The sequence below is a fragment of the Fundidesulfovibrio terrae genome, from assembly GCF_022808915.1.
Taxonomy (GTDB): domain Bacteria; phylum Desulfobacterota; class Desulfovibrionia; order Desulfovibrionales; family Desulfovibrionaceae; genus Fundidesulfovibrio; species Fundidesulfovibrio terrae.
This window is the reverse complement of sequence record NZ_JAKZFS010000001.1, coordinates 983750-1040648: the sequence shown is the minus strand read 5'-3', so window position 1 is coordinate 1040648 and position 56899 is coordinate 983750. Positions and strand designations below refer to the sequence as shown.

50 protein-coding genes (2 of these 50 cut by a window edge) are annotated in these 56899 nt (G+C 64.7%); 24 read left to right on the top strand and 26 right to left on the bottom strand.

Features of this window, described 5'->3' with window-relative positions:
• From ML540_RS04765 to ML540_RS04745, 5 genes are all read right to left on the bottom strand, one after another.
• Nucleotides 1-548: the 5' end (the start) of a c-type heme family protein gene (locus ML540_RS04765; protein ID WP_243358852.1), read on the bottom strand. The gene continues 1867 nt to the left of window position 1, outside the view; 548 of the gene's 2415 nt are visible here — the first part of the coding sequence; its start codon is at nt 546-548; the stop codon falls past the left edge of the window.
• Between the two features lie 141 nt (nt 549-689).
• Nucleotides 690-1133, bottom strand: coding sequence for a universal stress protein (locus ML540_RS04760; protein ID WP_243358851.1), 444 nt, complete (start codon nt 1131-1133; stop codon nt 690-692).
• Entirely contained in the window at nt 1133-1531 is a 399-nt protein-coding gene (locus tag ML540_RS04755) for a biotin/lipoyl-binding protein (RefSeq protein ID WP_243358850.1), read from the bottom strand. The genes ML540_RS04760 and ML540_RS04755 overlap by 1 nt, the downstream gene beginning before the upstream one ends.
• Nucleotides 1532-1545: 14 nt before the next feature.
• On the bottom strand, nt 1546-2655 hold the full coding sequence (locus ML540_RS04750) for a YeiH family protein (protein WP_243358849.1): 1110 nt from the start codon (nt 2653-2655) through the stop codon (nt 1546-1548).
• A gap of 13 nt (nt 2656-2668) precedes the next feature.
• The gene (locus tag ML540_RS04745; protein ID WP_243358847.1) at nt 2669-3091 is read right to left on the bottom strand and encodes a universal stress protein; all 423 of its coding nucleotides are present in this window, start codon (nt 3089-3091) and stop codon (nt 2669-2671) included.
• Nucleotides 3092-3390: 299 nt separating this feature from the next.
• On the opposite strand from ML540_RS04745, the gene ML540_RS04740 reads away from it, so the two are divergent.
• The 3 genes from ML540_RS04740 (at nt 3391) to ML540_RS04730 (ending at nt 7846) form a co-directional block, all read left to right on the top strand.
• Nucleotides 3391-5850, top strand: coding sequence for a sensor domain-containing protein (locus tag ML540_RS04740; RefSeq protein ID WP_243358846.1), 2460 nt, complete (start codon nt 3391-3393; stop codon nt 5848-5850).
• A gap of 79 nt (nt 5851-5929) precedes the next feature.
• Entirely contained in the window at nt 5930-6376 is a 447-nt protein-coding gene (locus ML540_RS04735) for a CreA family protein (protein WP_243358845.1), read from the top strand.
• 615 nt (nt 6377-6991) lie between these two features.
• Nucleotides 6992-7846 (top strand): PEP-CTERM sorting domain-containing protein, encoded by an 855-nt coding sequence (locus ML540_RS04730; RefSeq protein WP_243358844.1) that lies wholly within the window; start codon nt 6992-6994, stop codon nt 7844-7846.
• A gap of 91 nt (nt 7847-7937) precedes the next feature.
• Here ML540_RS04730 and ML540_RS04725 read toward each other — a convergent pair whose 3' ends face one another.
• Nucleotides 7938-9164 (bottom strand): EAL and HDOD domain-containing protein, encoded by a 1227-nt coding sequence (locus tag ML540_RS04725; RefSeq protein ID WP_243358843.1) that lies wholly within the window; start codon nt 9162-9164, stop codon nt 7938-7940.
• A gap of 230 nt (nt 9165-9394) precedes the next feature.
• The gene (locus ML540_RS04720; protein WP_243358842.1) at nt 9395-10462 is read right to left on the bottom strand and encodes a M20 family metallopeptidase; all 1068 of its coding nucleotides are present in this window, start codon (nt 10460-10462) and stop codon (nt 9395-9397) included.
• A gap of 126 nt (nt 10463-10588) precedes the next feature.
• On the opposite strand from ML540_RS04720, the gene ML540_RS04715 reads away from it, so the two are divergent.
• The 5 genes from ML540_RS04715 to ML540_RS04695 all read left to right on the top strand — a co-directional run bounded on the left by ML540_RS04715 (nt 10589) and on the right by ML540_RS04695 (nt 14632).
• The gene (locus ML540_RS04715) at nt 10589-11092 is read left to right on the top strand and encodes a hypothetical protein (protein ID WP_243358841.1); all 504 of its coding nucleotides are present in this window, start codon (nt 10589-10591) and stop codon (nt 11090-11092) included.
• 153 nt (nt 11093-11245) lie between these two features.
• Nucleotides 11246-11728: a transcription elongation factor GreA gene (gene greA, locus ML540_RS04710; RefSeq protein ID WP_243358840.1), complete on the top strand. Its 483-nt coding sequence runs from the start codon at nt 11246-11248 to the stop codon at nt 11726-11728.
• A 209-nt stretch (nt 11729-11937) separates the two neighbouring features.
• A complete protein-coding gene (locus ML540_RS04705) occupies nt 11938-12726 on the top strand; it encodes an amino acid ABC transporter substrate-binding protein (RefSeq protein ID WP_243358839.1) in 789 nt (262 codons plus the stop codon).
• A gap of 96 nt (nt 12727-12822) precedes the next feature.
• Nucleotides 12823-13866, top strand: coding sequence for an amino acid ABC transporter permease (locus ML540_RS04700; protein WP_243358838.1), 1044 nt, complete (start codon nt 12823-12825; stop codon nt 13864-13866).
• A gap of 1 nt (nt 13867) precedes the next feature.
• Nucleotides 13868-14632 carry an amino acid ABC transporter ATP-binding protein gene (locus ML540_RS04695; protein ID WP_243359646.1) on the top strand — a complete coding sequence of 255 codons (765 nt, stop codon included), beginning with the start codon at nt 13868-13870 and terminating at the stop codon, nt 14630-14632.
• Between the two features lie 170 nt (nt 14633-14802).
• Here the strand turns inward: ML540_RS04695 and ML540_RS04690 are convergent, their stop codons facing one another.
• Nucleotides 14803-16077: an EAL and HDOD domain-containing protein gene (locus ML540_RS04690; RefSeq protein ID WP_243358836.1), complete on the bottom strand. Its 1275-nt coding sequence runs from the start codon at nt 16075-16077 to the stop codon at nt 14803-14805.
• Nucleotides 16078-16290: 213 nt separating this feature from the next.
• On the opposite strand from ML540_RS04690, the gene gpt reads away from it, so the two are divergent.
• Both gpt and ML540_RS04680 read left to right on the top strand, forming a co-directional pair.
• A complete protein-coding gene (gpt, locus tag ML540_RS04685; RefSeq protein ID WP_243358835.1) occupies nt 16291-16782 on the top strand; it encodes a xanthine phosphoribosyltransferase in 492 nt (163 codons plus the stop codon).
• Between the two features lie 178 nt (nt 16783-16960).
• On the top strand, nt 16961-17458 hold the full coding sequence (locus ML540_RS04680; RefSeq protein ID WP_243358834.1) for a maleylpyruvate isomerase: 498 nt from the start codon (nt 16961-16963) through the stop codon (nt 17456-17458).
• A gap of 137 nt (nt 17459-17595) precedes the next feature.
• On the opposite strand, the gene ML540_RS04675 is transcribed toward ML540_RS04680, so the two are convergent.
• Together ML540_RS04675 and upp are read right to left on the bottom strand one after the other, a co-directional pair.
• Nucleotides 17596-18843: a uracil-xanthine permease family protein gene (locus ML540_RS04675; protein ID WP_243358833.1), complete on the bottom strand. Its 1248-nt coding sequence runs from the start codon at nt 18841-18843 to the stop codon at nt 17596-17598.
• A 12-nt stretch (nt 18844-18855) separates the two neighbouring features.
• The gene (upp, locus tag ML540_RS04670; RefSeq protein WP_243358832.1) at nt 18856-19482 is read right to left on the bottom strand and encodes a uracil phosphoribosyltransferase; all 627 of its coding nucleotides are present in this window, start codon (nt 19480-19482) and stop codon (nt 18856-18858) included.
• A 295-nt stretch (nt 19483-19777) separates the two neighbouring features.
• On the opposite strand from upp, the gene ML540_RS17925 reads away from it, so the two are divergent.
• Nucleotides 19778-21571, top strand: a complete 1794-nt coding sequence (locus tag ML540_RS17925; RefSeq protein WP_341482623.1) for a DEAD/DEAH box helicase — start codon at nt 19778-19780, stop codon at nt 21569-21571.
• Between the two features lie 125 nt (nt 21572-21696).
• On the opposite strand, the gene ML540_RS04660 is transcribed toward ML540_RS17925, so the two are convergent.
• The 3 genes from ML540_RS04660 to buk form a co-directional block, all read right to left on the bottom strand.
• Complete coding sequence (locus ML540_RS04660) at nt 21697-22956, bottom strand: P-loop NTPase family protein (protein WP_243358831.1); 1260 nt, start codon at nt 22954-22956, stop codon at nt 21697-21699.
• A 163-nt stretch (nt 22957-23119) separates the two neighbouring features.
• Entirely contained in the window at nt 23120-24412 is a 1293-nt protein-coding gene (locus ML540_RS04655; protein ID WP_243358830.1) for a hypothetical protein, read from the bottom strand.
• Nucleotides 24409-25503: a butyrate kinase gene (gene buk / locus ML540_RS04650; protein WP_243358829.1), complete on the bottom strand. Its 1095-nt coding sequence runs from the start codon at nt 25501-25503 to the stop codon at nt 24409-24411. Before buk ends, ML540_RS04655 begins: the two co-directional genes overlap by 4 nt.
• A 132-nt stretch (nt 25504-25635) precedes the next feature.
• Between buk and ML540_RS04645 the strand changes: the two genes are divergently transcribed.
• A complete protein-coding gene (locus ML540_RS04645; protein WP_243358828.1) occupies nt 25636-26733 on the top strand; it encodes a DUF362 domain-containing protein in 1098 nt (365 codons plus the stop codon).
• Nucleotides 26734-26814: 81 nt separating this feature from the next.
• Here ML540_RS04645 and phoU read toward each other — a convergent pair whose 3' ends face one another.
• On the bottom strand, nt 26815-27483 hold the full coding sequence (gene phoU / locus ML540_RS04640) for a phosphate signaling complex protein PhoU (RefSeq protein WP_243358827.1): 669 nt from the start codon (nt 27481-27483) through the stop codon (nt 26815-26817).
• A 134-nt stretch (nt 27484-27617) separates the two neighbouring features.
• Nucleotides 27618-28289, bottom strand: a complete 672-nt coding sequence (yqeC, locus tag ML540_RS04635) for a selenium cofactor biosynthesis protein YqeC (protein ID WP_243358826.1) — start codon at nt 28287-28289, stop codon at nt 27618-27620.
• A 186-nt stretch (nt 28290-28475) separates the two neighbouring features.
• Between yqeC and ML540_RS04630 the strand changes: the two genes are divergently transcribed.
• Entirely contained in the window at nt 28476-30797 is a 2322-nt protein-coding gene (locus ML540_RS04630) for an ATP-binding protein (RefSeq protein ID WP_243358824.1), read from the top strand.
• Between the two features lie 4 nt (nt 30798-30801).
• Entirely contained in the window at nt 30802-31179 is a 378-nt protein-coding gene (locus tag ML540_RS04625; RefSeq protein WP_243358823.1) for a response regulator, read from the top strand.
• A gap of 4 nt (nt 31180-31183) precedes the next feature.
• On the opposite strand, the gene ML540_RS04620 is transcribed toward ML540_RS04625, so the two are convergent.
• Entirely contained in the window at nt 31184-31687 is a 504-nt protein-coding gene (locus ML540_RS04620) for a 4Fe-4S dicluster domain-containing protein (protein WP_243358822.1), read from the bottom strand.
• Nucleotides 31684-32751, bottom strand: a complete 1068-nt coding sequence (locus ML540_RS04615; protein ID WP_423747877.1) for an FAD-dependent oxidoreductase — start codon at nt 32749-32751, stop codon at nt 31684-31686. Before ML540_RS04615 ends, ML540_RS04620 begins: the two co-directional genes overlap by 4 nt.
• A gap of 170 nt (nt 32752-32921) precedes the next feature.
• Between ML540_RS04615 and ML540_RS04610 the strand changes: the two genes are divergently transcribed.
• From ML540_RS04610 to ML540_RS04600, 3 genes are all read left to right on the top strand, one after another.
• Nucleotides 32922-33716 (top strand): IclR family transcriptional regulator, encoded by a 795-nt coding sequence (locus tag ML540_RS04610; RefSeq protein ID WP_243358820.1) that lies wholly within the window; start codon nt 32922-32924, stop codon nt 33714-33716.
• 40 nt (nt 33717-33756) lie between these two features.
• On the top strand, nt 33757-35928 hold the full coding sequence (locus ML540_RS04605) for a malate synthase G (protein ID WP_243358819.1): 2172 nt from the start codon (nt 33757-33759) through the stop codon (nt 35926-35928).
• Between the two features lie 154 nt (nt 35929-36082).
• The gene (locus ML540_RS04600; RefSeq protein ID WP_243358818.1) at nt 36083-36583 is read left to right on the top strand and encodes a hypothetical protein; all 501 of its coding nucleotides are present in this window, start codon (nt 36083-36085) and stop codon (nt 36581-36583) included.
• A gap of 97 nt (nt 36584-36680) precedes the next feature.
• Here ML540_RS04600 and ML540_RS04595 read toward each other — a convergent pair whose 3' ends face one another.
• The 4 genes from ML540_RS04595 to ML540_RS04580 form a co-directional block, all read right to left on the bottom strand.
• Nucleotides 36681-38492 (bottom strand): carbon starvation CstA family protein, encoded by a 1812-nt coding sequence (locus ML540_RS04595; protein WP_243358816.1) that lies wholly within the window; start codon nt 38490-38492, stop codon nt 36681-36683.
• Nucleotides 38493-38767: 275 nt separating this feature from the next.
• Nucleotides 38768-40483, bottom strand: a complete 1716-nt coding sequence (locus tag ML540_RS04590; protein WP_243358814.1) for a LytS/YhcK type 5TM receptor domain-containing protein — start codon at nt 40481-40483, stop codon at nt 38768-38770.
• On the bottom strand, nt 40480-41259 hold the full coding sequence (locus ML540_RS04585) for a LytR/AlgR family response regulator transcription factor (RefSeq protein ID WP_243358812.1): 780 nt from the start codon (nt 41257-41259) through the stop codon (nt 40480-40482). Before ML540_RS04585 ends, ML540_RS04590 begins: the two co-directional genes overlap by 4 nt.
• Before the next feature lie 126 nt (nt 41260-41385).
• Nucleotides 41386-42237 carry a hypothetical protein gene (locus ML540_RS04580; protein WP_243358811.1) on the bottom strand — a complete coding sequence of 284 codons (852 nt, stop codon included), beginning with the start codon at nt 42235-42237 and terminating at the stop codon, nt 41386-41388.
• Between the two features lie 216 nt (nt 42238-42453).
• Between ML540_RS04580 and ML540_RS04575 the strand changes: the two genes are divergently transcribed.
• The 3 genes from ML540_RS04575 to ML540_RS04565 are packed head-to-tail and all read left to right on the top strand — an operon-like array spanning nt 42454 to nt 48332.
• A complete protein-coding gene (locus ML540_RS04575) occupies nt 42454-44031 on the top strand; it encodes an efflux transporter outer membrane subunit (RefSeq protein WP_243358810.1) in 1578 nt (525 codons plus the stop codon).
• A 29-nt stretch (nt 44032-44060) separates the two neighbouring features.
• The gene (locus tag ML540_RS04570; RefSeq protein ID WP_243358809.1) at nt 44061-45188 is read left to right on the top strand and encodes an efflux RND transporter periplasmic adaptor subunit; all 1128 of its coding nucleotides are present in this window, start codon (nt 44061-44063) and stop codon (nt 45186-45188) included.
• 9 nt (nt 45189-45197) lie between these two features.
• The gene (locus ML540_RS04565; protein WP_243358808.1) at nt 45198-48332 is read left to right on the top strand and encodes an efflux RND transporter permease subunit; all 3135 of its coding nucleotides are present in this window, start codon (nt 45198-45200) and stop codon (nt 48330-48332) included.
• Nucleotides 48333-48729: 397 nt separating this feature from the next.
• Here ML540_RS04565 and ML540_RS04560 read toward each other — a convergent pair whose 3' ends face one another.
• Nucleotides 48730-49059, bottom strand: coding sequence for a hypothetical protein (locus ML540_RS04560; RefSeq protein ID WP_243358807.1), 330 nt, complete (start codon nt 49057-49059; stop codon nt 48730-48732).
• Nucleotides 49060-49247: 188 nt separating this feature from the next.
• On the opposite strand from ML540_RS04560, the gene ML540_RS04555 reads away from it, so the two are divergent.
• From ML540_RS04555 to ML540_RS04540, 4 genes are all read left to right on the top strand, one after another.
• The gene (locus ML540_RS04555) at nt 49248-49970 is read left to right on the top strand and encodes a carbonic anhydrase (protein ID WP_243358806.1); all 723 of its coding nucleotides are present in this window, start codon (nt 49248-49250) and stop codon (nt 49968-49970) included.
• 416 nt (nt 49971-50386) lie between these two features.
• Nucleotides 50387-51838 (top strand): outer membrane homotrimeric porin, encoded by a 1452-nt coding sequence (locus ML540_RS04550; protein ID WP_243358805.1) that lies wholly within the window; start codon nt 50387-50389, stop codon nt 51836-51838.
• A 274-nt stretch (nt 51839-52112) separates the two neighbouring features.
• Nucleotides 52113-52985, top strand: a complete 873-nt coding sequence (locus ML540_RS04545; RefSeq protein ID WP_243358803.1) for a substrate-binding domain-containing protein — start codon at nt 52113-52115, stop codon at nt 52983-52985.
• Nucleotides 52978-53838 carry a 4Fe-4S binding protein gene (locus ML540_RS04540; RefSeq protein ID WP_243358802.1) on the top strand — a complete coding sequence of 287 codons (861 nt, stop codon included), beginning with the start codon at nt 52978-52980 and terminating at the stop codon, nt 53836-53838. Before ML540_RS04545 ends, ML540_RS04540 begins: the two co-directional genes overlap by 8 nt.
• Nucleotides 53839-54054: 216 nt before the next feature.
• Here ML540_RS04540 and ML540_RS04535 read toward each other — a convergent pair whose 3' ends face one another.
• The 4 genes in view from ML540_RS04535 to cysK are tightly spaced (at most 60 nt apart) and all read right to left on the bottom strand, a layout consistent with a single transcriptional unit that may run on beyond the window.
• Nucleotides 54055-54450: a hypothetical protein gene (locus ML540_RS04535; protein WP_243358800.1), complete on the bottom strand. Its 396-nt coding sequence runs from the start codon at nt 54448-54450 to the stop codon at nt 54055-54057.
• 60 nt (nt 54451-54510) lie between these two features.
• Nucleotides 54511-55731 carry a bifunctional nucleoside/nucleotide kinase/histidine phosphatase family protein gene (locus ML540_RS04530; protein WP_243358799.1) on the bottom strand — a complete coding sequence of 407 codons (1221 nt, stop codon included), beginning with the start codon at nt 55729-55731 and terminating at the stop codon, nt 54511-54513.
• A gap of 4 nt (nt 55732-55735) precedes the next feature.
• Nucleotides 55736-56662, bottom strand: coding sequence for a serine O-acetyltransferase EpsC (gene epsC, locus ML540_RS04525; RefSeq protein WP_423747876.1), 927 nt, complete (start codon nt 56660-56662; stop codon nt 55736-55738).
• 3 nt (nt 56663-56665) lie between these two features.
• Nucleotides 56666-56899, bottom strand: partial view of a cysteine synthase A gene (cysK, locus tag ML540_RS04520; protein ID WP_243358798.1) — the final stretch only. The gene runs 699 nt beyond the window's last position; 234 of the gene's 933 nt are visible here — the last part of the coding sequence; the start codon falls outside the window, past its right edge — the gene reads right to left on this strand; its stop codon occupies nt 56666-56668.

Below are 56899 nucleotides of genomic sequence, written 5' to 3'. Positions count from 1 at the left end.
CGCTCGGAGCCGTAGCGCGTGAGCAGCACCTTGGGCGCGGCCGAGGGGCTGCCGTGGCAGGACAGGCAGGATTCGTCGAAGACCACGGGACGCGCGGTCAGGAAGTATTCCTGGCCGTCCTGGGTGTAGTAGCGGTTTACCTGGCGCGCCTCGGGATGGGCCTGGAAATGGGCGATGAGGCCGCCCTCCATGGCGTTGGCCCCGTATTCGGGGTTGCGGGGGTCCAGGGCCACACGGCGGTAGGTGAACTTGTCCTTGGCGCCGTTCAAGTCGCTCATGACCTTGCGTGTGACGTAGGAGGTGGACATGGCCTCCATGACGAAGCCGTCCTGGGGCAGGATGTCGAACATTGTGGGGCGCAGGCTCTCGCGCACGTAGGTCTGCATGGCCAGGACGTTGGAGAACACGAGGTCGGCCTTGTCCGCCACCTCGGTCTCGAGAAGCACGCGCAGGTAGTGGTTGAGCGACAGCCCGAAGACCAGGCCGATGCCGAGCATAACGGCCAAGAGCCGCAGGAGGAGCCTGGTCTGGAGTCTGGCTTTCTTCATGACGTGCCTCGGGAGGGGGCGCGCGCCGCGCGGGCGGGGACGCAGCAGGATGCGCCGCAGAGATAGGGCGCACCCCGGCAGGGTGTCAATCGGAGCAGGCGCGCCGCGCCGGGCGGAAAGCTCCGCCCGGCGGGCACGGGATCATTTTTCCGGGACCGGCTCGTGCACCAGGTGCAGCGAGCACGGCAGCTTCTTCAGGAGGCTCCCGGCCGTGTCGCGCAGCACTTCCAGGCCGCGCCGGAAGGGGTGGGCCATGACCAGCATGGAGTAGTCCCCCGCGCCCAGTTCCTTGAGGATCTCCTCCGGCACGCGCCCGGCCGTCACCTTCACGGCCACGTTCTGGTCTCCGGCCTTCTCCAGGAGGAGCCGGGGTACTTCCTCCGACTCGCGGATGTCGTGCCCGGCGGCCCATTCGATGTAACCGCCGCGGCTGTTGGAGCCGGAGAGCCAATCGCTGCCGAGGTAGTCGTGCCAGGTGGCGTCCTGCACGAACAGGGCGGTGAGGGCCTCGCCGCGCTCGCGCGCGATCCTGAGGGCCTCGTCCATGGCCTGGGCCGATTCGTCCAGGGCGAGCAGCACGGCCATTACGGCAGCGTCCCGGACTCGTGGTCCATGACCAGCACGAGGTCGTTCTTCTTGACCGCGTCGCCGTCCTTCCTGGATATGGAGAGGATCTTGCCCGGCACCTTGGCCTGGAAGTCCACCGTGACCACGGCTTCCTGCACCTGGCCGTGCTCGAATTTCTTCTTCTTGGTCTCGTAGGAGAAGAGGACGTCCCCTTCCTTCACGTGGGCGTCCTTGGCGGCTTTCACGGCCACGATCCTGCCATCTGCCGGGGCCTTGATGTCGACCTCCTTCACGAAGAAGGCCATGTAGGTCAGGACGATCACCACCACCAGGCCGGCGAACACGCACCCGGCCAGGTCCTCGTGGCGGTCGGACTTGAATACGGTGAGTTTCTTTTTCTTGTCTTCGGCGGACATGCGTCACTCCTTGATTAGAAAGGCCCTTCCTTGGGGATGAAGAAATAGATGAGAAGGAAGGCCAGGGTGTACTTGGCCGCGCCCGCGATGAGTCCGACCTTGAGGGGCTTGCCGCCCGCGGCCTTGATCTCGCCCAGGTCGATGTAGGCTCCGATGCCCACCAGGCCGATACCGAAGATCCAGCTCATCCAGTCGCGCATGAGCGCCAGGGTGACGGAGCCTTCCTTGCCCAGCATGTCCAGGGAGGACAGTGCGGTCATGCCGAAGAAGCCCAGCACGAAGAGGGGAAACTTGGAGCTCATGATCTGCATGAGGCTGACGTGCTCGGCCTCGGCCTCGCCGCGCCAGTACCAGAGGCAGATGAAGAAGACCACGAAGGGGATCGAGATGACGCGCACCACGTTCCAGATCTCGCCGTAGGCCACGGCCGTGCCCGGGGCGATGGTGGGGTTGAAGGCCAGGCAGGTGGCCAGCACCTGTCCGGAGTTCAGGATGCCCGTGCCCACCCACGCGCCGTACTGGTAGTCGGTGAAGCCCACGGCCTTGCCGATGATGGGGCTTATGAACATGGTCAGGATGCCGAAGCCCAGAATGGTGGCGATGGCCAGGGCCACCTCGGCGGGCTTGGCCCGCACCGTGGGCGAGGTGGCGATGGCGGCGGACACGCCGCACACGCCGCAGGCCGCGCCCATGACGCCGATCATGGAGCGGTCCATGCCGATGCGCTTGCCGAACCACATCACGAAAAAGATGGTGCCGAACACGAAGGTCATAATGAGCGCGATGGCGATGCCACCCACCTTGGCCAGGCCCTGGATGGTGTAGAGCGAACCAAGCATGATGACGCCGGTCTTGATGAACAGCCGCGTGGTGCGGAAGCCCTCGGTCGCCCAGTCCGGAATCTTTCCCCGGAAAAGCAGGTTGCGGTAGAGCATGCCCACGATGATGGCCAGCAGGATGTAGTTGAGGTGCAGCGATTTGACGAGCCACCCGGACTGGCCGAAGAGCACCTGTTTGCCCATCCAGGGCTCGACCCAGGTGCGTAGCGCGTAAAGCGTGAGCACCATCACCACAAGCCCCGGGAGGATGGCGGCGATTTTTGCGAATACGCCTCTGTCTTCCATTTCGCGAAACTCCTTATTTGACGATGAAGACGTTGCAGCGGGCAAGCTCGGCCACCCGCGACGACACGGAGCCCAGGAGCGCCCTGGCCGCCCCGTGCCTGCCGTGGCTTCCAAGCACCGCCACATCGCTGCCGAGATCGGCGGCGCACTCCGCGATGGCCTCGGCCGGGCGGCCGTGCCGGATGTGGACCTGCGCGGATACGCCCCTGCCGGACAGCCCCTGCTCCACCTTGGCCATGAGCCCCCTGGCTTCGGTCGCCAGGCTGGCCGCGATCAAGTTGCAGTCCTCCACGGAGATTTCCTCCGAGGAGAGGCATAGGTCCGGCACGACGCTGACGATGTCGAGTCTGCCGCCAGGGGCGGACGCCAGCGTGACGGCCGCCTCCAGGGCCTTGTCCGCCTGGGGCGAACCGTCGTGGGCCACGAGAACATTCATGTGTTGCCTCCTTGAACTCCGGGTCGTGACGCAACCCCTAGAGCAAGGCCGATGCCACAGCGCATCACCAATTCAACATGCTGAAATGATACGATTCGTTATCTTTTCGACACCCTGGCTGGTGCTAATGGGGAAGGCGTCGGCGCCAACACGCGTTAGCACCAAGGCTCGCCGCATGGCCGGGGGGCACCCTTCCGCCAATATTCTCAAGCGCGGGATTTTCCGCTACGCTCCGGGCCGGGGCGCTGCCGCGCCCCGCCGCGCGGGCACGCGGCGCCAGGTGGAGGGCACGGGGCACTATGAGCGTCATCTTCGATTTCAAGGGCAGGTGCGGGCAGTACTTCCGGAACCTGTTCGACAAGGTACCGAACGCGGCGTGCCTGATCGACAGGTTCGACACCGTATTCACGGTGAACGCGGCGTTCGAACATCTCTTCGGCTATCCGCTGGCCGAGATCGAAGGCAGGTCGCTTCGCGGGCTCATCATCCCCCCGGGCAGGGAGAACGAGCTGGCCGGGATGACCGAGGCCCTGGCACGGCACGGTTCGGCCAGGGTGGAGACCACGCGGGTGCGCCGCGACGGCAGCCTGCTCCAGGTGGTGGTGACCCTCTTCCCGGCCTCCGAGAACCCGGACGACGACCTGATGTTCGCCGTCTACACGGACATCCAGGAACTGCGCGAAACCGAGAAAAGCCTCCAGCAGGCCGAGGACAAGTACCGCTCCATCTTCGAGCACGCCGCCGAGGGCATCTTCCAGACCGCCCCCGAGGGCCGTTACCTGGCCGCCAACCCCGCCCTGGCGCGCATCTACGGCTACGATACGCCCGGCGACCTCATGGACAGCCTGCGCGACATCGAGGCCCAGCTCTACGTGGATCCGGGCCGCAGGGACGAGTTTGTCCAGGCCGTCACCGCATCCGGCCAGGTCACGGATTTCGAATCGCGCATCCGCCGCAAGGACGGCTCGATCATCTGGATCAGCGAGAACGCCCGGGCCGTGCGCGGCGAGAACGGCCAGGTGGCGTACTTCGAGGGCATGGTCTCCGACATCACCGCCCGCAAACAGGCCGAAGAGGCCCTGAAGCGCGAACGAGCCCTTCTGAAGATGCTCTTCGAGGGCTCGCCCCAGGCCATGGTCCTCCTGAGCCCCGAGGGGCGCATCCTGGACGTCAACCCGGCTTTCGTCCGGCTTTTCGGCCACGACAGGCAGGACATCGTGGGGGAATTCAACCGACACCTCATCGTGCCCGAAGACCTCATGGCCGAAAGCGAAAGCTTCTTCAGGACCATCGACGCGGGCCTACCCGTGAGCCGGCAGACCATTCGCAAGGCACGCAATGGCATGCGCATCCCCGTGTCGGTGCTGGGATATCCCGTCGTCATCGCCGGCAGACTCGAGGGCATCTACTACATCTACGAAGACATCACCGAGCGCAAAAACTTCGAGGAGCAGCTCACCCACCAAGCCTTCCACGACGCCCTCACCGGCCTGCCCAACCGCAACCTGTTCACGGAGCGTCTGAGCCGGGCCATGGAGCGCTCCAAGCGCCGCCCCGGCTACCACTTCGCCGTGTTGCTCCTGGACCTGGACCGTTTCAAGCGCATCAACGACAGCCTGGGCCACCTGGCCGGAGACATGCTGCTCAAGGGCATCGCCCGCCGCCTGGAGGCATGCCTGCGCTCCGTTGACACCGTGGCCAGGCTGGGCGGCGACGAATTCGCCGTGCTCCTGGAGGAGTTCGCGTCCACGCGTGAGGTCATCGAGGTGGCCGACCGCATCAAGGAAGTGTTGGACCGCCCGTTCCAGATCTCCGGCAACGAGGTCTACTGCGGAGCCAGCATCGGCATCGTGCTCAGGACCCAGGGCTATTCCACTCCCGAGGAGATCCTGCGCGACTCCGACACCGCCATGTACCGCTCCAAGGAGTCCGGCAAGGACCGCCTGGCCTTCACCCAAAAGATGCGCGAGGCGGCCGTGGAAAACCTGCGCCTGGAAAACGAGCTGCGCCATGGCCTGAAGAACGGCGATCTGGTCCTGCACTACCAGCCCGTGGTGCGCGTGCCGGGCGGCGAACTGCTCGGGTTCGAGGCGCTGGCGCGGTGGAACCATCCTGAGCGGGGCATGATCCCCCCGGCGCGGTTCATCCCCCTGGCCGAGGAAACCGGACTGATCATCCCGCTGGGCGAGTGGGTGCTGGCCGAGGCCATGCGCCAGCTGAGCCTCTGGCGCGAGGAGCACCTCCAGGCCCGGAATCTCTTCCTCACCGTGAACATCTCCAGCAAGCAGTTCCGCCAGACCGACCTGGTGGACGCCGTGCGCCGCAGGCTCTCCAAGCGCCGCATCCCCCCGGAGCTCTTCAAGCTGGAGATCACCGAAAGCGTCATCATGCGCGACGCCAAGAGCTCCGCCGAGAAGCTGGGCCAGCTCAAGGCCCTGGGCATCCAGCTCCTGGTGGACGACTTCGGCACGGGCTACTCCTCGCTGTCCTACCTGCAGCGCTTTCCCATCGACGGCCTCAAGATCGACCGCTCCTTCGTCAGCGGCGACGAGCGCGAAAACGTCGAGATCGTGCGCACCATCGTCTCCCTGGCTCGCACCCTGGAGCTGGACGTGGTGGCGGAAGGCGTGGAGACCGCCGCGCAGCTCGCGAGCCTGGCCGACGCGGGCTGCCAGAGCGCCCAGGGATACTGGTTCGCGCGACCGCTTGACGCCGAGAGCGCCGGGGAGCTCGTCGCGGGCGGGGGAACGCTCCCTTAGGTCCGCGTGCCCCTCGACCCAGCGGACGCGGCGCGGTATCCTCCTCGCGAAGAAAAGACTCGTCCACGGGAGTACAACCATGCCGAGAGCCATCATAGTCGCCCTGTGCATCGTCCTGGCCGCAGCCGCCGCTCGCGCCGAGGAGGTCGACTGCGTCACCACCGAATGGAAGCTGCTGGGGGCCAACCACAAGGTCTGCGTCTACGCCTTCGAGGACCCGGACTTCCCCTGCATAACCTGCTACCTGTCCCAGGCCCGCACCGGCGGCATCTCCGGCACGGTTGGCCTGGCCGAAGACCCCTCCGAGTTCTCCCTGGAATGCCGCCAGATGTGCCCGGTCACGCTGCCGGAGAAGCTGCCAAAATCAAAGAAGGTGTTCTCTGAAGGCACGTCCGCGCTCTTCAAGGACACCCAGATCACCCGCCTCTACGACGCCAAGCGCAGGACGCTGGTCTATCTGGCCATCAGCCGCAAGATCATCGCCGGGTCGCCCAAGAACGCGATCTCAACGGTGGTCGTCAGGTAAGAGAGAAGAAGGGGAAGAGCCTCCGGCGGCCAAAGGAACTTGACTCGGGCCATCCTGGCCCGCGCTCTTGGGGCGCTGCAAAGCAGCGCCCCATTCCGCATCCTGCGCGATGGTCGTTCCTTTGGAATCCTTTATGGCTTCGCGTCGGCAAAATACGTAGTCAGGGTCCCTGGGCTGCCCCCCCAACGGAAGATTCCCATCACATCGTTCCGGGCTGGCCGGACAAAACGCGGGCGCAACGAGCGGCACCGCAAGACTTGTTTTCGGCGGCATGCCGAGCATTCCCAACACTTCTAAGTCGGATTATCTGATTAGCATAGTGTATTGTTTTTATTGATACATCTGAAAATACTTTTCTTTTTAAAGTCCGATAATTTCAGACTGTAAACCAATCCGACATTCCCGGACTATCTTGCCTTGTAATTAATTTATCAAAACATACTGAAATAATTTGCTTTATTTTCGCCAATTTTCAAAACGTAAACTAATCCGACAGAAGAAGACAAAACCATCCATTTCAAAACACCAACTACAAATATTTTCTTGTAAAATCAGCATGTTAACGATGGACCGAAATTTGCTTTCTCCGAACAAAAATCAACTTCCGGGGAATGTATGAAAACATCATCGTCCACAATACTCGGCTTCGCACTTCTGGTTCTCTGCCTCACCTCGGCCCAAGCCAGTGCGGTGTCCTTCAGCGACCCGGCCAAGGTCTGGCCGGGCCTCAAGCACACGCCCGAGCTGTCCACCCAGGACCAGAACGGCGTGCCGGACCTCACCGGCGGAACCTTCACCTACGACAAACACGTGCTGACTGCGATAACGCTCAACTATACCGATCTCCAATACAACACTCCCGGCTGGAACGGCCTCTGGAACGGACTGGCCGCGGGAGACTGGTATTTCGACGTCGACAACGACAACGCCTGGGACTACGTGATCCACAAGGCGAGCAGCAGTTCAGGCTACCACCTGTACGAGTCGTCCGACAAATGGAAGTACGGGACAGCGACCCTCTACGACGCGAACGGCCACTTCACACAGTACAATGCCTTCTACGGCGGCACCGAGAACCGCGACTGGCATCCCACCACCATCCAGGATACGACGCTCCCCTACTCGACCACGAAGAAACACGTCACCACGTACTACAATACGGACGTCGTGGACCTGGGTTCCGTCTCCTACGATGGATGGGACAAGATCGACGATCTTACCAAGGTATCGAGTTCCGTGGCCACAGGCTCCTCTACCTGGGACCTGAGCAAGACCCTCTACGGCGGCATCGACCTGAACGCGTTCAAGGGCCAGAACATCAACTTCGGCTTCACCATGGTCTGCGCCAACGACGTGCTCTTCGACCACACCAGGGTTCCCACGCCCGAACCCGGCACCATGCTCCTGATGGGCGCGGGCGCCCTCTGCGCGGGCCTTGCGCGGGCCCGGAAAAGATTCTTCCGCCAATAACGCCCGTAGTGGCCGCATTCCCCGGACCTGAAAAAAGCCGGGAGCGTTGCAGAACGCTCCCGGCTTCGTTTTGCAGGCCGCTCCCGCCGGTTCAGTGCGTCTGCGCGAGCGAGGCCATCAGTTCCCCCGTGGCTTCCCCGGCCCGCATGAACAGCTGGGCGGCCTTGGGCAGGGCGACCCCCACCTCTCCCAGGTGCGAGCGAGCCTCGCTCCACTGGTTGCGCCAGACCGAGTCCAGAAGCGAGAGGAACCGGGTGAGGGGCTCGCGCCCGTCGCGCACCAGGGCGCGCTTCACCGTGGCCTTGAGGGGCATCGCGTCCACGACTTCCTTCATCTTCATTCCCAGGAGCGCGTCCACGTTGTTCAGGAGGCCCAACAGGTACAGGGTCTCGGCGTCGGCCCCGCCCGGGACGTTCTTGCTGGCCAGCATGGACAGGAAGATCGCGCCGTGCATGGTCCGATAGGAGAGCTCCATGCCCTTGTCGCTGGGGTCCAGGTCGGAGAGCGCCGCAGTCATGGCCCACTTCTTAAGCGTGTCGAGCCCCACCAGCGAGGCCGCCCGAGCGAGCGAATCCACCCGGTTGCCCAGCGAGAAGGCGGCAGAGTTGACGAAATGCAGCAGCCGCACGCTGAGCGCCTGGTCGGTGGAGATGACGTCCACGATGCGCGCAAGGTCCGCATCCTCGTCCGAAAGCAGGCGAATGAGGTTGAGCCTGGCGGTCTTGTGCGAGGATATCTTCCTGCCCACCATGTCCTTGGGGTAGGAGAAGAAGAACCCCTGGAAATAGTCGAACCCCAGGAACTTGCAGCCCTCGAAAGCCTCCCAGCTCTCCACTCGAGACGCGATCAGCCCGCCGTTAAAGCCCGCGAAGGACTTCCTGATCCGGGCCACGGCCTGGCCGTCCATCCCGTCCACGGGCACCTTGAGGTAGTCGGCGATGCCCATCAGCTCCCGCACGCCGGGGCTGTCCGCCGTGTAGTTGTCCACAAGGAAGCAGTAGCCAGCCTCCTTGAGTTCCCGGCATGCGGCCAGGAACTCGGGCTGAGCCGGAGCGTTGCCGGGCACCTCCAGCAGGACCCGCTCCGGCGGCAGCGCCAGGACGTACTTGGACATGATGTTGTCGTAGCCCACGTTGACCGACAGCCTGCCCTTCTTGCCCAGGCGCGAGCTGGCCAGGGAGAAGCCGTCGGCGATGATCCTGTTGGTGGCGTCGTCGTAGTCCGTGATGACCGCGCACTCATCGCCGCGGCAATGCCTGAAGAGCAGTTCGTGCGCGAACACGCCCATTTCGCGCGAGAAAATCGGCTGACTGGCCATGACGAAATCCACGGCCGGAGAATCCGCGCTCGCCCCGGGCGGAAATCCGTTGTCGTGCATGTGGCACCCACGTTGCGTTGGTCTGTTGCGCCCCGGAACGCCGTTGCCCAGCCGGGACCCCCCATCACAAGAACAACAACCGCAACACGGGTCAAGAGCAAAGACAATCCGACCGCACAGGTCCGGTTGCACAGGATTCATTCCGAAATGTGACCGACCCTGGGACCGGTTCAGTCCGTGCGCGCGTCGTCCAGGAAGTCCCACAGGACCGCCACGACGTGCGCCAGGCTCGCGATATCCAGGTATTCGTCGTCGGAATGCTGCGAACCGCCCCCCTGCGCCCCCCAGACCACGCCGGGGATGCCACGCTCCGAGAGGAACCGTGCGTCGCTGGCCCCGTGGGCCTTGGCCGGCCTGGCCCCCTTGGCGCGGCGCAGGAGGCGCTCGAAAAGAGGCGAATCGCCGCTCTGGAACATGATGTCCTGCCGCTCGAGCGCCACCTCGCCCTGCACCGCCGACCGGATTTCCGCCAGCAGGGCTTCGGGATCGTCGTCTTCGGTGTAGCGCACGTCAAGCCAGGCCCTGGCCTCGGCCGGGACCATGTTCACCGCCGTGCCGCCGGCCACCATGCCGATGTTCAGGGTGCGGTTCCAGTGGTCCTCCCGCTCGTGGGCGAACAGGGATTTGAGGGCCGCCAGGTCCGCCATGAGGGCCTCCACGGCGTTGACGCCGAGCCAGGGCCGCGCCCCGTGGGCCGCTTTGCCCCTGGCCGTGAGCACGAGGCGCAGCACTCCCTTCTGCAGCACCACGAGGCTCTGCGGATCGCCGCCGTCCAGGGCGATGGCGAACTCGGCCGACACCCCCTCCAAGGCCCGGCGGGCGCCTCTTCGCCCGCCGACCTCTTCGTCACCGGTGAGCAGGATGCCCAGCGGTGCGGGACCGCCCCGCAAGTGCTGGTGCTTCATGAGCACCATGGCCGTGGCCACGGCGTATTTGTCGTCGATGGCCCCGCGCCCGTGCAGCCTGCCGCTCTCCTCCACGGGCTCGAAAAGCCGCTCCGGGGCGTCCACCACGTCGAAGTGAGCCATGAGAAGCACCCGGCAGCGCCCAGGCTCGGGCATGGCCGATATGCACGCCACGCCCTCGTGCTCCGTGCGCGCCGGGTCCAGGCCGCAGTCAGCGAGCCAGGCGGCGATGAAATCCGCGCAAGCCTTGCGCTGCGCCGGTTGCGAGGCGGTGGAGGGGAAGCGGATGAGCTTTTGTGTCAGGCAGATGATTTCACGCAGCATGGTGTCCATGGGAGCAACATGACCCCATATAGACGAGCCCGCAAGAAATTTCCTACTGTGTCAAGGGGTTGCCACAAAGCAGCGGCTGCATTATTTTGCTGTCTTCCGTAACCGAAACCAGGAGGCCCCCCGAGCATGGATCCGCGCCTGGCGATGTTCAGCCTGCACATCCACAAAGTCCTTTATCAGCGCACACTTGAAGCCCAGGACGGCCGCCAGGAGGCCATCCGGGAACTCATAGGGGCCGTAAGGCCCGACATGAACAGCCAGGCCGCTGCATGCGTGGCCGAGGTCGTACCGCCCCTTCTTCCCGCACTGCACCGGAAGTGGATCGGCATGTTCGTGGAAAAGCTTTTCGAATCCGCCAACCCGCAGCAGATGGAGATCCTCTGCGACGGCTCCGAGGAGAACAACGCCGCCTTGGCCCTGGCCTACGTGATGTTCCTGGAATCGGAGCGCATGGAAAAGGTCATCGCCGACGACCTTGAGCACATTGAGGAACTGGGTGGCGCGGGCATGGCCGAGGTGGCCGCAGCGCTCTGCGCGAGGCTCTCGCGCGTGGAGGAGTCCGTGCTGGAGGCCAGGCAGGCCAAGGCCCGTGAATACAAGGAGAAGCTGGGCTCCAAGGCGACGCACTGACCGGGACTCTCCCCGGTCGCGCCTGCGCCCTCCTCTTGACCATGGGGCCCGGCGGCGTTAAAAAGAATTTCACCAGATGGAGCCCGGGGCCGCAAGGCTCCGGGCCACCCTTTTTTATTTCCGCGTCCCAACGGGACAAGCCGAGGAATCGCAATGCAACAGATCCCCATCTCCGTCCAAGGTTTCAAGCGCCTGGAAAAGGAACTCGAAGAGCTCAAGAAGGAGCGCCCCGGCGTCATCGCCGCCATCGCCGAAGCCCGTGAGGAAGGCGACCTGCGCGAGAACGCCGGCTACGAGGCCGCCCGCGAACGTCAGGGCATGCTCGAAGCGCGCATCCGCTACGTCGAGTCCCGCCTGGCCACCAGCCGGATCATCGATCTGGCCACCCTTGACGGCGACAAGGCCATTTTCGGGGCCACCGTCGAGATCGAAGACGTCAACACCGGCGAGGTCAAGACCTGGACCCTGCTCGGCCCCGACGAGAACGATCCCAGCAAGGGCTCCATCTCCATCCTCTCGCCCGTGGCCCAGGCCATGATCGGCAAGGAGGTCGGCGACGAGATCACCGTGGAAGCCCCGCGCGGCAAGATCCAGTACGAGATCGTCTCCATCTGCTTCAACGGCCCGCAGGAATAGCCAGCGGCGAAAGCGCCATCAGGGGGCCCCGGCGTCGGCCGGGGCCTTTTTCTTTTCCCGGCCCTCACCCAGCCTCGGGAACCTTTTCACGAAGCGCCCCCGTCACCCACTTGCCACATCCCGGCCCATCCTATAGGGATTTTGGGTTTGCCCGAACCGACGGGCGCAAGACAGGCGGATTGGCACCACACAATCTTGAGGAGGCATTCATGAAACGGATCTGGACTCTCGCTCTGGCGCTTCTTTTGTGCGGCTTTACCGGACTGGCCCATGCCGGAGACGGCTCCTGGGACGCGGTCAAGAAGGAAGGCAAGCTGGTCATCGGCCTTGACGACTCCTTCCCCCCCATGGGCTTCAAGAAGGATGACGGCAAGCTCGTCGGCTTCGACATCGACGCCGCCGAGGAATTGGGCAAGCGCCTGGGCATCAAGATCGTTTGGCAGCCCACCGCCTGGGACGGCGTGATCCTGTCGCTCGACTCCAAGAAATTCGACTGCATCTGGAACGGCATGACCATCACCGACGAGCGCGCCGAAAAGGTGCTCTTCACCAAGCCCTACATCATGGACGGACAGATCGTGGTGCTCAAGGCCGACAGCAAGGCCAAGAGCTTCGACGACCTGGCCGGCAAGGTCATCGGCGTGCAGAAGGGCTCCTCCGCCGTGGAAGCCGTGAAGAAGCTGCCCAAGGCCCCCGCCGAGGTGAAGGAATACGACGCCAACCCCAAGGCCTTCCTGGACCTGGATTCAGGCCGCCTCGCCGGCGTGGTCATCGACAACGTCTCCGGCCGCTACTTCGTGGCCACCAACCCCGGCAAGTACAAGGTGCTGCACGGCTTCATCACCAAGGAGCCCTTCGGCGTGGCCTTCCGCAAGGCCGACAAGGACCTGAAGGACATGGTCCAGAAGACCCTCGACCAGATGGTGGCCGACGGCACCATGGCCAAGATCAGCAAGAAGTGGTTCGGCGAGGACATCGCCAACCCCAAGAAGTGGTAAGAGCCGGATAAGAAAAGACAAAGAGCGGGAGGAAACTTCTTGAAAAAAGTTTCCTCCCGCGCCCCCCTCTCACAAACTTTCAGCGGGCTTCGCGTCGTGAGCGGCACAACATCAGTCATCAGGCCCCATTGGGCATTCATCGGACGGCTTCTGGCCGTCCTTGTCGCTGCGTTGCAGCTCGCCGCTGCGATCCCGGCCTTGGCCGCCGACACCGAGACGCTCCTGCGCGATGGCCGCGACGCCATGGCCGAGGGACGCCTCGAGGACGCCGAAGCCTTCTACCTGCAGGTGCCCGCTCCCGCCGGGGACGACGACGAGGGCGAATACGCCGGGGCACGCATGCAGGTGGCCCGCATCCGCATCGCCCGCCACGACTTCGAGGGCGCCATCCAGGCAGCCCGCGACGTCCTGGCCCACTACTCCGAGCACGCCGAAGCCAAGAACCTCATCGTCGCAATCGAGCGCGAACGCATGCCCGCCTGGGAGCGCTTCATCCAGGACTGCCTGCGCTTTCTGCCCTCGCTCGTGACCGGCGCGGGCATGACGCTGCTCCTGGTGTTCTGCACCATCCTCATTTCGCCCCTGGGCGGGCTCATGATCGCGCTGGGGCGCATCAGCACCTACCGGGTGCTGCGCGCGCCGTGCTGGTTCGTGATCTGGCTTTTCCGGGGGACGCCGCTTCTTCTGCAACTCTTCTTCATCTACTATGGCCTGCCGTCGCTGGGCGTGACGCTTAAGCCCCTGTCGGCCGCGCTCATCGGGCTCGGGGTCAACTACTCGGCCTACCTGGCCGAGATCATCCGGGCAGGCATCGAGTCCATCCCGCACGGACAGACCGAGGCCGCCAAGGCCCTGGGCATGACCTACGCCCAGACCATGCGCCGCGTCATCGTCCCGCAGACATACAAGCGCCTGGTGCCGCCCATCGCCAACGAATTCACCGCGCTCATCAAGGATACCGCCCTGGTCTCCACCATCGCCATGGTGGAGCTCATGCGGGCCGCCGACCAGATGTTCAACACCTATTTCAACGTCACGGCCATCATCCTGGCGGGCATGATCTACCTGGCCTTCACCACCGTCTTCACCTTCGTCTTCGAACGCATCGAGGCGCGGGTGGGCATCTATGAGCAACGCTGACATGAACGCCCTCATCGAGTGCCTGAACCTGCGCAAGCGCTTCAGCGAGCACGACGCCCTGGACGACGTCTCCATGACCGTCACCCGCGGCGAAAAAGTGGTCATCATCGGTCCGTCAGGATCGGGCAAGTCCACCCTGCTTCGGGCCATGAACTTCCTGGAGACCATCGACTCCGGCGAGATCCGCTTCGAGGGCAAGAGCGCGGGCTACCGCCACGTGGGCGGCAAGCTGGTGCTGGACAAGCAGGCCAGCCTCTGCGCCCTGCGCACCCAGATCGGCATGGTCTTCCAGCAGTTCAACCTCTTCCCTCACATGACCACTCTGGGCAACGTCATGGAGGGCCCGGTCACGGTGCTGGGCCAGGCCAAGGCCGAAGCCCGCGATTTAGGGATGGAGATGCTCGCCAAGGTGGGCATGGCCGACAAGGCCGACCGCTTCCCGGCGACCCTTTCCGGCGGCCAGAAGCAGCGCGTGGCCATCGCCCGCGCCCTGGCCATGCGCCCCAAGCTCATGCTCTTCGACGAGCCCACCTCCGCCCTGGACCCCGAACTCGTGGGCGAAGTCTTCGAGGCCATCAAGAACCTGGCCCAGGAAGGCATGACCATGGTCATCGTCACCCACAACATGGGCTTCGCCCGCGAGGTTGCCGACACCGTGGCCTTCATGGAGGCCGGACGCATCCTGCTGGCCGACCCGCCAGCCAAGTTCTTCGGCACCGACTGCGAACTGCCCCGGATCAGGGCCTTCATCGACAAGATCATGTGAGGCGGGGCCGCGAAAGGATCGCGGACGGAGGCAAGAATTGAGGCGCCGGAAGCAATGCTTCCGGCGCCTTCTTCTTTTCGTTTTGGAAGACGGAGGCAGGGAGATGAGGCCTCCGGCGGCCAAAGGGACGAGTCCCTTTGGAATCCCCTTTCGGCTTCGCGCCCGGAGCGCTACTTTTTCTCCTGCTTGCCCGCGTTGAAGCAGATGCGCGCCCAGCGGGACGCCTCCAGGTAATCCCTTGCCGCGCCCGAGTGGCTGACCTTCTGTCCCGCGAGGATCGCCCCCACGTCGCACCAGCGGTTCTGGTCCACGCAGCTTAAGAGCTTAAGCCACGGCGAAAGGCTGTTGGTCTCGCCCGTCAGCGCCGCCTTGATGCGCGGGTCCATGGGCATGTTGGCCACCAGCTGGTCCATGGGCTGGCCCAGCATGGCGTCCAGCAGGGAAAAAAGGCCCAGCAGGAACATCGTCTTGGGCGAAAGCGGAGAAGCAGTGGCCCGCGCGGCCAACCGCTCCAGGAAGCTGGCGCGCTGCAGCGACAGATATCCCAGCTCCTCGCCCTTGGCGCTGGCGTCCAGGCTGGCCACCAGGGCCATCATGGCCCAGTGCTTGAACGACGTGTCGCCAAGGATGGCCACGGCGTGCTCGATGGACGTCACCGTGCGCCCGAGACCATGCCCCGGAGAATTGACGAAGCGCAGCAGACGGTAGCTCAACATGGCGTCCTTCTCGATGATGGCCGCCATGTCCTTGAAGGTGGAGTTCTCGTCCAGGAGCTTCTCCATCAGCTCCACGCGCGTGAGCGAACTGGCCGCGAGCTTGCGCCCCTTTACGATCTCGGGCCGGCCGAAGAAACTGCCCTGGAAATAGTCGAAACCGAGCGCCTTGCTGCCTGCGAAAGCCTCCCAGGTGTCCACGTTGTCCACCATGGCCGCCACCTCGAAACCCTTGAGGAACTTGCGCTCCTTGGCCAGTTCCAGGGGCTTTAAGTGGGCCAGGTCCAGGATCACCGTGTCGGCGTGCTTGATGAGCTCTCCGAACGCCTGGCACGAGCCCTGGAAACGCAAGGCCAGCTCGTAGCCGTAGTCGCTGAAGAAAACCAACAATTCAGAAAGATTGTCGCGAGAGCTTTGCTCAGGGCTTATCACCAGCTGGCAGAAGTCCATGGGAAGCATGTGCACTTCCGGCGCGTCGAGCATGACGTCCGGAATGGCGATCATGAGCTTTTCGGACTCCTCCAGCACATGCTGCAGCTCCTGCGCCCCGTCGCTCACCATCCAGGAGAAGGCGTCCGCGTCGACCCGGTCGGTGTCCTGCGACACCAGGCAGGACCGCGCGGCCACATCATGGGCCACGACCTTCTTGTTCTTGTTGAACACGGGATGCCTGGAAAGAAAACAGGCGGCGGTCTCTTGATCTTCCGCTGGTGTCTGCTGGGCCACGGTCATGGGCGCGTCCTGGAGGTCTGGGTGAGGTGGAATCATAAAAAAGACAATATTTTCAAACTATTAAATCCTACATCCTTTCACTTCCAAAGGCAAGAACTAACTGCCGTTTCATGATTGCGCACCTCACCAGGGGAAGGCTGTCCCTCCCTCTTGCCCGACAGCCGGAAATGCCATACTCACGCGCTGAATTCATACCACGCCAGGGAGTCAGTCATGGCCGATTCCGAACGCTACCACCGCATGTACCCCGTCAGCTGGGACCAACTGCACCGCGACTGCAAGGCGTTGTCCTGGCGGCTCATGGCGCTCGGCCCCTGGAAGGGCATCTACGCCATCACCAAGGGAGGCCTCATCCCGGCGGCCATCATCGCCCGCGAACTGGACGTGCGCCTCATCGACACCATCTGCGTCGCCAGCTACGACTGGCAGAAACAGGGCGACTCGGTGAAGGTGCTCAAGGGGGTGGAGGGCGACGGCGAAGGCTGGCTCCTGGTCGACGACCTGGTGGACACCGGCAAGACAGCCAAGACCGTGCGCGAGATGCTGCCCAAGGCCCACTTCGCCACCGTGTACTCCAAGCCCGAGGGACGCCCCCTGGTGGACACCTTCATCACCGAGGTCAGCCAGGACACCTGGATCCTGTTTCCTTGGGATTCGGAGCCCCAGTTCATCCAGCCCATCGCCAAGACGGCGCAGGGGAAATAGGTCTTAAGACGAAGAATGCCTCCGGCTGACAAGGCGAAAAGCCTCCAGCCTTCCCCCGGCAACGGCTTCGCGGGATTCGGGCGAAGCCCCGGCCGGTCAACTCCCTGCTTGCGACACACGAGAAAAAATGCGTAATGGTGATCCCATTGCGCATTTTCATTTTGAAGGAGGCCCGGACATGGCGACCGCGACCGGCGAACAATTGGCCCAGGGCGTTCGGAAAAAGCTGGAGGAACTGAAGAAGGCGTGCGGCGGGATCGACGAGGCCACGGCCTCGCGGGCTCCCTCGGGGCGGTGGTCCCCCAAGGAGATTCTCTCCCACCTCATGGGGCCCGAGGGCACCGGGCACATGCCCCTGCTCCAGGTCTTCCTGGACCAGGACACTCCCACCATCGACCTCGAGGTCGAGAACCCGTTCTTCACGCCCAAGAGGGCCGCGATGACCTTCGCGCAACTGCTTGCGGGGACGGGAAAGGAATACGAGGGAATCGCCGCGTTCGCGGCGGGGCTGACCCCGGAGCAGCTGGACCGGAAAGCGAGCATCCCCATGCTCAAGGACTCGCCGCTGGGGGAATACCCGACCCTGGAACAGATGATCTTCGGCCTGGGGGATTACCATATGCAATTCCACATCGACCATCTGAAGGAGGTCGTGGGAGCTGCCTCGGGCTCATAGGAGCCTCGCCCTGCCGCACCACTGCCGGAAACAAGGACGGCGGGCGCCGGATCGCCTACACGCCGATCCGGCACCCGCCGCATTCGTTATCCCGGGGCAGGCGGTCCGCCCGCCCCGGTCAGGATATCTTCTTCAGGTCAACCTTCCGCCCTGTCCCGTGGCAGGATGGCGTTCAGCAGAACGCCCGCAACGCCGGCCAGGCCGATGCCCTCCAGGTGCACGCCCCAGAAGGAGAAGCTCATCTTGCCCATGCCGAGCACCACGATGAGGGCCACGATGACCATGTTGCGCGGCTTCATCAGGTCCTGGCCGTCCTGCACCAGGGAGTTCAGGCCCACCACCATGATGGCCCCGAACAGAAGCAGCATGATGCCGCCCATGACCGGGGAGGGGATGGTCTGCAGAAGCGCGCCCAGCTTGCCGATGAAGGCCAGGCCCACGGCGGTGACGGCCGCCCAGGTCATGAGCGCCGGGTTGTAGATCTTGATGAGCGACACCGCGCCGGTCACTTCGGCGTAGGTGGTCAGCGGCGGCCCGCCCAAAAAGCCCGCCAGGGTGGTGGCCACGCCGTCGCCCATGAGGGAGCGGTGCACGCCGGGGTTGTCGATGTAGTTCTTGCCGGTAACCGACCCCACGGCCAGGATCGAGCCGATGTGCTCGATGATGGGGGCGATGGCCACGGGCATGATGATCAGGATGGCGTCCATGTTGAAGGTGGGGGCCACGAAATTGGGCAGCTTGAACCAGGGGGCGGCGGCCACGGGGGCGAAGTCCACGATGCCCATGAACAGGCTCGTGGCGTACCCGGCGCCGATACCGCAGAGGATGGGGATGAGCTTCAGTATCCCGCGCCCCTTAATGGCCACCAGCACCGTGACGGCGAGCGAGATCATGGAGATGGTCATGGCCTGGTTCTCGGGGAAGAGCACCGCGGCTCCGTCGCCGGTCTTGCCCATGGCCATGTACACGCCCACCGGGGCCAGGATCAGGCCGATGACCATGATCACCGGGCCGGTGACGATGTGGGGCAGGTAGCGCTGCAGGAAGGCCGTGCCCTTGATCTTGATGAGGAAGGCGAACAGCATGTACATGATGCCGACCGAAGCCAGCCCGCCGAGCGTCGCCGCCATGCCGTGGTTCTTCATGCACAGCATGATGGGCGCAATGAACGAGAACGAGGACCCCAGGAAGATGGGGATGCGGAACTTGGTCAGCACCTGGTAGATGAGCGTGCCTATGCCTGCGGTGAACAGGGCCACGTTGGGGTCGAGCCCGGTGAGCAGGGGCACGAGCACCAACGCGCCGAAGGCCACGAAGAGCATCTGCGCGCCCACGGGGAAGTCGCGCACCCTGAGCTGGTAGTCGGTGGGAAGGGTCTGGGCCATGAACAGCGCTCCTTATTTCGTGCCGAAGATTTTGTCGCCCGCGTCACCCAGCCCGGGCAGGATGTAGCCGACGTCGTTCAACTTCTCGTCGATGGCGGCCACGTAGACGTGCACGTCGGGGTGGGCGGCCTCGAGCCGGGCCAGCCCCTCGGGCGCGGCCACCAGGAACAAACCCTTGATCTTCTTGCAGCCTGCTTCCTTGAGCAGGTCGATGGTGGCGATGAGCGTGCCGCCGGTGGCCAGCATGGGGTCGAGGATGAGCGCGGTGCGCTTGTGGATTTCCTTGGCCAGCTTCACGTAGTAGCGCACCGGGGCCAGGGTCTCCTCGTTGCGGTACATGCCCACCACGCTGACCTTGGCGCTGGGAATCATGTCCAGCACGCCGTCCATCATGCCCAGACCCGCGCGCAGGATGGGCACCACGGTGATCTTCTTGCCCTTGATCTGCTCCACCTCGACTTCGCCGTTCCACCCCTTGATCATCTTCTTTTCGGTCTTGAGGTCCTTGGTGGCCTCGTAAGTGAGCAGCCGTCCCACTTCGTTGGCCAGATCGCGGAAGTTGTTGGTGCTCACGCCGTCTTCGCGCAGGATGCCCAGCTTATGCCTGACCAGGGGATGGTCGACCACTGTTACCGGCATGATCCACTCCTTATTTGTTGACGTTATGGGTACAAACGCGCGATTTTTTGCAGAACGGGCGAATATGGTCAAGACCGGAGTTGACAACTCTCGGAAAAGGACTACATGTCCGTCTGGCGCTTACGCGCCCCGGCATGCCGCCTGCGAGGCGAGGGCCAGCTGCAAGCCCCGTCCATCCCAATCAGACTGTTCCTGCCGAACCGAATATTCCCCCGTGTGAGCCTTCCTGACCGTGTTTGCAGCAAAGCGCGTCACGCCTGCTCATCGCTTTGCAACACGAACCCAAGGATTTCCTTTGCAATTCGACTCTTTCGATTTTCATGCTTCCGTTTCCGCCAACGTCAAGGCCATGGGTTATGAAACCCCCACCCCCATCCAAGCCGAAGCCATCCCCCATGTCATGGAAGGCCGCGACGTGATGGGCCTGGCCCAGACCGGCACCGGCAAGACCGCCGCGTTCCTGCTGCCCATCATCGACAGGTTTCTCAAGAATCCCAAGCCTATGCGCGGATCAGCCCGCGCTCTGGTCATCGCCCCCACCCGCGAACTGGCCGAACAGATCCACGAGAGCGCCCGCGAGCTGACCAAGGGGATGCGTTTCCGCTCCGTCACCGTGTACGGCGGCGTCGGCCTCGGGCCCCAGGCCAACAACCTGCGCCGCGGCGCCGACCTGGTGGTCGCCTGCCCCGGCAGGCTGCTGGACCACCTGAACCAGGGCAACGCCAACCTCTCCGGCGTGGAGACCCTGGTGCTGGACGAAGCCGACCACATGTTCGACATGGGTTTCTTGCCCGACATCAAGAAGATCCTGGCCAAGCTGCCCGCCGAGCGCCAGACGCTTCTCTTCTCGGCCACCATGCCCGACTCCATCCGGGGCCTGGCCAATGAGACCCTGAACGACCCGGCCACGGTGCGCATCGGCCGCACGGCCCCGGCCTGCACCATCGAGCAGTGCCTCTACCCCGTGCAGCAGCACCTCAAGACCAAGCTGCTCCTGACCCTGCTGGAAGAAAACAAGGAAGGCTCCGTGCTGGTGTTCACCCGCACCAAGCACCGCGCCAAGCGCCTGGCCGAACAGCTGGGCCGCTTCGGGCACCAGTCCTCCTGCATCCAGGGCAACCTGTCCCAGACCCAGCGCCAGAAGGCCATGGACGGCTTCCGCACCGGCAAGTTCCGCGTGCTGGTGGCCACCGACATCGCCGCGCGCGGCATCGACGTGTCCCGCGTGGCCCACGTCATCAACTACGACCTGCCCGACACCCCCGAGACCTACACCCACCGCGTGGGCCGCACCGGCCGCGCCGAGCGCGAAGGTCAGGCCCATTCGCTCATGACCAGCGAGGACGTGTCCATGGTCAAGGCCATCGAGCGCCTGCTGGGCAAGCCCATCGAACGCCGCAAGGTGGAAGGATTCGACTATACCGCCGCCGCTCCCGAGCGCGACATGGAGTTCCATCGTCCGCCCCTGGCGGGCGGCCGTGGCGGCCAGTCCCGCAACGCCAGGCCCGCCTCCGAGGCCCAGGGCGACTCCGGACAGGCCCGCCGTCCCCAGGAGCGCCGCGAGCGCTCGGGCGGCCCCGCCGGCTCCTCCAAGCCCCGCGCCAACTGGGGCCAGCCCGGCAACCAGGAAAAGATCGGCAACGCCTGGAACGCCTCCGGCGACCAGCCCCGAGGCAGGAGCCCCCGCGCCCCGCGCCAGGGCGGCCAGGGAGCCTACGGCCAGGCGGCGAACTACTCCCAGCCCTCCTACGGCACGTACGGACGCTACGAAGCCGAGATGGAGCACGAGATGATCCAGCGCCAGTACGGCGCCATCGCCGAGGGCGGCCAGGCCGCGCGCGAGGCCGATGGCAACCGCGCCGGGAACACCACCCGCGCTGCCGCCAGCGGCAACGGACAGGACGCCCGGACCCGCGACAACCGCCCCAGGCAGCCCCGTTCGGGCGGCAATGCCGGCGGCTTCTACGGACGCACCCCCGAGGGCGCTTCCGGAAACCGCGCCAACGCCCAGGGCAAGGACCGTCCCGGCTACGACCGCCCTGCCCGCTCCCGCAACCGCCAGGGCGGCGGCAACGGGCAGGCCGCCTAGGCCTTCCGGGCGACCGCAGCTCCCAGAGAATACAAAACCCCTTCCGGCCAAGCCGGAAGGGGTTTTTCAATTGCATGAAAATGCATAAAATATAAATACATTAAACAATCACACGCAAAACATATCTACCTTTCCACATATTCTGACCATCTGAGGAAGAACAAGAAATGAGGATCTCGAATATCTAAAACGTCACTTTCAGAGTCCCACTCAATAATGCAATTCCGGGCAGCAGCATTAGCGAGACGAGCCATATGATCACAAGCCCCTGTAACACTTGAACCGCTTGGAGTGTCACCTGAACACAAATTCCCAATTCGCTCTTGGAGATCTGAGTATCGAATTGTTAGTTTTGGAGGATCATTTGCCATTGCTCGCAAAATTATCGGATACACATCGCATGTTGTACCATCTTTTAATATATATGCCGTACGCTGATTACCCCTTGTCTTTGGACCTTCCTTCATAGCTTCATATGCTGAATTAAACAAAACTGAAGAACACGTACGAATACATACTTTTCTAAAAAAATCATCCGTATTTGGCAAACGAAAACAAGCTTCAGCTGCCTCTCGCTGTCCTGACTCAAAACAAGCATTGAGACAAATCGTCTGCATTAACTGCGGAGACCCAGCTGCCTCCCTAGCCAATCTTAACATAAAATCACTGTCATATGCTATATATAATTTCGAAAAACCTTTTTCTGCTATCTTTACAAGAAAATCTTCTCTCCAAAAATCAAAGTCAATCTGCTCAATCCTACCACTTAAATCAGGATTTGCCCGAAGAACATCATCTGAATGATACGGCACAGAAGCACATACAATTTTCACATCATTCCTGATGGCTTCTTTAATCTGCCGAGAAACATCCTCTTGAACTTGACGAGGCATATAATGAAAATCATCAATAAAAAGGACCAATCCTGTCCCACTCAACTCTTTGATCAAGACTTGCAAACAATCTATAGAATACCCATTTGTCTCAGATTTAGTAACGGCTAGCGAAGCAGATCCCGAGACTTCAGCTTTACCTTTTGCAACCAGCCAGTTTGTTTCTCCGCCTGCCTTGCCTGATAAAGTCCCTGAGAGATTGATTCCCGTTGCAGCGCTTTGGGCTAAAGGTGTTTCGAGAAAGTTAAAAACGCGCATCCACAATTTATCTGGGGAGTCAACGCCAGACCCTGTTACGTGAACAAGATTATCTCTTCCTACTGTATTTTCTACAAATACAGTTTTTCCAGATTTTGACGGCCCTGAGAGCGATACAACAGTCGCACCTGCTTCCAATATGTCTTTCAGCCTGACCTGCTTATCTTCGATATGATCCTTGACGAACGTCACTGACGGGAATCTACCAGGAGTAAAAACATCTGAAGCTTTCATACCTCCCCCTCTAGGGAAATATTTATAAAAAACAGAAAAATCACTTGTGAATACCTAAACAGGCTCCCCTGTGTCAATAAACATCCCTTCCAGCAACAAAGACCCTCCGAGAGACAATCCGAGAAAAGAGTTCAAACCCAACCGGGGTGCATGAATATCTGCATCACATCCTCTCGCCCAGAAGCTCCCTGCCCGCCTTCTCCCGCACGGTCCATTTGCGCCCCTCCAGCACCTTGCGGGCCAGCGGGCTCACCGTGCCCGTGATCCACAGCTCCACCGACGTGGGGTTGCGCCGCTCCACGGCCTCGTCCACGCCCCGGCACAGCCTGGTCAGGGCCTCGGTCCAGCACAGATGGTCCAGCGGAAAGCACAGCACCAGCTTCCCGGCCGAGGACACGGCCCCGGTCAGCTCGCCCAGTTCCACGAAGCCCTTCAGGGCGTCCACCTTGTTGTGGTAGCCCGCGTACATCTGGGCCATGCGCTGGCGGAACAGGGCCTGATCCTGGTTCTTGGTCCTGGCGGCGAGCTTGACGAAAATCGACTTGGCCCCGGCCCGGCGCATGTCGGACAAGGCCTTGACCAGAAGCGTCTGCTGGGTGGGGGTGAACTCGGCGTTGTCCATGAAGGCCTTGACCGCCGAATCCTGCACGCCCATGGACGTAAGCATCGCCCGGTTGCTCATGCGCAAATCCGCCGGGGGCTGGGACAGGTCCACGCCGCCCAGCCAGTTGACCCCGCTGACGCTGGTCACGGCGATGCCAACGCCGCCCGGGATGAGGGCCTTGAGCCCCATGGTGGTGAGCCCCCCGGCGTATCCCGGGCCGGTGACGGCGCGTAGCTTCTCCTGCAGGCGCTGGTTGGTGGAATAGGGATCCACGCCGTAGGCCAGGGCGTATTCCCGGCGGCTGGAGGCGAAGCCGGTGAGCTTGGCCCCGGTGGAGTCCTCGTATCTGCTGGCCGGGGAACCGTTCACGCTCTCGCCAGCGCGGTCGAAAAGCCTGCCCACCCCGGAGGCGGCGTTGCCCAAGGTGTCCACCGGATGCACCACCAGGTTGGCCACGCCCTTCACGAATTCCGCGCCGCCGTCCCACACGCCCTTGCCGTAGTCCTCCACGCCGTTGGCCTTGTCCATGGCGGCCATGGCCGCGAACTCGTCCACGCGCATGGCCAGAAGCGCCGAGGACGCCACCCGGTATGTGCCGAAGCGCGAACGCACGGTGTAGGTGTTCATGTAGCCGTCGTTTTCCACGGCCTCCTCCACGCGGTGGTGCGGGCCGGACAGAAGCGCCTTGGGCAGGATGCGCGAGGCCAGGAGGCTGTAGGGATTCTCGAAGGGCTGGGAGGGCGGCGCGGCGGAGGCGAGGACCGCCGAAAAAAGAACGGGGAGCGCGCACAAGGCGGCGAAACGCGACAGGACGCGCCCGGATCGGGCCTTGAGACGCGGCGTCCAGGTCAATCCGCGCCGCCTCCGGGCTTGACCGGCGGATATTCCTGGATGGACAGCTCGCCCGAGAGCGCCAGGAGCGCTCCCCTGGCCATGGCGGCCATCTCCTCAAGGCCCGTGACCACCACCACGGGGCCGAGATAGGCCGTAAGGCGGGTGATCTCGTGGGTGAGGCGCGTCGAGCGGGCCATGCCGCCGGTCAGCACCACCGCCTCCACCCGCCCCTCCAGGGCCGGGGCCATGGACCCCACGGCCTTGGCGATGGCGTAGGCCATGGCGTCCAGCACCAGACGGGCCTTTTCGTCCCCGGCGTCGGCCAGGGCGCAGGCCTCGCGCAGGTCGGCCGTGCCCAGGTGGGCCCGCAGGCCAGCCCGGGTGGTGAGCACGGTCCTCAGTTCCGCCACGGAATACGCTCCGGACTCGATCAGGGCCAGCACCGGCAGGAGGGGCAGCGCTCCGGAACGCTCGGGGCTGAACGGCCCCTCGCCGTCCATGGCGTTGGTCACGTCCACCACCTGGCCCTTGAGGTGCGCCCCCACGGAGATGCCCCCGCCCAGGTGGGCCACGATGAAGCGGGCGTGCGCGTAGTCGAGCCCGAGCCGCCTGGCCGCCTCGCGGGCCGCGCCGCGCTGGCCCAGGGCGTGGAAGATGGTGCGCCGGGAAATTTCGGGAAGCCCGGTGAGCCGGGCCTTGTCCATGAGTTCGTCCGTGACCACCGGGTCCACCACCAGGGCGGGGCAGTGGTGCTTGAGCGCGATCTCGCGGGCCATGAACGCGCCCAGGTTGCTGGCGTGCTCGCCGAATCGGGCGGCGCGCAGGTCGGCAAGCATGGCATGGCCCACGGCGTAGGCCCCGCCGGGCATGGGGGCGAGGAATCCGCCGCGCCCCACCACCGCGTCCAGGTGGCCCAGTTTCCCGGGAGGGCCGAGCTCCTTCAGGAGGCGTTCCATGCGGTGGGGCAGCTGGTCCAGCACCGTGGCGAACGGGGCCAGGTCGGCGGCGGGGTGGTCCAGCTCCACGGTACGCACGGGGGTATCGTCCTCGAAAAGGACGGCCTTGGTGGAGGTGGAACCGGGGTTGATGGCCAGGATTCTCGCGTGCATGGTGTTGCCCGCATTTGTGGAGCAAAGCGCCCTCCGGGTCAACCGGTTCGCCACCCTTGCTTTCACGCCGGGTTTGCTCCCTCCCGGCAGGTGGAGTATGACCCCGGCATTCAGTCAGGAGGAAACGCCCGCATGCCCACCGTCATGATACACCCCGCCGACTACCAGGACTGCCGGAAGGCCGTGGAACGCGCCTTCGAGCTCTTCCCCGTGCCCATGGCCGGGAAGAAGGTGTTCATAAAGCCCAACGTGCTGCGCCCGGCCCGCCCCGAGGAGGCCGTCACCACCCATCCGGCCGTTCTGGAAGCGGTGGTACGCTGCGTGGAGGCCCGCGACCCCGCCTCCATCGTCGTGGGAGACAACCCCGGGCTCATGGGCTACGGGGCCAATGAGGCAAGCTTCGAGCGCTGCGGGCTCGCGGAGGCCGCGCGCGGCCACTACGTGAACATCGGCGCGGACGCCGTGGAGGTGCCCTTCCGCCAGGAATACGGCGGGAACGTCAGCGTCTCGCGGGCCGTCATGGACGCCGACGTGTACATCTCCGTGCCCAAGTTCAAGACCCACGGGCTCACCGGCGTGACCGGCGCCGTGAAGAACAGCTACGGCATCATCCCGGGCGCGCTCAAGGCGCAGCTGCACCGGCTTTCGGGCGGACACGCCCGCTTCCACGACCTCATCGCCGACGTGTTCGCCCTGCGCGTGCCGGACCTCTTCGTCATGGACGCGGTGCTGGGCATGCAGGGCAACGGCCCGGCCTCCACGGAACTGCGCTGGATCGGGCGCGTGCTGGCCTCGGACAACGGGGTTGCCCTGGATTCGGTGGTGGCGCGCATGATGGGGGCCGACCCCGGCAAGCTGGGATTTCTCCGGCGGGCCAAGGCCCTGGGGCTTGGCAGCTTTGACGCGGCTGACGTGACCCTGGACGGCGAACTCATCCCCATACCGGATTTCAAGCTGCCGCCCCTGGGCGAGGAGGCCATGGCCCACATGGGCGGCATCCAGCGCCTGCTGGACGACCGCGCCGCGTGCAGGCCCCAGGCCGATCCGGCCCGCTGCACCGGCTGCGGCACCTGCGTGGACCAGTGCCCGGCCCAGGCCCTGGAGCTCGTGGACGGCCTGCCCGTGGTGGACGCCAAAGCCTGCATCGCCTGCTTCTGCTGCCAGGAGATGTGCCCGGAAAAGGCCATCTCCCTCAAGGCTCCTTCCTGCCCGTCGGGCATGGCGCACTGAGGCGCTTCCGGGCCGGAAACGCAGACGTCCCGGCGGCCTCGCGGCCGCCGGGACGTTTTTTCGTGCCAGGCGGAATATTCCCTAGGCGCAGGGCGGCACGCCCGAGTGCTTCACGTCCAGGCCCTTGGCGATGAAGATGACGCTCTCGGCCAGGTTGAAGCAGCGCTCGCAGATGCGCTTGAAGCTGTAGGACATGAAGGAGAGCTGCACGGCGCGCTCCACCATGCGGGCCTCGCGGATCATGACCGCCGTCAGGTCCCGGAAGACCTTCATGTGCTGGCTGGTGGCGGCGTCGTAGCATTCGAGCACGGCCTGGGCCTGTTCGGGGGAGGTGTCGGCGAAAGCGCGGGCCGCCTTGTCTATGAGCTCCAGGCTCATCTCGCCCATGCGCCACAGGGACACCACGTCCACGGCCTCGGAGCGCTCCAGCAGGTCGAAGTTGCGCTCGGCCACGTTCACGGCCTCGTCGCCCATGCGCTCCAGGTTGGAGGCGATGCGCATGCTGCCCACGATCAACCGCAGGTCGCGGGCAACGGGCTGCTTGAGAGCCAGGAGCCTGAGCCCCAACGCCTCGTTCTGGCATTCCAGACTGTCGATGGCCTCGTCAAAGTCCACGACCTCCTGCGACAGGGCGGCGTCACGCAGGCGCACCGCCCGAAGGGCCTTGTCCACGGATTCGCGCACCATGTAGAACATGCGTAGCGAGTCGATACGCAGCCGGTCCAGTTCCTGATCGAATTCCAGGGTCATGTGGTTTCCTCTCGGTATTGCGGCGCGGGCGCAAGCACCCGCAATACTTGCTTGGAGGATATGACGGCCCGTTGTCAACCGTGCCTGGGCGCGGGCCGCGCGATGCCATCAAAACGTAACACTCCGGCGCGATTTCAGGGCTCCCCATGGAACCAGCCCATGCGGGCCGACCCGTAGACCGTCCCGGCGGGATCGAAGGTGTCGGCCTTGTTGTGGAAGGCCAGGGTCCGGGCATGGGGAGGGGAGCCCGCGAACAGGCCCTCAGGATGTCCGGCCAGCGCCTCCAGGGCGTCCTGGCCGATGGGCGCTCCAGGGCCGAGCCCCGTCAGGCGCAGAAAGGCCACCGGCCCGCACACCGTTTCGCGGTCCGCCGCCCGGCCCAGGGCGTCCAGGCCCATGACGCCGACCACCAGGTCGGCCCGCGCGGGCACGGCGGCCCCTCCCGCCCAGGGGGCCTTCAGGGGAAGCCCTTCCGCGCGGTCGGCCTCCACCAGGACGTAGTCCGCCCGGAAGCGCTCCATGAGTTCCGGGATGCTGCCCGGCTCCACGCCGCGCAGGAGCCCCGTGGCCGGGTCGATGGACAGGCCCGCGTGCAGGTGCGTGTAGAAGGGAACGCCGGACGCGTGCTCCAGCAGAAGGAAATTCCGGGGCGGCGGCTGGATGTCCACGGTGGCCGTGGTGAGCACCCTGGCCCCCCACCCGGCCAGCTGCCTGGCCAGGGCGCGCATGAGCGTGGTCTTGCCTCCCCCGCCCGTGAAGGCCACCACGCGCTCGCCCTCGCGGAGCATCTCGCGCAAGGGGTTCACCCGAGCGCTTCCCTAGGCAACGATGAAAAGACTCGCTCAAACGACATCCGGTCCTCCCCTGGCATCGGCTTGCGCGCGGCGCAAATCCGATAGCAAAGATGACAAGCATTGAGAATGGGAGTATTCCATGCGCATTCGGAGCTTGCTCCGCCAAGCGACATCATGCCGTGCCGGCTCGGAAGGCCGATGAAAGCTGTCCTTTCCAGACTCGCCCTGCTCTGCGCATTCCTCGCCTCGGCGTCTCTCTGTCCCGCGGCCGAAAGCTTTTCGGACAAAGTCCTCATCCTGCACTCCTACCATGCCGGCTTCCCCTGGACCGACGAGATCCAAAGCGGCATCTTCACCGAATTCCGCCGCCAGGACCCGCATTTCGAGCCCTTCGTCGAATGGCTGGACTGGAAGCGCTTCCCCGACCCGGAAAACCTCGAACGCGCGGCCGAGTCCATGCTGCGCAAATACGCCGGCGTGTCCTTCGGCGTGGTGATCGTCTCCGACAACGCGGCCCTGGAGTTTGCGCTCAAGCACCGCCAGTCCATATTCGGGGGCGCTCCCATCGTCTTCTGCGCCATCAATGGCTACACCGACGACATGATCGCCGGGCAGGACCGGGTGTCCGGCGTGGTGGAGGACGTGGACGCGGCCGGAACTCTTCACGCCGCCCTGTCCGTGCTGCCGGAAACCCGCCGGGTCATCGGGCTCGTGGAGGACACGGAATCGGGCAACGCCCAGAAGGAGGACATCCGCAAGGCCGTGGAGCGGCACTTTCCGGGCCTGGCAGTCTCGTTTCCCGCCGATCCCGTCCTGGAGGACGTCTTCGCGGCCTGCAGCGGCCCTTCGGCCAAGAACACGATCCTGCTCCTCGGCTCTTTCGGCCGGGACCGCACAGGCCGCATCTACCCGGACTTCGGGGTGGACCTGGTCTCGTCCGGGTGCGCCACGCCCGTGTTCGTCATGTGGGATTTCCTGGTGGGCAAGGGAGCCGTGGGCGGCCAGGTGCTCTCGGGCAAGCTCCAGGGCAGGGAGGCGGCAAGGATCGCCCAGCGGTTCCTGGCCGGCGAGCAGAACATACCTGTGGACACCAAGCCTCCCACCCAGACCATGTTCGACCAGGAGCAGCTCCGCCGGTTCCGTATCGGCCCGGGTCTGCTCCCCCAGGGCAGCCTCCTGATCAACGAGCCCGTGACAATCTTCCAACGCTACAGGGAGCTCGTTCCCGTGGTGATCGTGGCCATGGGCCTCATGGCCGCCGCCATCGGGGCGCTCTCCATCACCATCCTGGCCAGAAAGCGCGTGGAGCGGGAACTGGAGAAGACCAAGGCCTTGCTCGCCGCCGCCATCGAGCACAGCCCCTCCGGGATCATGGTGGCCGAGGCGCCGCAACTGACCATCACCCTGGCCAACCCGGCCGCCGAACGCATCCTGGGAATTGAATTCGGCCGGGAACAGCCCCTCGGATACCTGCGCGACGGCGACATCCCCTGGAAATGCTTCCTGCCCGACGGCACGCTCTGCTCCCGGTCCGAGCTGCCCCTGGCCCAGACCGTGCTGACCGGAACCTCCTCCGACAACGTGGAGATGCGCGTGGTGCGCGCCGACGGCCAGGAGCGCTGGATCCTCCTTTCGGCCAGCCCCATCCGGGACCGTGACGAGCGCATCATCGCGGGCATCATCGTCTTCGCCGACATAACCTCGCGCAAGCACATGGAGGACATGGTCGTCCAGTCGGAGAAGATGATGTCGCTCGGCGGCCTGGCGGCAGGCATGGCCCACGAGATCAACAATCCGCTGGGCATCATCGTGCACAGCGCCCAGAACGCCCTGCGCCGCGTCTCCAAGGACCTGCCCGCCAACGCCGAGGCCGCGCGAAAGGCGGGAACAAGCCTGGAGGCGGTGACCGCCTACCTGGAGGCCAGGCACATCCTCACCTACATCCAGGACGTTCTGGACGCCGGGCACAGGGCCTCGCGCATCGTGCGCAGCATGCTGAGCTTCAGCCGCCCCAGGCAGAGCGAACGCTCTCCCCTGCGCCTGGACACGCTCATGGACAAGGCCGTGGAACTGGCCCAGAGCGACTACGACATCAAGCGCAACTACGACATCAAGAAGGTGCGCTTCGAGCGCCGGTACGATCCGACCGGGCCGTCGGGATTCTTCGTGGAGAGCGAGATAGTCCAGGTGTTTTTGAACATCGTCAAGAACGCGGCCCAGGCCATGGCCGCCAAGTCCTACCGGGACGGGGAGGCGCCGGTCATCCGCCTGACCACCAGCCTGGCGGGAGACCACGTGGAAGCGGTCATCGAGGACAACGGCCCCGGAATGGACGAGCGGACCCGCAAGCGCGTCCTGGAGCCGTTCTTCACCACCAAGCAGGTGGGCGAGGGCACGGGACTCGGGCTCTCCGTGTCCTACTTCATCGTGACCAACTCCTACGGCGGCACCCTGGATGTGCGCTCCCGGCCGGGCGAGGGCACGGCCTTCACCATCCGCCTGCCCCGAGGGAGGGTCTGACGCCGTGCCGGGAGCCATCATCCTCATCGTGGACGACGAGCCCCAGCTCAGAAGCTGCCTGCGCGACGCCTTCGAGGACATGGGCTACCGGGTGCTCACCGCGGGCAGCGGCGAAGAGGGCCTGGAGACGCTTGCGCGCGAGCGGGTGGACGCCTGCACGGTGGACATGCGCCTGCCGGGCATGAGCGGCAACGAATTCATCGTCCGGGCTCACGAGGCGTGGCCCAGCCTGCATTTCGTGGTGTACACCGGCTCATGGAACTATGAGCTCCCGCAGGAGCTGGCCGCGTTCGGCATCACCCCGCAGGACGTGTTCCCCAAGCCCTGCGGGGATCCGCAGCTCATGGCCCAGGCCATCGAACGGCTCCTGGGGCGGGACTGAAGACTCAGTCCTTCTTCGAGGGCGGCTTGATGTGGGCCAGCACCCGGGCCTCGGCCTCAACCGCCTCGGGGGTCCGCAGGGCCTCAAGCTCCGACGTCTCCACGAAAAATATCGCCCCGCACGGGCACATGTCCGCGCAGGCCGGTCCCATGCCGCGCCCCCGGCGCTCGGCGCACAGGTCGCACTTGGTGAGCATCACGCCCTTGTCGGTCTCGAACATGGCCGCATACGGGCAGGCCAGCATGCAGTTTCGCCCCTCGCAGCCGCGGCAGAGAAGCGGCTGCAGGACCATGGCCCCGCCCGCGTCGCGGGTGATCGCCCCCTTCTTGCAGACGCGGGCGCAGTTGGGATCCTCGCAGTGGCGGCAGTACAGGGGCATCATGATGCCGTCGGTGGTGCGGGTCATGACGATGCGCGGGGTTGCATGCACGAAGCGGCACACGAACTCGCAGGTCTCGCAGCCGATGCACTTGGAATAGTCGATGTAGAGTGTCTTCATGGCGCTCATTTCCGGATCACCGGCTCGTCCTTGGAGACCAGGTCGTCGTAAGCGTACTCGTTCAGGCGGTCCTGGGCCTTGAGGTCCAGCCAGTTGGCCAGGCTGCGCGCGGCGCGAAGCCCGGAATACACCGCCTTGCCGATCTTGCTCGGCCCGGTGAGGGCGTCGCCCGCCACGAACACGTTCTCGATGGCCGTCATGTGCAGCCAGTGCACCTCGCCCTTGCGCACCTCCTCGAGCCCGAGCTCCCGAGCGAAGGGAGGCGTGGCGATCTCGCCGATGGCCGCCACCACCGCGTCCACGGGCAGGGTCACCGAGCCCCCCCCGCGGGAGTACTCCAGGCCAGTGACCCGGTCCTCACCCAGCACGCGGGTGGGAGCGGCCTTCTCCACCCAGGCCACGCCCATGTCCTTCAGGCGCTCGATCTCGTAGCTGCCGCAGGGGGCCTCCTTGGCGGTGCGCCGGTAGAGCATCGTCACGCTGGCCGCGCCCAGGTGCACCGCGCCATGGGCCGCGTCCACGGCGGAGTGTCCGGCCCCGATCACGGCCACGGCCTTGCCCGCCACGTCCGGGGCCTTGACCCGGGCCGAGGCGTAGCGCACGGCCCGGATGGGAAAGAGGAACTCAAGCCCCGAGTAGACCCCGGGCAGGTTTTCCCCCTCGATGCCCATCTTGCGCGACTTCCAGGAACCCGTGCAGATGATGCTGGCGTCGTGGCGCATCACCAGGTCCTTGAGTCCCAGGATCTCCTTGCAGAAGTGGTCGCCCTCCTCCTCGAACATGGGGGCGGAGCAGCAGATCTTGGTCTGGGTGTGGAAGATGACCCCGTAGTCGCGCTCCATGTGCCGGGTGGCGCTGGCGACGCGCTCCCGGGGGATGCGGTGGCCGGGGATGCCGAAGAGCATGAGCCCGCCGGGCTTGGGCAGCTTGTCGTAGACGTCCACCTGGTAGCCCAGGCACGACAGATGCCCGGCGGCGGCCAGGCCGGACGGGCCCGCACCGATGATGCCCACGCTGCGGGCGGCCGGCGCGGACGGGCCGGGGCAGAGGAAATTGAAGTTCATGGAATGCACGGGAGGCTCCTCGGGGCGGCTGGCAGGCCGGTTGGACAAAAACTACGGACAGCCGCCCCGGAGCGCAAGCGCTTTCCCCCCGGGCCTGGGCGGAAGTCCTTGACGCCCTGTTCCTGGCGTCCTACTATTCCGACCAGCAAAATAGAGTTCCAACATACGGAATCAATCGTTTGCAACCGGACACCCACGCCCCCACTTCGCTGGACAAAGCCCTGGCCCTCCTCGACGGCCTGGGGCGGCTCGGCCGCGCGGGGATCAAGGCCCTGTCCGAGGAGACGTCCATCCCCGCCCCCACCGTGCACCGGCTGCTCGGGGTGCTGGGCCGCAGCGGCTATGTCCGACAGGATCCCGACTCCAGGCAATACCATCTCTCGCTCAAGCTTCTGGAGTTGGGCGCCAAGGTCCGCACCGGCCTCGACCTCGCGGCTGCGGCCAGGCCGCTCATGCGCGAGCTGGCCGAGTCCACCCGCGAGACGGTCAACCTGGTGGTCTTCGACAACCAGGAGGCGGTCTACGTGGAGCAGGAGAGCGGGGCGCGCTCCATGCTGCGCATGTTCACCCGCGTAGGGGCGCGCGTGGCCTTGTACTGCTCCGGCGTGGGCAAGGCGTTCCTCGCGGCCGGAAGCGACGAGGCCGCGCTGGACTATCTGGCGGGCGTGGAAGCCGTGCGCCACACCCCCCGCACCATCGTCGCACCCGAGGCGCTGCTCGACGAACTGGCCCGAATCCGCCGCCATGGCTACGCCGTGGACGACGAGGAGATGGAGGAAGGCGTGCGCTGCGTGGCGGCGCTCATCCTGCGCGCCAGCGGCGAACCGGCCGGGGCCATGAGCCTGTCGGGGCCGAGCGCCCGGCTCACCCCGGAGCGCCTGCCGGAACTGGGCCTGACGCTTGCCCGGGCGGCCGAGGCCATCTCCGCAGAACTGGGCTGGCGCCCCCGGACGAATATTCCCGGTGCTCCCTGAGCGCCGGTCTTCCCACCCCTGAGGAGAAAAGGAGACATCCATGAGCGAACGCGTACAGGTATCGGGTCTCGAGGTGTCCAAACCGCTGGCGGAGCTTATCACCCGCGCGTCCGCCGGAACCGGCGTCGCGCCGGAAGCCTTCTGGAAAGCCTTCGCGGGCGTGCTCGAGGGTTTCGCGTCCAGAAACCGCGAGCTGCTGGCCAAGCGCGACGACCTGCAGGCCAAGATAGACGCCTGGCACCGGGAACGGGCCGGAAAACCCCATGACGCTGCGGCCTACAAGGCGTTCCTGGGCCAGATCGGCTACCTGGTCCCCGAAGGACCGGACTTCTCCATCGAAACCACCTGCGTGGATCCGGAGATTTCCACCATAGCCGGGCCGCAGTTGGTGGTGCCCGTCACCAACGCCCGCTACGCCCTGAACGCTGCAAACGCCCGCTGGGGGAGCCTCTACGACGCGCTCTACGGCACCGACGTGCTCCCCCAGACGCCCGGCGCGGAAAAGGGCCTGGGCTACAACCCCAAGCGCGGAGCCGCCGTGGTGGCCTACGCGGCCGCCTTCCTGGACAAGATATTCCCCCTGGCCAAGGGCTCCCACGCCGACGCCGCCGAGTACGCAGTGGAGAACGGCGCGCTGGCCGTGAAGCTCACGGACGGCTCCTCCACGGCTCTCGCCAAGCCCCGTCAGCTCGCCGGGCACTCCGGCGGGGCGCAGACCTCGGCCATCCTGCTCCGCAACCACGGCCTGCACTGCGAAATCCGCATCGACCGGTCCCATCCCATCGGCAAGGACCACGCCGCCGGGGTCAAGGACGTGGTGATCGAGGCGGCCATGACCACAATCCTGGACTGCGAGGACTCCGTGGCCTGCGTGGACGGCTACGACAAGGCCCAGGCCTACGCCAACATCTGGGGCCTGTTCACCGGCGAACTCGAAGCCAGCTTCGATAAGGGCGGCAAGTCCGTGGCGCGCCGCTTAAACCCCGACCGGGCCTACTTCGCCCCGGACGGCAAGGCCTTCAGCCTGCCAGGGCGCAGCCTGCTCTTGATCCGCAACGTCGGCCACCTCATGACCACCGACGCCGTGACCATGGGCGGCAAGGAAGTGCCCGAGGGCATGCTCGACGCCATGGTCACGGGCCTTTTGGCCATCCACGACGTGAAGGGCAAGGGGACGCTCAAGAACAGTCGCGCGGGTTCCGTGTACATCGTCAAGCCCAAGATGCACGGCCCCGAGGAAGTCGCCTTCACCTGCGAGCTGTTCGCAGCGGTTGAAAGCGCCCTGGGGCTCGCCCGCAACACCATGAAGGTGGGCATCATGGACGAGGAGCGGCGCACCACCGTGAACCTCAAGGAATGCATACGGGCTGCGAAAGACCGCCTCATCTTCATCAATACCGGATTCCTGGACCGCACCGGCGACGAGATCCACACCAGCATGGAGGCCGGCCCCATGGTCTCCAAGGAGGCCATGCGCAAGGCCCGCTGGATCACCGCCTACGAGGACTGGAACGTGGACACCGGACTTGCCTGCGGCATGCACGGCAAGGCCCAGATCGGCAAGGGCATGTGGGCCAAGCCGGACATGATGGCAGAAATGGTCGAGGTGAAGATCGGCCATCCCAAGAGCGGGGCCAACACCGCCTGGGTGCCCTCCCCCACTGCCGCCACGCTGCACGCCATGCACTACCATCTGGTGGACGCCCTGGCCGTGCAGAAGTCCATGATCGGCCAGCGCCGGGCCAGCGTGGACGACCTCTTGACCATCCCGCTCATGGAGAAGGGAGCGCTCACGCCCGAGGAGGTGCAGCGCGAGCTGGACAACAACTCCCAGAGCATCCTGGGCTACGTGGTGCGCTGGGTGGAACAGGGCATCGGCTGCTCCAAGGTGCCGGACATCCACGACGTGGGGCTGATGGAAGACCGGGCCACGCTTCGTATATCGAGCCAGTACCTGGCCAACTGGTTGAGGCACGGGGTCTGCACCGAGGCCCAGGTGCTGGAGACGCTCAAGCGCATGGCCGCCGTGGTGGACCGCCAGAACGCGGGCGACCCAGCCTACCACAACATGGCCCCGGATTTCGAGAACTCCGTGGCCTTCCAGGCCGCCTGCGACCTGGTGTTCAAGGGCCGCGAGCAGCCCAGCGGCTACACCGAGCCCATCCTGCACGCGAGGAGAAGAGAGGCAAAGAAGAAGCTGGGGCAGTTGTAGGGCTGGTTGGAAAGAGAAAAGATATGAACAAGGCCGCCGGGCGAAAGCCCGGCGGCCTTCTCTGTTCACTTCGCTTCAAATCATGCTACAGGGGGCCGAAATCCCATTGTCTGACCCAGCGGTTCGTTTGACCGGGAACGGCATGGAGGTCATGATGAACGAGGATACCCATCCCGAAGACTCACAAAAGGAAAAACAACCAGCCCCCTTTTTTCGGAAGTTCAGTTTTACCATCGGCGACAAAGTCGACGTCATATCGGCGAACATCGTATGCCTGCTCTTCAGCTCGGGCCTCTTCTGGTTCGCATACACCTACGACAACGGGGCGCTCTTTCGCATCCTGATCCTTTTCGGAATTGCAGCGGGCGTCGTCGGATGGGCCACGGGCATCGCATTGTCCCCGTACAGCACCGACGAGCAGTCCTCGTTCGCCAACATATCAAAGGCAGTGTACGGCTTCATAAGCGGGTACATCCTGAGCAAGGTCGACAAGCAGATAAACAGGCTGTTCGAGATTACGACAGCCAATGACTTCGACAAGGAAATGATCATCATAGCCGTATTCTGCACGACGGCCTTTTTTCTGGCCGTCTGCACCACCTACGTGTCGCGATCATATTGGCATCACACCCGCAAGCGGGCCGCAATGACCTGATCTTCCCTTGAGCATTCCCCCGAAAACCGCGAAGGCCGCCGGACTCACGTCCGGCGGCCTCATTTAGGAGGATCCCCTCGCGGATGGGGATGGAAGCCTATTCCTGGACCACTTCCAGCACGGGCTCGCCGTACTGGTCGGGGACGGTCTTCTGGATCTTCAGAAGCTGCATGCAGCGCCTGAACGCTCCCAGGATGACCACGGCCATGAGGCTCATGACCACCACGGCCAGGGTGGAGAGCAGGTACAGCCCCTTGGGCATGAAGTTGTTCACGATGGAGAGGTATCCGGCCCACATGGTCACGCAGGTCAGGCCCAGTCCGGGCACGCCGGTGATCCAGGCGTACTTGGCCTTGCCCAGGCGGATGATCATCACCGTGCCGATGATGAGGCCCACCGAGGCCAGCAGCTGGTTGGACATGCCGAACAGCGGCCAGATGGTGGAGATGTCGCCGGTGTAGAGCAGGTAGCCCCAGGACGCGGTGAACAGCACCGAGGTGATGGTCACGCCCGGCCACCAGCGCTTGTCGTTGAACTTGGGAACCACCACGCCGATCATCTCCTGCAGGAAGAAGCGGCCCACGCGGGTTCCGGCGTCGATGGCGGTAAGGATGAACACGGCCTCGAACATGATGGCGAAGTGGTACCAGTAGGCCACCAGGTGCTGCATGATGGGGATGGAGCCGAAGATCTGGGCCATGCCCACGGCCAGCGACACCGCGCCGCCGGGACGTCCCTGGAGCTTCTCGCCAACGGCCACGGCGATGTCGTTCAGGTAGACGGTGCTCATGCCCAGCTTCTCGAAGACGGCCGGGGCGGCATTGATGGCGAAGTAGTCGGCCGGGACCATGGTGCAGGCCGCGATCAGGGCCATAATGGCCACGAAGCCCTCGGTGAGCATGGCGCCGTAGCCCACGAACAGCAGGTTGCGTTCGGAGTCGAGCATCTTGGGGGTGGTGCCGGTGGCGATGATGGCGTGGAAGCCCGAGACCGCGCCGCAGGCGATGGTGATGAACAGGAACGGGAACACCGGTCCGGGGATGACGGGTCCGCCGCCGGAGAAGAACTTGGTGATGGCGTGCATCTGCAGGTCGGGGCGCACCCAGAAGATGCCGATGGCCAGCATGGCGATGGTGCCGATCTTCAGATACGTGGACAGGTAGTCGCGCGGGCACAAAAGCAGCCACACCGGCAGGATGGACGCGGCCACGCCGTAGATGGGCACGGCCAGGGACAGGGCGGGCCGGGACAGGGTGAAGATGGCGGCCAGCGAGGGAATCTCGGTGATCCAGTGGCCGCCGATGACCGCCATGGCCAGCAGGGCCACGCCCATGATGGAGGCGCCGCGCACGTCGCCGGGGCGGATGAACTGCAGATACAGCCCCATGAAGATGGCGATGGGGATGGTGGCGAACACGGTGAAGGTGGCCCAGGCGCTGTCGTGCATGGCGTTGACGCAGGCGATGGACAGGCCGGCCAGGGTCAGGATCAGGATGAAGAGCACCGCGAAGGAGGCCACGCCGCCGGTGAACTTGTCCACTTCCTGGGTGGCGATGTAGGCCAGGCTCTGGCCCTTGTGGCGCACCGAGGCGAAGAGCACCACCATGTCGTGCACGGCTCCGGCCAGCACGCAACCCACCAGAATCCACAGGGCTCCGGGCAGGTAGCCGAACTGGGCGGCCAGCACGGGTCCGAGCAGCGGCCCGGCCGCGGCGATGGCCGCGAAGTGGTGGCCGAACAGGAGATATTTGTTGGTCGAGACGTAATCGACGCCGTCGGCCATCTTCGTGGCCGGGGTCAGGCGGGCTTCGCTCACGCCCAGCACCTTACGGGCTATGAACAGGCCGTAAAAGCGGTAGGCGATGGCGAAGACGCATAGGGATGCGAACACCAGGGTCAACGCGTTCATTGCAGTCCTCCTCCGAGATGATGAGCCCCCTCTGACAGTTTCATTATCCTTCAGACAATGGTTGCGGCGCGAAAGGGATGATCTCGAGGGTGAAGCGGCGGTTCCGGGGAATGAAACGCCGGGAGAAGATGTCTGCTTGTGGGCCGGTGGAAGAGGGGCCTCGGCGGCATGGTTGAGGAACGAAAGAACACCGGGCGGCCGCATGAAACGCGAAGCGATACAGGAGTCCAAAGGAACTCCGTCCCTTTGACCGCCGGCGGCGCTCCCTAATCTTCTTACTGCTGCGGGATTCTCAGCGTGATGCTCGTCCCCGCGCCGGGGCTGCTCTCCACCATGAGTCCGTAGGCCGGGCCGTAGAGCTGCACCAGGCGCTGGTTGGAGTTGCGCGCGCCGATGCCTTCGGTGAGCGATTCCAGCTCCACGGCGGAGGTGATGGCCTTGACCTGATCGGCGGCCATGCCCGCGCCGTCGTCATGCACCTCCACCAGCAGGTGGCCGTTCTCGCGCCAGGCGGTGAGCTTCACCAGCCCCCCTTCGGGCCTGGGCAGGATGCCGTGGCGCACGGCGTTCTCCACCAGCGGCTGGATGATGAGCGGCGGGGCCAGGCACTCCTCGGCGCCGGGTCCCAGGTCGATCTCGGCCTTGATGCGGCTACCGAAGCGGGCCTGCTCGATGGCCAGGTAGGCGCGGGTCTGCTCGATCTCCTCGGAGAGCCGGATGAGCCCACGGCTGGAATCCAGGTTGCGGCGCATGTAGCGCGACAGGTCCAGGAGCAGTTCGCGGGCCTGGGCCGGGGCGGTGCGACAGAAGCTGGCTATGGTGTTGAGCGAGTTGAACAAAAAGTGCGGGTTGATCTGGGCCTGGAGCCTTCTTATCTCGGCGTGGGCCAGGAGCTGGTTCTTGATGCCGATGTCTTCCAGTTCCAGCTGCGTGGAGAAGAGGTCGGCCAGCCCCTTGGCCAGCTCGAAGAGGGTCTCGTCCAGGGGCAGGCGGCGGGTTCCGTAGAGCTTCAGGCACCCCAGGATGTCCGCGCCCTTGCGCAGGGGAACGATGATGGCCTCGGAGAGCGGGCACCCGGCTTCGGAGCAGGCGATGCTCTGCTTGCCTCGCACGAAGAGCGGCACGCCGGTCTCGAAGACCCGATGGGTGGCCTGGGTGAGCACCTCGCCCCCGGCCACGTGGTGGTCCTCGGCCGCCCCAACGTGGGCCAGGATGGTCTGGCCGGAGGTCACGGCCACGGCCGCCACCTGGGCCTCCTTCATGATGATGGCCGCGGTGGCCCTGGCCGACGCCTCGGTGAGTCCGGCGCGCAGGTGGCCCACGGTCTGGTTGGCGATGGAGAGGATCTGGCGGGCCAGGTCGCGGTCCTGGGCCTGCTTGAAGCGCGTCTGGAGGTCCAGAGCCTTGACGAAGAGCGCCGCGCCCAGGGAGTTGAAGACGATCATGGGCAGGGCGATCACCTGCACCAGGGCGATGGCCTCGTAGAAGGGCTGGGAAAAGAGCAGCACCAGCCCCATGTGCACGGTCTCGCCCGCCAGGCACAGGCCCATGGCCAGGCGCCAGTCCAGGCTGTTGCCCTGGTAGCGCCGGGCCACCAGCCCGGCCACGGTGCCCTCGAGCAGCGTGGCCAGCCCGCAGGGCACGGCCGAGAAGCCGCCGATGTCTATCAGGTTGCGGTGCGCCGCGGCGATGAACCCCACGCCGAACCCCACGCCGGGGCCGCCGAAGAGCCCGGCGGTCACCACCACCATGGCCCGCAGGTTGGCGAAGGACTTGAACACCGCGTTGCCCGTGTACGTGCCCAGCACCCCGAACAGGCCGAAGAGCACCACCAAGAGAATGGTGGCCCAGAGCGGACGGTCGCGGCGGGGGCCGAGCTTGTCAAGCGACGTGACGGTCATGATGGCGAAGCCGCCCGCCAGCAGAAGCCCGAACCGCTGGGACAGGTTCAGGAACAGCTCGGGAACGTCGGGACCCAGGATGAAGCTCATGCGATCCCCAGGCTGGCCTTGAAGTCGCGCACGCGGTTGCGGCTCACGGTCACTTCGGTTCGGGCCGGGTCGGCCATGACCACGGAATACTTGCCACCGAACCAGGGGGCGAACTCGGCGATGCGCTCCAGATTGATGACCTGGGCGCGATTGGCCTGGAAGAAGGGCAGCCCGGCCAGGCGCTCGCAGGCCTTGGCCAGGGTGGAGATGCCATGGCAGGGGAGCCTGCCGGTGTCGGTGACGGCCATGACGCGCTTCTCCTCGGCCTCGATGAGCACGACCTTGGCCGTGGGGATGAGGCTGATGCGTCCGCCATGCTCCACGGCAAGCCTCGCCAGGGGCTTGTGTCCCGCATGCCCCGCCGTGGAGAGAAGCCGCTCGATGGCCTCGCTCAGATGCGGTGCGGCCGGTTCGCCCATGTGCCTGCGCACGCGCTCCAGGCTTTTGGCCAGGCGCTCGGGCGAGACGGGCTTGAGCAGGTAGTCGGCGGCGTTTTCCTCGAAGGCGCGGATGGCGTGCTGGTCGAAGGCGGTGACGAAGACGAAGAGCGGCGGGTGGTCCAGGGACTGGGCTCCGGCCAGGACGTGGAAGCCGTCCTCGCCGGGCATCTGGATGTCCTGGAAGACCAGGTCCACACGGCCCTGGCCGATGACCTCCAGGGCTTCCCGGGCCGTGGCCGCCTGGGCGGACACCACGTCGGGGTGGGCCTGGAGCAGGTAGGCCAGTTCGTCCCGGGCCGGGGCTTCGTCGTCGACGATGAGTGCGCGGATGGTCATGGTCGTTCCTGAGGCCGGGCTACCCCTGAACGGGTTTCGTGTAAAGCGCCCCGCCCCGGAGCGATTCCGGCCGCCGCCGAACCCCGTCCTTCCGGTCCGTCGCGGCGCGGGAGACGCCCTGAAAGCTCATTTGTAGTAGGCCGAGATGGGCGCGGCTTCCTTCAGGGTGACGGGGCTCCCGTGAGGGATGACGTATTCGCTCCCTCCCACCACGCTCTCGCCCCCGGGAGTCCAGTTGTAGGTGTAGCCGAGGCCGGTCCAGGGGTACGAGCCCCCTGGGGTGTCGTAGATCGACGCTTCCCGCTCCAGGAACCAGCCGGCGTAGTTCGTGGTGGAGGGCTGGCCCGGGCCGGGCGAATCCCTGGGCACGACGGGGGCGGGGGTGATCGGGACGTTCTGCAGGGTCACGGGGAAGGACGTGATGAGCTCGTGGGAATCGACGCCGGGTTCGATGGCCGGGCGCACTAGGTTCGACGGCGACACCCAGAGCGACACCACGGTGTCGTTGGGAGTTTTGCTGTCCGGGGGCAATCCCAGGTACTGCTCGGTGGCCAGGCGCGGGGTCAGGGTGGCCCCCACGGGGTTTGACGCCTTGACCTCGGCATACATCTCCGGGGCGGGCACCACCCAGAGGTCCGCCCCGGCGCTGAACGTCTGCCCCGGAGTGTAGCTTGAATAGTAGGCGCTCTTGGTGAATGTGGTCACCAGGACCTGGCTGGAACCCGGCTCGCCGCTCCAGACGAGCCTTTTTTCATCGGATTTTATGTCCACGATGTCGGGATTGGCCGGAGGGGACGACAGATGGAGCAGGTTGGATTTCGCCTGGACCACGGCCGCCTGATACTCAACCTGAAGAGGCAACAACATCAGGGCCTGGATGGCGTCCTGACCGGGAATGGTCTGCGCGCCCGCCGGTGAAAGGGACATCCACCCCAGAAGGACTGACACCAAACACGCGATGATCGATCTGCGGGTCATTTCCTGAGCCCTCCCCGAGCGTCCGGTCATCCTTCCGCGTTTTCCTCACCCATATGACCATCACGGCCGGAGGCGCAAGATTCCATCCCCCGACCGTCTGTTTCATGGGTCAATCCAGGCCTTCCACCTGAGGCCGAAATAACTGTTGCACAATCCACCTATTGTAATGTTAAAGGAAATCCAAGTCTTGAAATCCAAATTGGACTGACCATGCCCATGCGCCATTTCACAGCGTTCATCTGCTTGGCCGCCCTCCTCCTTTCCGGCTGTATGAAGGTGGGTCCGGACTTCAAGAAACCCGACGCCGCCAAGCCGGACTCCTGGCTGGAGGCCGAATTCTCCCAGGCCCGGCCCGACATGCCTCCGGTTGTGGACTGGTGGAAGCTCTTGAACGATCCGGCGCTGGACAAGCTGGTGGCCCTGTCCCGAAGCCAGAACATCCCCCTGCACATGGCCGGGGTGCGCATCCTCCAGGCCCGGGCCCAGCTGGGCATCAGCGTGGGCAACATCTACCCCCAGACCCAGCAGGCCACCGGGAACTACACCTACACCGAGGCCAGCCGCCGCGCCCCCAGTTCCCCCCAACCGGGGCAGGAGAGCGGCGTACAGTTCAGATACTGGCAGAACTCAGTGGGCTTCAACGCCGCCTGGGAGCTGGACTTCTGGGGCAAATACCGCCGGGCCATCGAATCCGCCGGGGCCACGCTCTCGGCCAGTGTGGCCGACTACGACAATGCCCTGGTGTCGCTTGAATCGGACGTGGCCAGCACCTACGTGCTCCTGCGGGTCAGCGAGGACCGTCTGCGCATCGCCCAGGAGAACGCCCGCCTGGAGGCCGAGGCCTTAAACATCGCCGACATCCGCTTCAAGCTCGGGGCCACCAGCGAACGCGACGTCATGCAGGCCAAGACCCTGCTGGACTCCACCCTGGCCCGCATCCCGCAGCTGACCAACTCCATCCAGAAGGCGCGCCACGCCCTGTCGGCGCTGCTCGGCATGCCCCCCTCGGACCTCAAGGACATCCTGGGCGACGCATCGCGCATCCCTGAGTGCCCGGCCCAGATCGGGGTGGGCGTCCCGGCGGAGCTCCTGCGCCGCCGCCCGGACATCCGCCAAGCCGAATACCAAGCCATGGCCCAATGCGCCCGCATCGGCGTGGCCAAGGCCGACCTGTTCCCGTCCTTCAGCCTGACCGGCAACGTGGGCTGGCTGTCCTCCAACGTGCTGGCTTTCTCGCTTGCGGACATTCTCACCGCCAAAAGCTTCACCGCGTCGTTTACGCCCTCGTTCTCCTGGAACCTCTTCAACTACGGGCGCATCGTGAACAACGTCCGCCTGCAGGACGCCAAGTTCGAGGAGGCCCTGCTCTCCTACCGCAACACGGTGCTCAGGGCCCTCAAGGAGACCGAGGACGGCTTCTCGGACTACCAGCAGTCCCGGGCCCAGGCGGAACAGCTGGCCAAGGCCGCCGATTCCGCCAAGCGCGGGGCGGAGCTGGCCTTCCTGCAGTACCGCGAGGGCAAGACCGACTTCACCACGGTCATCGTGGCCCAGCAGGACCAGCTCAACCAGCAGGACGCCCTGGCCGTGGCCCAGGGCAACATCGTGCTGGGCATGGTGGGAATTTACCGGGCCCTGGGGGGCGGCTGGGAGGAACGGCCTGAGCCGGTGCCCGCCGAGGTCAGGGATGAGATGACCAAGCGCACCTGGTGGGGGCCCATGATCAAGGAGAGCCCCGCAAAACAGGAAGACCCCGCCAAGGCCGGACCTGGGCGCTACGTACCTGATTTCTAGCGTTTTCTTGAAAAACAAGGATGAACCACATGCGCCATCACGTGACGCGACGCCTGCTCCTCTTCGCGGCCCTGGCTCTGGCGGCCGGGCTCTCCGCCTGCGACAAGCGCAACGCCTACGTCCCGCCGCCGCCGCCATCCGTCACCGTGGCCAAGCCCGTGCGCCAGCCGGTGGTGGACTACCTGGAGTTCACCGGCAACACCCAGGCCGTGCAGACCGTGAACCTGACCGCCCGCGTGGAGGGATTCCTTCAGGAGATCAAGTTCAAGGACGGCCAGGACGTGAAGCAGGGCCAGCCCCTTTTCATCATCGAACCGGCCCCCTACCTGGCCAAGGTCAACAAGGCCAAGGCCGACGTGGACGCCCAGAAGGCCCGGCTCACCCAGGCCGAGGTGGAGCTGACCCGCTCCAAAAAGCTCTTCGCCGAACGCGCCGGGCCGGACACGGAAGTGGTCAAGTGGCAGCGCGAGCGCGACTCCGCCATCGCCGACCTGGAAGCGGCCAAGGCCAGCCTCCAGATCGCAGATATCAACTACGGATACTGCCGCGTGGCCGCTCCCTTCGACGGCCGCATCAGCCGCCGCCAGGTGGACCTGGGCAACTTGGTGGGCTCTGGCGGACAGGCCACCACCCTGGCCACCATCATCAAGGACGACCCCATCTACGCTTACTTCACCCTCTCGGAGCGCGACCTGCTGCGCATCTCCAAGCACCACGACGCGGACAAGAACCCGCAGGGCCGCGCCAAGCTGGATATGGGCTTCTCCAACCAGCAGGACTTCCCCGTCCAGGGAGTCCTGGACTACTACGACCTGGGCGTGGACCCGCAGACCGGCACCATGCTCCTGCGCGGAGTCTTCCCCAATCCCAAGGGGACCATCGTTCCCGGCCTCTTCGCCAAGCTGCGCGCGCCCCTGGAGACCCGCGACGCCTTAACCGTCCCAGAGGGCGCGGTGGGCGTGGACCAGATCGGCAACTACGTGCTCGTCGTGGGCGACAAGAACATCGTGGAGCAGCGCCCCGTCACCGCCGGACAGGCGGTCAACGGGCTGCGGGTGATCGACAAGGGGCTGGAGGGCAACGAGACGGTCATCGTCAACGGCCTCCAGCTGGCCCGCCCCGGCACCCCGGTCACTCCCCAGGAATCCAAAAAGTAGCGGCCGCCCATGTTCTCGAAATTCTTCATAGAACGTCCCGTCCTGGCCAACGTGCTGGCCATCGTCATGATGCTTCTGGGCGCTGTGTCGCTCATCAAGCTGCCCGTGGCCCAGTACCCCGACATCACCCCGCCCAACGTGCAGGTCTCCACGGCCTACCCCGGCGCGAGCCCCGAAGTGGTCGCCGAGACCGTGGCCGCCCCCCTGGAGCAGCAGATCAACGGCGTGGAGAAGATGCTCTACATGTCGTCCAAGTCCTCCTCGGACGGCTCCTACCAGCTGAACATCACCTTCGAGGTGGGCACGGACCTGGACATCGCCACGGTGCTGGTCCAGAACCGGGCCAACGTGGCCATCCCCCGCCTGCCCCAGGACGTGCAGCGCCAGGGCCTCACCGTCAACAAGCAGTCCACGGCCATCCTGCTGGTGATCACGCTGGAATCGCCCGACAAGCGCTTCGACGACCTGTTCCTCTCCAACTACGCCTATCTGCGCATCAAGGACGAGATATCGCGCATCAACGGCGTCGGCGCAGTGAACATCTACGGCGCCGACGAATACGGCATGCGCGTCTGGGTGGACCCCAACAAGCTCAAGTCGCTGAACCTGTCCGCCCAGGACCTGGTCAACGCCATCTCCAACCAGAACGTGCAGGTGGCCTCGGGCCAGATCGGCCAGGCCCCCACCCCGCCGGACCAGGTCTTCCAGCTCACCATTCAGACCCAGGGCCGCCTTGCGGACGTGGAGCAGTTCGAGAACATCATCATCAAGGCCGACTTCAACCAGACCGGGAAGGTGGTGCGCGTCAAGGACGTGGCCCGGGTTGAACTCGGGGCCAAGACCTACAGCGTGTTCGGCCAGAAGGACGGCCAGCCCGCCACCTGCATCGCCACCTACCTGCTGCCCGGGGCCAACGCCCTGGACGTGGCCGCGAAGATCAAGGCCAAGATGAAGGAGCTCTCCAAGGATTTCCCTCCCGGCCTGGAATATTCTGTACCCTTCGACACCACCATCTTCGTCAACCGGGCCATCGAGGACGTCTACCATACCTTGGTCGAGGCCGCGGTGCTGGTGCTCATCGTGATCATGGTCTTCCTGCAGAACTGGCGGGCCATGCTGGTCCCGGCCACCACCGTGCCCGTGACCATCCTGGGCGCGTTCGTGGCCATGGCGGGCCTGGGCTTCTCGGTGAACCTGATCACGCTTTTCGGCATCATCCTGTCCATCGGCATCGTGGTGGACGACGCCATCATCGTGGTGGAAGGCGCCATGCACCACATGGAGCACGGCAAGAACTCCCATGATGCGGCCATCCAGGCCATGTCCGAACTCTTCGGCCCCATCATCGGCATCACCCTGGTCCTGACCTCGGTGTTCATGCCCGCGGCCTTCCTGCCGGGCATCACCGGCCAGCTCTACCGGCAGTTCGCCCTGGTCATCGCCTCCACGGCGCTCATTTCGGCCATCAACGCCGCCACCCTCAAGCCCACCCAGTGCGCCCTGTGGCTCAAACCCCACGTCGGCGAGAAGAACTTCTTCTTCCGGGGCTTCAACGTCGTTTACCAGAAGTTCGAGGACATCTACACCCGGGCCGTGACCTTCATGGTGGGCCACTCCAAGCTGGCCATGATCATCTACTGCGGCCTGGTGGTGCTGACCGGAGTCATTTTCACCCGCCTGCCCACGGGCTTCCTGCCCGAGGAGGACCAGGGCTACTGCATCATCAGCGCCCAGTTGCCTCCGGGCGCGTCCCTGGCCCGAAGCGACGCGGTGAACGAGAAGCTCAACGAGATCCTGCGCACTACGCCGGGCATCGCCAACTGGGTCACCTTCGGCGGCCTGTCCATCATGGACGGCGTGAACCAGCCGAACTGCATCGCCATCTTCCCCGTCTACAAGGACTGGAGCGAACGCGGCAAGGGCGAGACCCAGGAGGCCATCGTGGGCCACATCCAGATGGCCCTGCACCAGCTCCAGGACGCCATGGCCTTCGCCATGATCCCCCCTGCCATCCAGGGCCTGGGACAGGCGGGCGGCTTCGAAATGGTGGTGCAGGACAAGGGCAACCTGGGGCCGAAATCACTGGAGCAGACCCTGCGCACCATGATGGGCGCGGCCAGGAGCCAGTCCGGCCTGGAGGCGGTCAACGCCCTGTTCAACGCCTCCACGCCGCAGCTCTGGGCCGACGTGGACCGCACCCAGGCCCTGACCTACGGCGTGCCCATCCCCAACCTGTTCAGCACCCTCCAGACCTATCTGGGATCGGCCTACGTCAACGACTTCAACAAGTTCGGGCGCGTCTACCAGGTGAGGGTCCAGGCGGACTCCATGTTCCGGCTGCGCGCGAGCGACATCCGACGGCTGGAGGTGCCCAACCTCCAGGGCAAGATGGTGCCGCTTGGCGCAGTGATGTCCATCCGCGACATCGTCGGCCCCCCGGTGCTCACCCGCTACAACCTGTACACGGCGGCATCGCTCTACGGCTCGGCCGCGACGGGGTTCAGCTCGGGCGAGGCCCTGGGGCTCATGGAGCAGCTGGCCAAAGACAAGCTGCCCTCCTCCATGGGCTTCGAGTGGACGGGCATGAGCTACCAGGAGAAGCGCGTGGGCTCGGAAGCCTACTTCATCTTCGCCCTGGCCATCCTGTTGGTCTATCTGGTGCTGGCCGCCCAGTACGAAAGCTGGTTTTTGCCCGCGTCGGTGATCCTGGTGGTGCCGCTGGCGCTTCTGGGCACGGCCGTGGCCGTCACGGTGCGCGGCATGGACAACAACGTCTACACCCAGATCGGCGTGGTGCTCCTGATCGCGCTGGCCTCCAAGAACGCCATCCTCATCGTGGAGTTCGCCCGGGAACTCAGGGAGAAGGGGCGCGGCGTCCACGAGGCGGCCATCGAATCCGCCAGGCTTCGTTTCAGGCCCATCCTCATGACCAGCTTCGCCTTCATCCTGGGCGTGGTGCCGCTTTTGACCTCGTCGGGCGCGGGCGGGGCCAGCCAGCGGGCCGTGGGCACGGCGGTGTTCGGCGGCATGATCGCCTCCACGGTGCTGGCCGTTCTGGTGGTGCCGGTGTTCTATGTGGTGGTGCAAGGAGTCATCGAGAAGCTATGGCCGCCCAAGGAGGGCTCCTCGGGAGAGGGCGCCTAGGGCGTCACGGCGATGACGGCCACGGGCGGGAATGCGAAAGGCGTAATTATAGGTTCTCCCACCCGGCACACTTTCCGTGTTGCCGGGCGGGCGGAACGAGGGCTTACGGATAAGACCGGCCGACGGGGAATGAACCTATTGAGACTCCTCCCTATCCATCCCCAAAACCTGCCTGGTCCAGTAGACCCTGCGCCTGGCGACCCATTGCTTCTTCTCCTCGGGCCACTCGGGGTGCGAGGAGCAGACCGATGCATACTGCCGCCTGAAAAGGCAATCGTGTTCAGATTTCTTTTCCATGTGCATCATACCGTTTTGTGAGTCGTGTCGTGGGGTGAGGCGTGCCGTACCGATTCCCCTTTACCTCCGGTCGGGGACAGTTGCAAGCCTGTATCAGGCCCTACATCAGGATGGATATTCTAACCCGCGCGGGGTTGTTTTCATCCCCGGCGGACACCATCCGGCAACCGAGTTCCGTTCCCTGCTCCAGGAGGGCGGCGACGCGTCCGGCATCGCCCTCCGGCAGATAGCCTGCCGGCCGTCCCTTGAGCATGACGGCCACCCGTCCACGCGACATGGTCAAAGCAAGTTCCACGCCAGGACGAAGCCCGCGAAGAGACGCCGCATCGCAGCCTTCGAGGCCGCACACCGCCAGCGCAACCTCGCCGCGGTGCCCCGGCGCGGGTTTCCCCTTCCCGAACAGGCCGGTCAAATTTTCCCAGAACGCCATAGTTTCCCCCGTGCGCGTTTCCCGCTTTTTGTTTTCGTTCCGGGACAAACCGTGTATTGTGCGCCATCAGGGGATCCGCAGCCTCTCCCGGCTCGAGGAGCATCCCAGCGCGGACGGCTGTGAGTCAATTCCATATGGAGAACGAACACGAAGTGCCCGGCATTCAGAACTGAACAAGGAGTGACCCGATGAAACGCATTCTGTCCCTGTCCCTCATGGTTGTGGTCCTGTGCGCGGCCATGGTCTGGGCTTCCGCGCCCAAGCCCACGCTCACCCCCGACCAGGCGCTGGAGCGCCTGCAGCGCGGCAACGAACGCTTCTTGGCGGCCAAACCCATCCATCCCAACCAGGACGCTTTCCGCCGCAGCGTGACCGCCAAGGAGGGCCAGAAGCCCTTCGCCACCATCCTCGGCTGCGCTGACAGCCGCGTGCCGCTGGAACTGGTGTTCGACGCGGGCGTGGGCGACCTCTTCGTGGTGCGCGTGGCCGGAAACGTCACCTATTTCGACCAGGCGGGCACCATCGAATACGGCGCCGACCACCTGGGCTCCAACCTTGTGGTGGTGCTGGGACACACCAAGTGCGGCGCGGTCACGGCCGTGGTCAACGGCGAAGAGGCCCACGGGAACATCCCGGCCCTGGTGGCCAACATCGTTCCGCCCGTCACCAAGGTCAAGGCGGACAACCCCGGCCTGGCAGGAGCCGACCTGCTCAACAAGGCCATCGAAGCCAACACCTACCAGGCCATCGAGGACCTCTTCAAGTCGAGCCCCATCATGCGCGACATGGTCAAGGCCCAGCAAGCCAAGGTCGTGGCGGCCATCTACGACGTGGAGAGCGGCAAGGTGAACTGGCTGGGCGAGCACCCCAGGCAGGCCGAGCTGCTCGAGCTCACCGGCGGCCCGCACTAGCTTCATCCTATTATTAATTGAAGGCCCGGCGGGAATGACTCCCGCCGGGCCGTTTTCCGTCACTCGCGGCTTGGCCCGTATCCTCGCGCCGCCGTCCGGGCTCGCCCGGCCCATCATCGACATCCCCGACCTTCCATCAAGGCGTCCCCGCCGTGCTTACGCGCTCAATCGGCGTAACATTGAGAGCACTTGGCTTCGCCGTCGCTTGGCAGCGCCAAGAATCCCACACCTCGGATTCAATTTTTTGGACCGTAAAAAAAATTTTACTTTAGTCAAAAAAACACCACTTTTTTGTTGCACCCGGTCTTGCAGGGGGCTAGAAGGAAGCCATGGCTAATCGGGAAAGGGCCTCCCTGGTACGTGGGCCCCAACCGAAGATCGTCCGGCAACCCTTCAAGACAAAAGGAGTAAGGAACATGAAGCGCTTTACGACCCTGGCCCTGCTCGTCGCCATGGTGTTCGGCTGCGTGGCTTTCGCCTCCGCCGCCACCGAGGTCAAGATGACCGGCGACGCCCGTATCCACGCCAACTTCTGGAACAACATCAACTACACCGGCTGGAACCCCCGCGGCACCAACACCGGTGACTCCCTGACCATCTGGGAGCGTTTCCGCCTGCGTTCCGACTTCATCGCCAACGAAGGCCTGAAGTTCCGCTTCGGCATCCGCGTGAACAACAAGGCTTGGGGTAACGACACCTTCACCGTGGACAACCCGGCCGTCTCCATCGACGTGTACCAGGCTTTCCTGCAGTTCAAGTGGCCCAGCACCGACATTGAGTTCACCATCGGCCTCCAGGACATGGATCTGCCCATTTCCGCTCCCGGCATGCTGAACTCCAACCCGGTGTTCGGTGGCTCCCGTGCCGCCGCTGCCGTGGTGGCCATCCCCGTCGTCGACCAGTTCAAGATCGTGGCCGGCTTCGCTCGCCTGCTCGACACCAACAAGGACTTCGACCCCACCACCAAGCAGGTCGCCGACGAGTTCGACGGCTACTTCCTGGTTCTGCCCATCACCCTGGACGGCTTCAAGGCCACTCCCTGGGGCATGATCGCTGTTGCCGGTAAGGACGCTGGTTACACCACCGCCGTCGGCTCCTCCCCCCGCTTCACCAACCAGTCCCTGGCCACCAACCTGGCCTCGGCTGCCTACTTGCTGTCCCCCGTGGGCTTCAAGCAGTCTCAGACCGTGTACTGGTGGGCCGGCGCTTCCTTCGCCGTCACCGCGCTTGATCCCTTCAAGTTCTACGCCGACGTGATGTACGGCGAGGGCGCCGCCAACCAGGGCAGCCGCAAGCGCGCTGGCCTGTTCTTCGACGTCGCCGCCGAGTACACCGGCTTCGACATGCTGACCCCCCAGGTGACCTTCTGGTACTCCACCGGTGAGGACGGCTCCATGCGCAACGGTTCCGAGCGTATGCCCTCCGTCGTCCAGTCCTGGGGTCCCTCGACCTCCTTCCTGTTCGACTGCAGCCAGCAGTTCGCCGGCGGCCACATGGGTCTGAACAACGTGGGTAACTGGGGCTTCGCGGTCTCCCTGAACAAGATCTCCTTCATTCAGGACCTGACCCACCGCCTGACCTTCACCTACGCTCACGGCACCAACTCCGGCCGTGCCCTGCGCCAGGCCAACCTCCTGTGGGGCGTGGGCCAGTACGTTGAAATGGGCCGCGACCTGACCACCAACGAGTATGTGATGGGTATCAACTTCGATAACCAGTACAACATCTACGAGAACCTGGCCGCCATCGTCGAGACCGGCTGGGCTCACGGTCAGTTCGAGAAGTCCGTTTGGGGCCGCCGTATGGTCAATCAGGCCCAGAACGGCGACGCCTGGAAGGTCGCCTTCGGCCTGAAGTATCAGTTCTAAAAGGGTTTAGCCGGACACGCCATGCGGCCGGGACGAAAGTCCCGGCCGTTTTTTTATGCCTGCGGGGCTTTGCCCGGTCCCGCCCTTTTTCCCACCGGCCCTTCTCGCTTCGCCACGCTGTGCAAACGCGCCGATGGCAGTTCCCTCCAGATATTGCATATTCCTATTGTACGCATTTGTCCGGCCAATATATGTCTTCGCCATACGCTCCGTTCATATGCCTGCCCGGAAACCCGGAGGCGCGACGATCGGCGCACCACTTAGGGGAGGAGGCATGGACGACGCGCACCACGGCCACGGCCGCCGGCACTTTCTGAAAAAACTGGCAGGGACGGCTGCCGTGACCATGGCAGGCGGCTTGGCCACCATGACCGCGCATGCGCAGCCGGGAGCCTTCCCGGGCAAGCTCCTGCAGGTCTGGTCCTGCGGCGGGCTGGCCGAAGCCATGAATCCCGCCAACGAAATCTACGAACAGCGCTCAGGGGCGCGTGTGAGCTATACTGGAGCCTTCGCTGCGGCGCTGGGCAAATCACTCCTGGGCGGCTCGACCACAGAGGTCTTCGCGGGCCGCGTGCTGGACCTGGCCAGGAAGCTGCGCCACTCCGGCAAGATGCTCTACTTCAAGCCCCTGTGCTTCACCAGCTACGTCATGGTCACGCCCAGGGGGAATCCGGCCAAGATCGCCTCCATCGAAGACATGGCCAAGCCCGGGATCAAGGTGGTGCTTGCGCCCGAGGCGTCCCCGCCGGGGGGGGCTGCCGCACTGGCGGTGCTCAAAAAGGCCGGCATTCAGGACGCAGTCATGAAGAACTGCGTCACCCAGGGAAGCTGCGTGCAGCGCACCATGGACGACATCATCTCGGGCCACGGCGACGTGTCCATCGTGGAACTGCGCGTCACCCGCATCCCGCAATTCGAGGGAAAAATGGACGTGGTGGAGATTCCTGAAGCGCTCTTCCCGCCCCCGCCGCTGACCTTCACCATTGGCGTCATGAAGGACGCCAAGGACCGCGCCCTGGCTGACGACTACGTGACCTTCATGACCTCTCCCGAGGCCCAGGCCCTGCTGGAGCAGCGCGGCTTCATACCCGCCAGCTCCGACAAGGGCCGCACCCTGGTGGAAAAGCTGGGGGTGAAGGATGCCTGATCGCGCCTGCACATCCTGCGACTCGAGCCCCGCCAAGGCCGTTTCCGCGACCGGGCTGGCCGTTTCCGGCTCCGTGGGCCGCGCCTGCGGCGGCAGAGAAGCCTCGGCCGTTGCCCGCGCCGGAAGGCTCCCCCTCCTGCGCAGGCTCTCGCAGTTGGCCATGCTGGCCGGGCTTGGCCAGTGGTCCTTCTACGGCATCTTCCGCTGCCCCTTCATCGTGCCCTACGTCAGTTGCCAGAACTGCCCCGTGCTCACCTGCCACGGCCGGATACTGTCCTTGTTCTGGGGTGCGTGGCTGCTCCTGCCCGTGAGCGCCCTCCTGGTGGGACGCGCTTATTGCGGCTGGGCCTGCCCCGGGGGGCTTGTGAGCCAGATGCTCGGCAAGCTGGCCCCAGTGAAGGCGAGAGTCCGCAACGCCTTCACCAGGATTGCCCCCCTGGGGGCGTATCTGGCCCTCATCGGATGCCTGTACGTCTGGTTCGCCATGGGCCAGCCCCGCGGCAACATCCCCATCCGCACCGGCGAATTCTTCGGAGCCGTCAGCCTGACCTTCGAGCACGCAGGGCTCCTCTGGCTGGTCAGGACCGGCATCGTCCTGACGCTTGTGGCGCTGGGACTGGGCGTGGCGAATTTCTGGTGCCGCTTCGCCTGTCCAACGGGAGGCGCGTTTGAGATCGTGAAGCGGTTTTCGCTCTTCAAGGTCTACAAGACCGAGGCATGCAACGGCTGCGACAAATGCCTGAAGGTCTGCGAAATGGGCACGCGCCCCGAGGAGACAGCCTGCACCAACTGCGGCGACTGCCTGGACAGCTGCCCGCAGGGAGCCATCGGCTTTGGGAGAAAACCGTCGTAGCGGCGCGGCGGCTTCCGAAATATCCCGAGGAGACGAGGACGTGCAGGCAAGGGGTGCCTCCGGCGGCCAAAGGGACTTCGTCCCTTTGGAATCCCGTATAATTGCCCCCGGTGGCAATCGCGAGCGTCGGGTCCTGCGCGGGATTGTAAAACGCGAAAGAGAAAGCCGGGGAGCGTAGGCTCCCCGGCTTTCGTTTGTCGCGAACTTGGCTGGCGCCTACTTGGCGAGATCCTGCTGCATGGACTTGATGTCCTGTTCGATCCTGGCCAGGCGCTCCTGGTAGGAGGCGTCCAGCTGCCCCTTGAGCATGTCCACCTTTTGGGAAACCTCGCCCAGGGTGTTGGCCACGATGACCTTGCGGGCCATCTCCTTGGGAGCGTTCATGGCCTCGGCGGCCTTGGCTTCCACGGCTGAAATGCGGGACTCGTAGGCGCTCATCTTGGCGGAGTACTTGCCCTCCACCATGAAATAGACGCCCACCGCCACCAGCATGGCCACCAGCGCGAGCATGATGCCCATGTTGGCCGAAGCCCGTGCCGGCCCCTCGGGCTCAACGCCCTCGTCACCTTGCATCTGCCTGATCGCATCAACCCTCTTTTCCAATCCGAGCATATCGTCCTCCGATGATGAAACGGCCCCCTGCAATTCATATGGCATGCCGGGCCCGGTTGATCAACCCATGAATTTCACCAGCTCGAAGACCTTGCGCCACTGGGTGGCCACGATGTGGAAATAGCGGTCCTGCGGGATGTAGATGTAGGGCACATCCTCGGTGCGCCGGTAGAGGAAGTGGGACAGGATCATCCGGTTCACGGCTTGGTGGCCGATGATCATGATGTGCTTGGCGTTGCCCGAGAGGTACAGGGCCTTCTTGACCCCGCGCTCCACGCGCTCCTTGAGGGTCGCGTAGCCCTCGCCGCCGGGGTAGATGTAGTTGTACTTGTCGCGGGTGCGCGCGGAGTGAACCTGGGGCATGTCCCGGGCGATCTGGTCGTAGGTCATGTTCTCGCACACGCCCGCGTCGATCTCGTCGAACTCGTGCAGGGGGATCACCCGGCAGTCCTGGCGGCCGTCGCACAGGCGCTGGGCCATCTGCCGGGCGCGCTTTTTGGTGCTGATGAAGACGTAGGGCAGCGGCGTCTCCTTGAAGTGCCAGGCCAAGGACTGCGCCTGCACGAGCCCCCGCGCGGTCAGGTCCGGGTCTCCGCCGATGCGCATCTCCAGGTTGAAGACGGTCTCTCCGTGCCGCGCCAGGTAGAGGTTCTGCACCCAGTCGGACACCAGCAGGTCGCGCACGATGCGGTAGTGGGGCAGCACGGCCTGCACGCGCTCGCGTTCGATGCGCTTGTGCAGGGAGTCCAGCACCACGAAGTTCTCTTCGTCCGCCAAAGGGTCGTAAAGGCCCCGGTAGTAGCGGATGCGCTCCCGGAAGCCCTCCTCGGCCTGTTCCGGCGTCAAATGGGCGAAATCCGGCATGGCGATCTTGCGGGATATGCTGGCCGAGACCAGTTCAGGGTCGTCGTTGACGCACTCAACGAAGAAGATCGGATAGCCGACGAAGAAGCTCTTGATGACCTGGCGGCGCTGCCTGGAGACGTTGGTGGCGTCCAGCACGGCCACCTCTCCCTTGCCGTGCAGGAAATCGGCGGCCCGCTCCATGTTGATGCGAGCGATCTTTTCGCGCAGGGCCACACCCTCGGCGTAGTCCGGAGAGTAGAAATCCGAGCAGGCGGTCTCGCTGGCCCCGCAGAGCTCCCGCCGCACGTCGCCGTTGTTGAAGACGGCGACCTCTATGCCCTCCTCGCTCAGGCACTGCCTGATCTTGGAAGCCACTGTGGACTTGCCCGAGGCGGGCAGCCCGACCATGGCTATGACCAGCTTCGTCGCTCCCATGGGGTCATCCTTTGTCCACGACTTTGGCCTTCATCACCCTGGAGCCCGGCGCAACGTCCGACGTGACCCACACGTTGGCCCCGATCACCGAGCCCTTGCCCACCGTGATGCGCCCGAGAACCGTGGCCCCGGAATAGATGGTCACGTCGTCCTCCACGATGGGGTGGCGCGCCAGGCCCTTGACCGGATTGCCGTTCTCGTCCTTGGGGAAGCTCTTGGCCCCCAGGGTCACGCCCTGGTAAACCCGGACGTTGTCGCCGATGATGCAGGTCTCGCCGATGACCACGCCCGTGCCATGGTCGATGAAGAACCCCTTGCCGATTCGCGCGCCGGGGTGGATGTCGATGCCCGTCTCGGAGTGGGCCATCTCCGTGATGATGCGCGGGATGATGTCCACGCCAAGCTCGTGGAGCTCATGGGCGATGCGCTGGTGGATGAGCGCGGTGATGCTCGGATAGCAGAAGATGGTTTCGCCCGGGCTCTTGGCGGCCGGGTCGCCCTCATAGGCGGCCTGCACGTCCAGCACCAGCTTCTCGCGGATGTCCGGCACGGAGCGCAAGAACGCCGTGGCCTTTTCCATGGCCTGGTCCTCGCAGCCGGTGCAGGCCTTGTTCTGCCCCACGCACACGAAGCAGTAGCCGCGCTTGATCTGGTCGGCCAGCTTGCGAAACACCACGTCCAGGTTACAGCCGGTGTGGTAGGCCAACGTGTCCGGAGTGACCTCGGAATCGCCGTAGTACCCCGGGAACAGCACCGCCTTCAAGCGGTCCACCACCTCGGAGAGGATCTCCAGGGACGGCATGGGCGAATCGGTGAGCTTGCGGCAGGCGAACGCCTGGTACGACGACGGCGCGCAGAGCTTGCCCACCACGTCGTCGATCACGTCTTTTTCCGGGGTCAGGGCCGCCAGCGCATGACGCTCGTGCTTCACGACTTATTCCTCCATCTCGGTGAACAGGGGCGTGCTCAGGTAACGCTCGCCCGTGTCGCAGACCATGAAAACGATCATTTTTCCCTTGTTCTGGGGCCGCTTGGCCAGCTCGAGCGCCGCGTGGCAGTTGGCACCCGACGAGATGCCGCACAGGATGCCCTCTTCGCGGAGCATCCGCCGGCCCATGGCCAGGGCCTCGTCATTGGTGACGCGCACCACCTCGTCGATGAGCGAGCG

What these genes read in the sequence shown, in the direction of transcription:
- ML540_RS04715 (WP_243358841.1), top strand. Translation starts at nt 10,589, where the DNA reads ATGGATCCGCGCCTGGCGATGTTCAGCCTGCACATCCACAAAGTCCTT.
- ML540_RS04720 (WP_243358842.1), bottom strand. Translation starts at nt 10,462, where the DNA reads ATGGACACCATGCTGCGTGAAATCATCTGCCTGACACAAAAGCTCATC.
- ML540_RS04705 (WP_243358839.1), top strand. Translation starts at nt 11,938, where the DNA reads ATGAAACGGATCTGGACTCTCGCTCTGGCGCTTCTTTTGTGCGGCTTT.
- ML540_RS04600 (WP_243358818.1), top strand. Translation starts at nt 36,083, where the DNA reads ATGAACGAGGATACCCATCCCGAAGACTCACAAAAGGAAAAACAACCA.
- ML540_RS04755 (WP_243358850.1), bottom strand. Translation starts at nt 1,531, where the DNA reads ATGTCCGCCGAAGACAAGAAAAAGAAACTCACCGTATTCAAGTCCGAC.
- ML540_RS04585 (WP_243358812.1), bottom strand. Translation starts at nt 41,259, where the DNA reads ATGACCATCCGCGCACTCATCGTCGACGACGAAGCCCCGGCCCGGGAC.
- ML540_RS04725 (WP_243358843.1), bottom strand. Translation starts at nt 9,164, where the DNA reads ATGGCCAGTCAGCCGATTTTCTCGCGCGAAATGGGCGTGTTCGCGCAC.
- ML540_RS04675 (WP_243358833.1), bottom strand. Translation starts at nt 18,843, where the DNA reads ATGGCCCAGACCCTTCCCACCGACTACCAGCTCAGGGTGCGCGACTTC.
- phoU (WP_243358827.1), bottom strand. Translation starts at nt 27,483, where the DNA reads ATGACCCTGGAATTCGATCAGGAACTGGACCGGCTGCGTATCGACTCG.
- ML540_RS04745 (WP_243358847.1), bottom strand. Translation starts at nt 3,091, where the DNA reads ATGAATGTTCTCGTGGCCCACGACGGTTCGCCCCAGGCGGACAAGGCC.
- ML540_RS04730 (WP_243358844.1), top strand. Translation starts at nt 6,992, where the DNA reads ATGAAAACATCATCGTCCACAATACTCGGCTTCGCACTTCTGGTTCTC.
- ML540_RS04555 (WP_243358806.1), top strand. Translation starts at nt 49,248, where the DNA reads ATGAAACGCATTCTGTCCCTGTCCCTCATGGTTGTGGTCCTGTGCGCG.
- ML540_RS04680 (WP_243358834.1), top strand. Translation starts at nt 16,961, where the DNA reads ATGGCGACCGCGACCGGCGAACAATTGGCCCAGGGCGTTCGGAAAAAG.
- ML540_RS04540 (WP_243358802.1), top strand. Translation starts at nt 52,978, where the DNA reads ATGCCTGATCGCGCCTGCACATCCTGCGACTCGAGCCCCGCCAAGGCC.
- buk (WP_243358829.1), bottom strand. Translation starts at nt 25,503, where the DNA reads ATGCACGCGAGAATCCTGGCCATCAACCCCGGTTCCACCTCCACCAAG.
- gpt (WP_243358835.1), top strand. Translation starts at nt 16,291, where the DNA reads ATGGCCGATTCCGAACGCTACCACCGCATGTACCCCGTCAGCTGGGAC.
- ML540_RS04565 (WP_243358808.1), top strand. Translation starts at nt 45,198, where the DNA reads ATGTTCTCGAAATTCTTCATAGAACGTCCCGTCCTGGCCAACGTGCTG.
- ML540_RS04645 (WP_243358828.1), top strand. Translation starts at nt 25,636, where the DNA reads ATGCCCACCGTCATGATACACCCCGCCGACTACCAGGACTGCCGGAAG.
- ML540_RS04690 (WP_243358836.1), bottom strand. Translation starts at nt 16,077, where the DNA reads ATGACCGTGGCCCAGCAGACACCAGCGGAAGATCAAGAGACCGCCGCC.
- ML540_RS04760 (WP_243358851.1), bottom strand. Translation starts at nt 1,133, where the DNA reads ATGGCCGTGCTGCTCGCCCTGGACGAATCGGCCCAGGCCATGGACGAG.
- ML540_RS04620 (WP_243358822.1), bottom strand. Translation starts at nt 31,687, where the DNA reads ATGAGCGCCATGAAGACACTCTACATCGACTATTCCAAGTGCATCGGC.
- ML540_RS04740 (WP_243358846.1), top strand. Translation starts at nt 3,391, where the DNA reads ATGAGCGTCATCTTCGATTTCAAGGGCAGGTGCGGGCAGTACTTCCGG.
- upp (WP_243358832.1), bottom strand. Translation starts at nt 19,482, where the DNA reads ATGCCGGTAACAGTGGTCGACCATCCCCTGGTCAGGCATAAGCTGGGC.
- ML540_RS04530 (WP_243358799.1), bottom strand. Translation starts at nt 55,731, where the DNA reads ATGGGAGCGACGAAGCTGGTCATAGCCATGGTCGGGCTGCCCGCCTCG.
- ML540_RS04535 (WP_243358800.1), bottom strand. Translation starts at nt 54,450, where the DNA reads ATGCTCGGATTGGAAAAGAGGGTTGATGCGATCAGGCAGATGCAAGGT.
- ML540_RS04570 (WP_243358809.1), top strand. Translation starts at nt 44,061, where the DNA reads ATGCGCCATCACGTGACGCGACGCCTGCTCCTCTTCGCGGCCCTGGCT.
- ML540_RS04605 (WP_243358819.1), top strand. Translation starts at nt 33,757, where the DNA reads ATGAGCGAACGCGTACAGGTATCGGGTCTCGAGGTGTCCAAACCGCTG.
- ML540_RS04580 (WP_243358811.1), bottom strand. Translation starts at nt 42,237, where the DNA reads ATGACCCGCAGATCGATCATCGCGTGTTTGGTGTCAGTCCTTCTGGGG.
- ML540_RS04595 (WP_243358816.1), bottom strand. Translation starts at nt 38,492, where the DNA reads ATGAACGCGTTGACCCTGGTGTTCGCATCCCTATGCGTCTTCGCCATC.
- ML540_RS04550 (WP_243358805.1), top strand. Translation starts at nt 50,387, where the DNA reads ATGAAGCGCTTTACGACCCTGGCCCTGCTCGTCGCCATGGTGTTCGGC.
- ML540_RS04560 (WP_243358807.1), bottom strand. Translation starts at nt 49,059, where the DNA reads ATGGCGTTCTGGGAAAATTTGACCGGCCTGTTCGGGAAGGGGAAACCC.
- ML540_RS04630 (WP_243358824.1), top strand. Translation starts at nt 28,476, where the DNA reads ATGAAAGCTGTCCTTTCCAGACTCGCCCTGCTCTGCGCATTCCTCGCC.
- ML540_RS04695 (WP_243359646.1), top strand. Translation starts at nt 13,868, where the DNA reads ATGAACGCCCTCATCGAGTGCCTGAACCTGCGCAAGCGCTTCAGCGAG.
- ML540_RS04750 (WP_243358849.1), bottom strand. Translation starts at nt 2,655, where the DNA reads ATGGAAGACAGAGGCGTATTCGCAAAAATCGCCGCCATCCTCCCGGGG.
- ML540_RS04660 (WP_243358831.1), bottom strand. Translation starts at nt 22,956, where the DNA reads ATGAAAGCTTCAGATGTTTTTACTCCTGGTAGATTCCCGTCAGTGACG.
- ML540_RS04735 (WP_243358845.1), top strand. Translation starts at nt 5,930, where the DNA reads ATGCCGAGAGCCATCATAGTCGCCCTGTGCATCGTCCTGGCCGCAGCC.
- ML540_RS04575 (WP_243358810.1), top strand. Translation starts at nt 42,454, where the DNA reads ATGCGCCATTTCACAGCGTTCATCTGCTTGGCCGCCCTCCTCCTTTCC.
- ML540_RS04590 (WP_243358814.1), bottom strand. Translation starts at nt 40,483, where the DNA reads ATGAGCTTCATCCTGGGTCCCGACGTTCCCGAGCTGTTCCTGAACCTG.
- ML540_RS04545 (WP_243358803.1), top strand. Translation starts at nt 52,113, where the DNA reads ATGGACGACGCGCACCACGGCCACGGCCGCCGGCACTTTCTGAAAAAA.
- greA (WP_243358840.1), top strand. Translation starts at nt 11,246, where the DNA reads ATGCAACAGATCCCCATCTCCGTCCAAGGTTTCAAGCGCCTGGAAAAG.